Origin of the sequence: Shewanella seohaensis, assembly GCF_023283775.1 — a bacterium.
Classification (GTDB): domain Bacteria; phylum Pseudomonadota; class Gammaproteobacteria; order Enterobacterales; family Shewanellaceae; genus Shewanella; species Shewanella seohaensis.
Genome location: NZ_JAKILE010000002.1, coordinates 230,687 through 288,357, shown reverse-complemented (window position 1 = coordinate 288,357; position 57,671 = coordinate 230,687). Strand labels below are relative to the sequence as shown.

Genomic DNA, 57,671 nt, shown 5'->3' with positions numbered 1-57,671 from the left:
AGCATTCAACCTGTAACCGAAGAACAATGGCAAGCCGTGCTTATGCTCGCCCGCTAAGGCCGCATATTCAGCTAAAGTTCATTTAAGCTAAACTAGGGCGTGCTGACGTTTCGAGCTTAGATTTTGTTCGTTCTGGCAAGCACGTGCTCGCGAAACGAGGAATGATGTGTAGTTATTCTACTCAAATGACGAGTGACAAAGAGCAAGGGCTTGCCAGACGAACCCTTCGGGCAGCATTTGGCTGGCGTTTCTGCCGCGTTATCGTCCGTTATGTAGAATAACTACACTGCACGGACTTTGCCTTGCATAAAAGCCAGCCACACTGCTGCAAAAATAACCCTGAAACGTCAACACGCCCTAGATTGACACACAACAACCTCATTATTCCCTAAGGGAGCTAGTATGAATAAATTAACAGCAACACTGATAGGTGGAGTCGTACTCAGTCTGGTCGCCCCGATAGCGGCTTTTGCAAAGCACGATAATGATAAGAAGGACAAAGATCTGCCCCCTGGTCTACAAAAGAAAGTCGACAAGGGGCAGCCTCTTCCCCCTGGATGGCAGAAAAAACTGCGTCGTGGCGATATCCTAGATTACGATATTTATGACCGCGGCCGCGTTGTCGTCCCCATAGACAGAGACGGCAGAATCAGCATTGAAGTCGAAGGCTCCATCATCAAGCTCGATGAAAAGAGCCGTAAGATCCTCGATATCATCAATGTGGTCACCTATTGATCTGAATTTACAAACAGCTTCCTGCGCACACTTAACCCGTTAAGTGTGCGCGTTTTGCTTTTAGGGTTAGCGCCCGTCGAGCATGCGGCCAAGTCCGCCGAGGACTGAACCTTCACCGCGGTCACTCCCACCAGCAGAGGGAGCGTGAGCGATAATGCGATCCGCCATCCGCGAGAACGGTATACTCTGCAACCACACAGTGCCATGGCCTGTTAAGGTCGCTAAAAACAGCCCTTCTCCGCCAAATACCATCGATTTTAACGAGCCAGCCCGCTCGATATCGTAATCAATCCCTGGGGTAAAACCGACTAAACAACCTGTGTCGACACGTAAGGTTTCGCCTTTGAGTTCTTTCTTTATTAAGGTGCCGCCCGCATGAATAAACGCCATGCCATCACCCTGTAAGCTTTGAAGAATAAAACCTTCACCGCCAAAAAAGCCCGTGCCTAGGCGGCGATTAAACTTCATGCTTACTCGCGTCCCAAGGGCTGCAGCGAGGAAGCTGTCTTTCTGGCAGATCAGTTCTCCGCCATATTGGGCAAGATCGAGAGCTAAAATCGTCCCAGGATAGGGCGCGGCAAACGCTACTTTACGTTTCTGATGTCCTAGGTTTGTAAAGTGCGTCATAAAGATGCTTTCACCCGTCAGCACACGTTTACCCGCACCCATCAACTTGCCAAAAAAGCCAGATTCAGGCTCGGAGCCGTCACCCATTTTGGCCTCGAAGCTAATGTCTTGCTCTAGATAATTCATCGCGCCGGCTTCGGCGATCACCGTCTCGTGCGGGTCGAGTTCGACCTCAACCAACTGCATGCTGTGACCGATAATCTCATAGTCCACTTCATGGCAACGTCTAGACATACAATTCCCCTTACTCTGCCAGTCCAATTAATGTGGCGAGCAGAAATCATCAGTGCCACGATATTGGACTCACTTTATGACATAAAATGTCAAAAGGCGATCGTTTTTATCCCAAGATTGCGTCAGTAAGTTGTTTCAAAAGATGACAAGTAGTAGAGGATTAACCTAATCCCACCCCATTAAACTGCCCTGCTTTAGCAAATTCCTCTAGGATTAATTCGGTAAAAAGTTTGCCAGCACGGCCCAAGGGGCGCTCAAGGGTCGACACTAATTGGGGAGTAAAGGTATAGCGACTGCCACCGACAAAGTCTACCTCCACAAGCTCACCGCTCAACAACTCCTCCTGCACCAGAAAATCAGGTAACCAACCAAAACCGAGCCCTTTTAACAAGGCGTTCTTTTTCATAATAAAACCAGAAAGATAGAACACTTTATCGCCACCGAATTGCAGCTCATCTCGATAAGTCTTATTGGGGGAGGAATCTTCGATGGTCAGCTCAACATGTTGCTGTAACTCGGGCAAACTGATGTGTTTATGCTGAGCCAAGGGATGTGAAGCACTCGTCACCAGCACACTGGTTATCGCAGGGAGTGGCTGTGGGTGATAATAGGGGCCAGTGCGGTAGTCTTTAACCAACATCAGATCTGCATTATCACGCTCGAATCTGTGCTGCACACCACCCAAAAACTCCATGTTGAGCTGAATTTTTGTTGGAATTTGATGCTCTGCCATCCGTTTAAGTGCCGTCATAATCGGCTCCATCGGCAAGGCGCCATCGATCACCAACTCAAGCTTAGGCTCCCAACCTTCACTGAAACGACTGGCAAGATGTTCAATATTGGCAAGGTGTTGCAACAGTCTTTGCCCCTCGGCCAAGATCACCCGCCCTTCACTCGTCAACTCGGCGCGGTATTGATCCCGACTAAAAAGTTGCACACCTAAATGTTCTTCCAGCTTTTTGACCTGATAGCTGACCGCCGATTGCGCCTTGTGTAAACGCTCGGCGGCTTTGGCAAAACTGCCCTCTTCCACCAGCACTTGCAGCACATTAAAAGCATCAATATCGATGCGCATGGGGACTCCTAAGCTTTCATTAACATGTCACGGAAACGCTACGAAGCGTAAAGCAGTTAATACCATCTAATTTTTAGATTGAGATAACAGATTTATTATTCTTTTTTTTGTTCATTCAAGCAACTAAATTGATAAGAAGATCACACTAATGCAACTTGCAGCATAACGACTCGCGGTGTAGGCAAGCCTGCAGCGTAACTTTGAAGGAATCACCATGCCATTTTATGTGAAACAAGGCCAAGTCCCCCATAAGCGCCATATCGCATTTGAGAAAGAAAACGGCGAGCTATACCGTGAGGAGCTGTTTTCAACCTATGGTTTTTCCAATATTTACTCGAATAAATATCACCACAATATGCCGACTAAGGCATTGGAAGTGGCGCCCTACCGCCTCGGTCACGGTGCCCAATGGGAAGATTCATTAGTCCAAAACTATAAATTAGACTCTCGCACGGCCGATCGCGAAGGCAACTTCTTTAGCGCCCGCAACAAAATCTTTTATAACAATGATGTGGCCATTTATACCGCAAAAGTGACTCAAGACACGCCGGAGTTTTACCGCAATGCCTACGCCGATGAAGTGGTGTTTGTACATGAAGGTGAAGGTACGCTCTACAGTGAATATGGCACTCTAGAGATCAAGAAATGGGACTACTTAGTGATCCCACGCGGCACCACACATCAGCTCAAATTCAACGATTACAGTAATGTGCGCTTATTTGTGATTGAAGCCTTTTCAATGGTGGAAGTGCCAAAACATTTCCGTAATGAATACGGTCAGTTACTCGAGTCTGCCCCCTATTGTGAACGCGATCTGCGCACGCCCGTATTGCAAGATGCCGTGGTTGAACGTGGCGCCTTCCCGCTGGTGTGTAAATTTGGTGATAAGTACCAACTGACCACCTTAGAGTGGCATCCCTTTGACCTTGTGGGTTGGGACGGCTGTGTTTACCCCTGGGCATTTAACATTACCGAATACGCACCTAAAGTCGGCAAAATTCACTTACCGCCTTCAGACCACTTAGTGTTTACCGCCCACAACTTTGTGGTGTGTAACTTTGTGCCGCGTCCTTATGACTTCCACGAGCGTGCCATTCCTGCGCCTTACTATCACAACAATATTGATAGTGATGAAGTGCTGTACTACGTCGACGGTGACTTTATGAGTCGTACAGGGATTGAAGCAGGTTACATCACCCTACATCAAAAAGGGGTAGCGCACGGCCCACAACCCGGCCGCACCGAAGCCTCGATTGGTAAAAAAGAAACCTATGAATATGCAGTGATGGTGGACACCTTCGCCCCACTGAAATTAACCGAACATGTGCAAAATTGCATGAGTAAAGACTACAACCGCTCTTGGCTAGAAAACTAACGCTGCACCGCAGCATAAGTGAATGGCTTAACTAAGCCTACTAGCCGTAAGTCACCACAGCGAACAAGGCAAAAAGAGTGACTGCGTGTTGAATTAATCAAGAGGAACAGATCATGGCAAGCGAACTCAATCCACTGGGCTTACTCGGTATCGAATTTACCGAATTTGCCAGCCCCGACAGCGATTTTATGCACAAAGTGTTTATCGACTTTGGTTTTTCACTGCTGAAAAAAGCCAAGAATAAAGACATTTTGTACTACAAACAAAATGACATTAACTTCCTGCTTAACAACGAGCGCGAAGGATTTTCGGCAGAATTTGCCAAATCACACGGCCCAGCCATTAGCTCTATGGGCTGGCGCGTAGAAGATGCCAGCTTTGCTCACCGTGTGGCGGTAGAGCGCGGCGCCAAAGCCGTAGCCGATTCGGCCAAGGATCTACCTTATCCAGCCATTTATGGTATTGGTGACAGCTTAATTTATTTTATCGACACCTTCGGTGCCGACAACAATATCTATGCAACTGACTTTGAAGACTTAAGTGAGCCTGTGATCACCCAAGAGAAAGGCTTTGTCGAAGTAGACCATTTAACCAATAACGTCTACAAAGGCACCATGGAACATTGGGCTAACTTCTACAAAAACATCTTTGGTTTTACCGAAGTGCGCTACTTCGACATCAGCGGCGTACAAACCGCACTGGTGTCTTACGCCCTGCGCTCACCCGATGGCAGCTTCTGTATCCCAATTAACGAAGGTAAAGGCAACGATAAGAACCAAATCGATGAATACCTGAAGGAATACAACGGTCCAGGCGTACAACACTTAGCCTTTAGAAGCCGTGATATCGTTAAATCCTTAGATGCGATGGAAGGTAGCTCGATTCAATGCTTGGATATTATTCCTGAATATTACGACACCATTTTCGATAAAGTCCCACAAGTTACCGAAAACCGTGAGCGTATCAAGCATCACCAAATTTTGGTGGATGGCGACGAGTCAGGCTATTTATTGCAGATCTTCACTAAAAACCTGTTTGGCCCGATCTTTATCGAAATCATTCAACGTAAGAACAACTTAGGTTTTGGTGAAGGTAACTTCACCGCCCTGTTCCAATCGATTGAACGTGACCAAATGCGCCGCGGCGTGCTGTAATCGCGACCATTAATGTTATAAGAAAAAACGGTACGCACTGCGTACCGTTTTTTTATGTCCAATTCTCACTTGTTGTTTGTCACGCTTCCGGTCTGGCCTTTCGATTATTGTCTTTCAACATGGTCTTTTGAGTATCGCCCCTTGACGGTACGCTTGAGCATCGCACTTTCGAACAAAGCCTCTTGGTGTGGTCCTTAAGTCTGATACTTTACAATCGTGTTTTTGCCCTGTGCCTTGGCTTGATACAAAGCCTTATCCGCCAAATGCAGCAACGACTCGCCAGCGATACCTTGCTGATACTCCACCCAACCAATGCTCACAGTGCAGTAAATTGTGTGCTCCTCGGCCGCTATCGACATCTCTGCAAAGGATTTTCGAATACGCTCAAGCACCGGATACACCTGCTCAGCATCAATATCCCTAAGCACAAGGGCGAACTCTTCACCGCCTAGGCGCGCGGCAATATCTTGGCTACGGCTATGATTGTGTATCAACTGGGCCAACAGCTGAATAACCCTATCGCCCACACTGTGACCATAGGTGTCGTTAATCATCTTAAAGTTATCGAGATCCAACATAGCGACCGAATAACGCACTGTCGGGCCGTTAAGATTTGCCAGCTGTGGCATAAAGCCGCGGCGATTCAGTAGCCCCGACAAGGGATCGTAGAGCGCCTCTTGCACCGCGGTCTGCTTATCTCTCTCGGTTCGGCGCAGTTGTGCCCGCTGTAACGACACCCCAAAAATGGTTAATGCCGATGACAACACAAAAGCCATCATCTCCGCATTGGTTTGATACGGCGTGGCATTGATAAACGGACCATAGCCCTGGGCTGTCGCTAAAATCATAAACAGCATGGAGGCGCTGCTAAACAGCGCGAGGTAAAAACGCGTGACCTCAAAGGAGAGCACAACCAATAGCGGCGGGATCACATAAAATAACCAGCCCAGATCGAACTTAACCCCAACCAAACAAAACAGTGGCAAGCCAATCAAGGGCAGAAGGATATGGCGGGTTTTGGCTATGCTTAGCGCATTGGGTTCCACCCATCCTGCATACAGCTGATACACCAACACGATTCCCAGAATATCGGCAAAGAAAAACATTTGCCCCATACTCCAAAACGCGCTGGGCAAAATATAACCGCCAAACACTAAGTTAGCGGATAACAATGCGCTGGAGCCGAAAATGGGGATGATGCCTGCGACCACCACAAACTTCATCAAGTCATTCGCACTTCCCGTACCCTGTGGCAAGAAGCGTCTGAGTAACAACATCGACATCGCAGGCGCGAGCATATCGCTTAACGCGGCAATCGAAGTATGCAGCAGCGAAAGACCGAGAGAATCCTGTTGCAACATGCCTTGAAAATTCAAAGTAAAACTGCCGAGGAATATCAGCATCAATGCCTTACGCCCCCACATGAGTAACATCACCAAGGCAATGCCGGAGGGCAGCCAAATCAAGGTGATATTCTCAGGTTGCAAGCTAAATAACGTTTGGCCTAAGGCGCCGGTTAGCCAGTAGATAATGCCTGCGCACAGCAGTGCGATATGGCTTTGTCTTGCTGGCAATAAAGGCGAAAAAAGTGTCTTCAATCGGTAATCAACCTCAAAGAGCGCTAACGCGATAAAATTAAACGGTTTATTGGGTCGCTATAAAGCTTATGCCATGTGCATTAAATGGCAGTATAACCAAGTTTACATATAAACTCGGCGAGGCTTTAACCTCAGCGACCAAAAGCCCTGCGACCTAAAACCAGTACGATTGAGCTTTAGTCCGCGTTAGGTGTAGTGATTTGCTTAATCACCCTACAAGGATTACCCACAGCCACACTATTGGCTGGAATATCTTTATTCACCACACTGCCCGCGCCAATCACGCAGTTATCGCCAATGGTGACACCGGGCAATACACTGACATTACCGCCGAGCCACACATGGTGACCAATATGAATAGGCTTACCAAATTCTGTTGTAAGACGAGCAATGGGGTCAATAGGATGGGTCGCGGTAGAAATCAGTACATTGGGCCCAAACATCACATGGTTGCCAATCGTGACCTGACAAACGTCGAGTATGGTTAGGTTGTGATTCGCATAAAATTGCTGGCCAATTTGGATGTTATAACCGTAATCACAAAAGAAGTTAGGCTCGATATGAGCACAGCTAGGCACATTGAGTAGCTCACGCAAGTGGGCCATGCGCGCCTCAAGCTGGGTGGGATCGGCATGATTAAATCGATGACAGAGTAATTTAGCTCGCATTCTTTCGGCGACTAAGGTTTCATCGGAGGCTTGATAGGCTTCCCCCGCCAACATTTTTTGCTTTTCTGTCATCTAAGTTCAACATTTAACCCTTGTTATAATGACGCAACCCTAACAATCGACTATCAATAATTCAAGCGCAACAACAAATCCGATGCTTTTTTTGCATCAATTGTTGTACGGTTTTACATCCAACCAAGCTAACGTCAGCAAACAATGCCTCCACACACGATGAAAATTAGCCCCGCTCATTCAGACCGATGTCGCAGGACGCAGGGGCGAATCAGCGATTTTGCCTGAGTTCGATTTTACCAGAGTGCGATTTAGCCGATTGGCTAACTCTCTCATTTTCATTACACTAGCGTTCCTTCACTCTTCTAGTAGACCGTTTAGACCATGCCAGATTTTGCCTTACTCGCAGTGTTTATCCCGACCTTTTTCTTTGTTTCTATCACCCCGGGGATGTGTATGACGCTCGCCATGACGCTTGGGATGAGCATTGGTGTGCGCCGTACCCTGTGGATGATGCTCGGCGAGCTTGTTGGGGTTGCCTTGGTCGCTACCGCTGCGGTCATGGGGGTGGCGAGTATCATGCTTAACTACCCTGAGGTTTTTCAGGTATTTAAATGGGTTGGTGGCATTTACTTAGGCTATATCGGCGTGCAGATGTGGCGCGCACGAGGCAAGATGGCCATGCTCAGCGATGATAACACTAACCCAAGAGCCAGTAACTTTACGCTGATTTCACAGGGGTTTATTACCGCCATTGCTAACCCTAAAGGTTGGGCGTTTATGGTGTCACTCCTACCGCCATTTATTAATGCCGAGCGCGAGGTTGCGCCGCAGCTCCTAGCTCTCCTTAGCATTATTATGGTGACAGAATTTACTTCTATGTTGGCCTACGCCAGTGGCGGTAAGAGTCTGAGAATATTTTTAAGTCGCGGCGATAATATTCGTTGGCTAAATCGTATCGCCGGCAGTCTTATGATTGGCGTTGGCATTTGGTTAGCAGTGAGCTAGTTAAACATGCTGTCTTGAGTGATATGTGCTTAGTACATCACTATTTTGTGTAGACCCATTCGCGTCGCGCCAACGTATTTGTTGACGTGACGCTCTACGTTTATGGTGGTTATTAGCCCTTTTTATAGGGCAACACCTCGCGCATCTGCTGCATATACACTTCCATTTGTGCAGCTTCCTCCTCGGTAAAATGCGCTATGGCTCGCTTAAAGTCGGGATGAGCAATATTGTGGTAAGAATAAAGCGCCACAGGCTCGAAGCCGCGCAGCACTTTATGTTCGCCCTGAGCGCCGGCATCAAAGATATCAATCCCATGGGCGATACAGTATTCAATGCCCTGATAATAACAGGCCTCAAAGTGTAATCCCTCAAGCTCGACAATGCTGCCCCAATAACGACCAAACAGACATGTCTGTCCTTGCTCGTTGCGGCCCGTAAAATACAGCGCGCCCGCTAACATCTGCCCTTTCGCATCACTTACGACGAGCAAGACAATTTGCTCAGCCAACCGCTCGGCAATCATGTTAAAAAATGTTGGGGTTAAATAACCACGATGGCCGGAGCGCTTAAGGTAGGTTAATTGATAACATTCAATAAAATGCTGCCATTGCTGACGGCTAATATCCGCTCCCGCGACAAACTCATATTGCAAGCCATAGGGCTGTAACTGGGCACGCTCCTTAAGGATGTTTTTACGCTTACGGGAGGTGAGCGCCGCTAAAAAGGCTTCAAAATCTTTATAGCCACGATTATGCCAATGGAACTGGGTGCTTAGACGCTTAAGGGAAGAGTGATTGGATGCCTCAGCAAATAGCGCTTGCTGCGAAGGCGAGACAAATAAGCAATGCCAAGAGGACATAGGCGCATCCACGTTAACTAATTGCTCATTTAAGCACGTAAATACAGCGCGACTTAGCTGCTGCGCTTCCGCTGCCAAAAGCGTAGACGATAGCCCCAACCGCCGCCCCTGCACCGGCGTAAACGGAATGGCATTTAACAATTTAGGATAATATTCAAAACCATGGCGCTCATAGGCCTGCGCCCATGCCCAATCAAACACGTATTCACCATAGGAGTGCGATTTTTGATAAAGCGGCATCAATGCTAGCAGGGGTAAATCCATAAAATCTGCGGCATCTTTTTGGCTAATAATGATGGCATCTGGTGCTAATTCTTGTGCAAATTCACTGCCAGTTGCGTCGAACACACCTAAATGATGTGGCCGCCAACCCGTCGCGGCACAGGCTGACAAGCTCTGCTCTAAGCTGAGTAAATAGGCATGCTGGCAGAAGGGATTGTCCGTCCCTATCAATCGGTCCCAGCTGTTAGCGTCAATACTCTGCGCCACGCTGGCAAAGGCCAATATCAGTTGTCTCATTCGTTGAATTCTTATCCGTTAAACACACTAAGCAAAGATCCAAGGTTGCAATTAAGCCTAATTCTCGGCACATTGCATAGCCAAAATGAAAATAAATTCAGGATTGAATATGCGCCGCGCAGGAACTTTTAGACCTCTTATTCTCGCCATCGCCATGGCACTGCCTTTGTTGTCTTCGCCCACTCTCCATGCCGAAGAGCCTTCAATTTTCAGCCAAATGGCCACGGCACAACCCGTATGGGCAAAACATGGTATGGTCGCCAGCCAAGAAGCGCTGGCCAGCCGCACTGGCATCGAAATTTTGAAGCAAGGCGGTAATGCCGTCGATGCTGCGGTGGCGGTCGCATTCAGTTTAGCCGTCACTCTACCCCGCGCGGGCAATATTGGTGGCGGTGGCTTTATGCTTGTGCATCTGGCCAAAGAAAACAAAACCATCGCCATCGATTACCGTGAAATGGCGCCATCAAAGGCGAAAAAAGACATATTCCTCGATGAGAATGGCGATGCGGTAACTAAATTAAGCCGTGAACATGGCCTGGCTGTCGGCGTCCCCGGCACTGTGATGGGCATGAGTTTAGCCCTTGAAAAATATGGCACTATGACCATGGCGCAAGTCACGGCGCCCGCCATCAAAATGGCACAGGAAGGCATTAGCGTGACCCCAGATCTTGCGGTATCCCTTGCAGGCTTAAAGCGCCGTATGAGCCAATGGCCCAGCACAGCAGCCATCTTCTATAAGGCCGACGGTCGTGACTACCAAGTGGATGATATTTTAAAACAGCCAGAACTCGCCCACTCCCTGCAACTTATCGCCGAGAAAGGTACTAAAGGGTTCTACGAAGGTGAAACTGCGGAGAAACTGGTTAAGGCCGTGCAAGACGCTGGCGGCATCATGACCTTAGCAGATTTACAACACTACAAGGCCGTCGAGCGTGAACCGGTTCGCGGTCAATACCGTGGATATGACGTAGTTTCTATGCCACCACCATCCTCGGGCGGCGTGCACATTATTGAGATGCTCAATGTACTGCAGCAGTTCCCTATCGATCAATTTGGCCATAACACGGCGCAAACCATTCATGTGATGGCCGAAACCATGAAGCATGCCTACGCCGATCGCAGCGAATACTTAGGCGATCCCGATTTTTATAAGGTGCCCGTCAAGCAGTTAACCAATAAGGACTACGCCCAAAAAATCGCCAGCCAAATTGCGCTAAACAAAACCACGCCCAGTACCGAAATTAAACCCGGCAATCTAGCGCCCTATGAGAGTGACCAAACCACCCACTTCTCGGTGGTCGATAAATGGGGCAATGCGGTGTCTAACACTTACACCTTAAACTTCAGCTACGGCTCGGGTTTAGTCGCCAAAGGTACGGGCATTTTACTCAATAACGAAATGGATGATTTCTCCGCAAAACCCGGCACGCCTAACGGTTATGGCCTAGTGGGTGGCGATGCCAACGCGGTGGAAGGTAATAAACGTCCTTTAAGTTCAATGAGCCCCACCATAGTGATGAAAGACGGCAAACCCTTCTTAGTCACGGGTAGCCCTGGCGGTTCACGCATCATTACCACCACGCTGCAAATCATTATGAATGTGATTGATCACGGCTTAAACATTGCCGAAGCCAGCAATGCCGCGCGAGTACACCACCAATGGCTACCCGATGAACTGCGAGTCGAAAGCAGCCTAAACCGCGATACCATTTCGTTACTCGAAGCTAAAGGCCATAAAGTAAAAGTGCAATCGGCCATGGGCAGCACACAATCCATCATGGTGACAGACCAAGGGATTTTTGGTGCCTCAGACCCACGCCATTCGGGTAGCGAAGCCGTCGGTTACTAATCACTGTTCGGCATACTAGTGATATGTATAAAGGCAAGGAAGCCATCGATTGGAGTGATAAGGCTAAGCACAAAGCTGCTCGATATTGAGCATTCAAGCTAAGCCGCGAAAATGAATCGTTCAGGAAGAGTCAGCAGCATCAACAAGCCCTGATATACACCACTGTATACGCAGGGCTTTTTACTCTTTGAGATAAAAGCCTAGCCCAGTCACACCATTCAGTCTTTACCATCTTCGACCGAGCTACGGTCGCGATATCAAGATGATAATACCGCTATCCCAACACGAAACTGTAAGCTGAACAGAAGATGCTAAGCCATCAAACAGGTAAAGTGAGTTTAGCTTTAACGTGGTTTACTCAATGAAAAAGATAAAATGTAACTGAATGTCTTTCTGGAGGGGAATGGATTGACTCAGCATTAACTCGCTCTATAGTATCCAGCTCTAACATACAAATTGAAAAGGAATTTATTGTGTCAATAGTATCGCTGATTTTGCTATTGCTCTTAGCTAGCATGATGTTTTTCGGTATGTTGAGTTATTCGCTCGGTCGCAAAAAGACCACGAACCCTAAGCTCACAGGGATGCTAGGCGCAGTATTGGGATTGTTTCCGTTATTAGGTGTTATTTTTTTGATTGTCTTAGTGCTAAAAGCCGACATCACAACCCCAAGCATGCCCCAAGGAAATAGCCTGCTCTAGCTAAAATGCGGTTAACTGACCTAGATTTATTTCAACAGTTAATTTAGAGCGAACATATAGCCGCGATACACTTTTAGTCAGTAGCACTCATCAAGAGACTGTTGGGATTGTGTTAGTTTCAACTGTCATTTTCGGATGTCGATTCTAAAGAAGATACTTGGCTCGCTTTGGGACAAAAGCGCCTTGGATTTAATGCACTAAAGATCGAAAATAACATTAAGAAAGTTATGACGACCATGTCACGCCTAAATAATCCATTGTTTTTGTAGGAAGTTTACTAACTCAGGCTTGCCATGGTGTTCACTCACCGACACGCAGCAAGTCCATCCGTGGATGCTCGACCGCCCCGTCCATGGGGCGGACGGTCGTCTCGCGATTCACCATGGCTCACCTGTTTGGCATCAGCGTAGCCTGTTGGTTTTAAAGAAATACAGCATGCTTTGGGACATTTTCGAGTTAAAGCCTTAACTCAAACGCGTTTGTTTCAGATAAAAATATCTATGGGTAACGCCCGGCTCACCGAGCAAATTTTGTTGGCGGATTTTTTGGCACAAAAAAGGTGACAATAAAATTTGTCCGGTGGAGCCGCTTGTTATGACTATTTTTCTGACTGCCCAGTTAGCTCATGGTACTTTTCTTTCGCTTCTTCGAATGTATCAAAAACAATTGCACTAACGGAGCTATAGCCAGGATAAGATGCCGATTTTAAATACTCACCACTCTTAAATTTAGTAAGTTGTTCTTCAGTGATAATTGGAAACTGGTCCTCGATTTCAGAATATGATTCAGTTCGGCATGGTGCAGCAGCTTTTGCAAACAAAACGGTTAAAGTTTTACCTTTTTGAAAGTATGCGACGGTTTGATATTGCTTCTTGTCTCTGCCAATCCATTCCATAGCTTTGGTTAGTTTCTCGAAATCAGGCTTGTCTTCATCAAAGTTGAATTCAGGACACCTTACTTTATATGAAATAAAGTTCTCTTCTACTGGATCAATATAAAAGGGCTTGCTTTCTAATGAGCGTTTTACTCTTTGATAAGGACTATCACTAACATTACCCGAAACGACTTTTTCACCAATTTGTCTACTTGCAAAAATCCTCTCGCGTTCGATACCTGCTTGGGTTGCTTTTAACTCAGCAATCTCCAAAGCCTCGTCGAATTTAGAGCACTCGTTTGGCATAATTTGGTGAACTTTACATGTAGAGACTTGTTTAGAAGCCTTTTCTACATCAGAAAGCTTATTGCTATCGCATCCTGATAACACTATACAAGTTACTAAAAGTGCTTTCTTCACATTATCTCCATACGAAAGTCATAACGCTTTGCTTTACGGCGCGCGTTAGCGCGTCCGGTGGAGGCCACGCTTTTTGTGGCCGTAACGAATAACAGCAACTTGTTATATTTCATCGCGAACCCTAGCCAAAATCTTTCCTAGTTTATTTTGGCCAGTCCCATCTTGACCGCAACCCCAGTAATAATCACCCGGCGCATTCTCAACGATGTCTTGGGCTCCTGTGGACTTAAGTAATTCGGCGAGCTTAGGATGGGTTTTGAATTTTTTCAGGACTGCTTCATACATAATGTTATCCTTAACCTGTTCCCAATCAGTTCTTATGGCTACTTTCCGGCTCCGGCCAAGTTCAGCAGCAATTTTTGGGGTATGGGCTGTTCTGATTCGTTCTTGATGCTCTTTATCCTCAAATTTTTGAGCCTGAAAGTAGTGTTCTACTGTGGGCCACCACACCCCGTCCATCTCAACACCGAACTTTGAGAAGTTACTAAATTCGCCAAATTCATCTGTCTTTGTATAGAAAAAGATCGTCATGCTGACCTATGAAATATAACATTTTATTCGTGCGCATGCGCGTTTACCTCGTTGGACCAGTGAAAACGCGCACGGTTAACTATCTGTATGCAAAGAACTTATCAGCTTTCTTCCAAATACACCATCTGGAAAACGCGCATGCGCGTTTTCCAAACCTATTATCTAATCCATGTGATTTATATGTAATTGATTATAAATATATTTATTTGTATTCAAATGTGAAAACGCGCACAAAGTTAGGATGAAAATCATCATTTTTAAATATGACTGTATGCCTATCCAGCCTTTAGTCATCTGTATGAATTGCAAAAGTTGAGTTATTAAGGATGAAAATTTTTAGGCAAGAAAGTCTGCTTTTAGATGCACCACAGGCAACTTGTTAACTCACTTTGGGGCAAAAAGCTTTTAGCCAGATGAACTGTTGTTATCTTGTTTTAACGATTAAATAGTAATGGCGGCTATTTCGGATTAGCCGCCATTATCTTATAAACCGATGAGTCTTGGCGTGAACTCAGCGCCTTTCACCTTCTTGTGTATTTCACCCATAACTTCAATTAATCACAATTGAAAACGCACTATTTTGCAGCGGTTAACTCAATAAAGGCGGCGGTGTACATTTTCAGATTCAGCATAAACTGTTTATGGGTAATAAATTCTTTCTCCGTGTGGCCCGTGTATTCCACGCCCGGCATGGCGGGGCCAAAACTTAAGGCATTGGGGAATAATTTACTGTTGGTTGAGCCGCCAATGGCCACGGGTTTGGGAGATGCTATGCCGGTAAAGTGGGCAAATACATCGAGTAAGGTCTGCTGATGCGGTGCATCCTTCATCACCATAGGCTCGCCCCAATAACTTTCTACGTCGATGAGTGTCACTTGATGCTCAACTTGCCATTTGTTCAGTGCATCCTTGGCTTGGGCGGAGAGTAACTCAGGCGTTTTGCCCACTGGGCGACGTAGATTAATGGTGACTTCCGTCCCTTTACTCGTTTGCGCAACGACTGTGGGAGCCAGCGTTAACGCGCCCATAAAATCATCTTTATAGGCCAGCTCGCCAAACTGCTCTGCATAAATCCCCAACCCCACTAACTCATTCATAGCAGCCACAGTGAGTGCTGCCGTGGTTTTAGGCCAAGTGAATGGCTGCAGTAACGCGGCCAAATGCGTCACGGCATTCACCCCATCTTCTGGTGTGGAGGAATGGGCCGCCTTACCGTCGGCAAAAATATGCAAGTCGCACACGGTCTGCTCGCAAGTGCGCTCGAATCGATACTTCATCCCCTGCTGGTTGGCAGCGCTCACCTGTAACTGTGCCAATAAGCTTGGGGTGATGGCATGAATTTTCGCCTCGGCTTGCTGTGGCACTTGGCTAGCAAAATAGCCGCCGGAAAATGCCGTTAGGCTCGGGACATTCGCTGCCGCGCCCTGCTCCTGCGTTGGATCGAGATTCGGTACAGTAAAGCCAATCTTACTCCAACCCTTTTCGGCGGTAACCACAGGATACTCAGCATCTATGGTGATATTCATCTGCGCTGGGGTGTAATGGGCTAAAAAGGCCTTTAGCGGATCCCAATCGGACTCTTCGGCTAAATACACCAACAGCTCAATGCGTTTTTCCCGTTTGAGTTGTTTATCTTTGATGGCCTTCATCGCATACATGGCGGTGACAATCGCGCCTTTATCATCTTCAGTGCCGCGACCTATCAGCTTGCCAGGTTCAGACTCGGTATCCAGCACATAGGGGCTCTTGGCCCAGAGCGCGGGATTGGCGGGTTGCACATCGCCGTGGGTGACGATGCCCAATTTCTCAACCTGTGAGGGTTGGGCATCGATAGCATTGGCATCGAGGCCAATCAGCACCACATAACCGTGATCGGCATAATCGAGTCCGAGTTCTTGGCTCAAGCTTTTTAAACTCGACTTAAAACCAATAAATGCAGGGTTGGTATCGGGCGTTTGCCCCTCCACTGCTTGGGTATTAAAACTGATTAAATGCGCCAGACTCTCGACCATCTGCGCGTCATAGGTGCTCACTGCATAATCGGCCACCTTAAGCGCATCTTGGCTAAGCGTGATTGGCGACGCTGCAGCTTGCGTCGATGTCCACAGCGCAGCGGCTAATAGGGAATAAGAAAAACGACGACAGAGGCTCGTACAGTTAAACTGAGGCAATTCCATAGAGGTCCTATTTATTATTTGTATGATTAGGGACTTACATTAAAACGCACCCAAGCAATGGCTTTATCCTTTGCCCAATATTGCCTTAGTGCGCGGCTCAGTTTGCCATAGTTCTTCCGTTAAAAACCGCAGACTAACCATTTGTTACAAACAAAACACAAAATCGATGGAACCCTTAGTCGGATACATGCTAAACAGTCACCTTAAAATAACATTAATGGTCTGCAGTACCATTAATCCAACAGAATAATAATCACCTAACGGGGAATTGACATGAAGGGACTTAGCCTAAAATCACAGGCCCTTAACGCGCGCACACTCAAACCACGCGCTATTAAACTGACCTTTAGCGCCATCACACTCGCCCTCGCCTTAAGTGGCTGCAGCGCACAGCACAGCGATACTGCGGCGCAGGCGAAAGTCGCACCGAATGCCATGTCGGCGCAGATCATTAGCCAAAATGCCAGCAACCCTTTCTTTAAACCCTATGATACGTTTATGGAAATTCCGGCCTTCGACAAGATTAAGCCCGAGCATTTTCTCCCTGCATTTAAGGCGGGTATCGCCCAGCAACACGAAGAAATTCAAGCGATTGTCGATAACAAAGACAAGCCTAGCTTCGCCAATACCATCGAAGCGATGGAGTTTTCTGGCGATCTCGTCACCCGCGTATCCAACGTCTTCTTTAACTTAACTGGTGCTGATACCACTCCGGAGCTGCAAGCGATTTCCAAGGAAGTCTCACCAATGTTATCGTCTGCCGAAGACGATATCTTATTGAACGATAAGCTGTTTCAACGTGTTAAAGCCGTTTACGACAGCAAAGACAGCTTAAAGCTCAACACGGCGCAGGCCAAATTACTCGAAGACACCTATAAGTCGTTCACCCGTGGCGGTGCTAACCTGAGCGAGCAGGATAAAACCAAGCTGCGCGCCCTGAATGAAGAAATCGGCAAGCTTAACTTAGCCTTTGGTGACAATCTGTTAGCCGAAACCAATGCCTTCGAACTAGTGATTGATAAGCAAGCTGACTTGTCTGGTTTACCCACCGATGTGATTGCCACTGCCGCCGAAACCGCGAAAAAGCGTGGCCATGAAGGCAAATGGGTATTTACCACATCACGCCCATCTATCACGCCGTTTTTAACGTATGCCGATAATCGCGAACTACGCGAAAAGCTCTATAAGGGTTATATCGAGCGCGGTAACAACAATAATGCCAATGATAACAAAGTCATTCTGGCAAAAATTGCCGCACTGCGCGCCGAACGTGCACAACTCATGGGCTATAAAACCCATGCGGATTTTGTGTTAGAAGAGCGCACCGCCAAGACACCAGAAAATGTCTATGGCTTACTCAATAAAGTCTGGCCAGCCGCCCTTGCCCAAGCCAAAACTGAGGTTGCAGATATGCAGGCCTTAATCGACAGCCAAGGCGGCAAGTTTAAACTGCAAGCTTGGGATTGGGATTACTACGCCGATAAAATCCGTGTCGCGAAATACAGCTTTAACGAGCAGCAAACTCGCCCTTACTTCTCCCTCGACAGCACCCTAAAAGGCGTGTTCTACACGGCCAATCGCCTCTATGGTTTAACCTTTAAAGAGCGCACCGACTTACCTAAATACAACCCCGAGGTGCGTACTTGGGAAGTGTACGATAAAGACGGCAAGCTCATGGCCATCTTTATGGGCGACTATTTTACCCGTGATAGCAAACGCGGTGGCGCTTGGATGAACTCGTTCCGCAAGCAATACCATATGAACGGTGTCGATTCTAAACCCATTATTGTTAACGTGTTGAACTACCCTCGCCCTGCGGGTAATGAGCCTGCGCTGCTCACCTTCGATGAAGCCAGCACCCTGTTCCATGAGTTTGGCCATGCGCTCCACGGTATGTTATCCAATGTCGAATATCGCTCTCAAGGCGGAACGGCAGTTCCTCGCGACTATGTGGAGTTCCCTTCACAGGTCAACGAAAACTGGATGACTCAGCCCGAAGTGCTGGCGCAATTTGCGAAGCACTACAAAACTGGTGAAGTGATCCCGCAGGAACTGGTGAAAAAAATCCAAGCCGCCAGCAAATTCAACCAAGGCTTTGCGACCGTTGAATATATGGCCGCCACTAAGCTCGATTTAGATTGGCACACCCTAACCGATACCACGCCTAAGGATGCCGCCAAGTTTGAGGCCGACTCCTTAGCCGCCATGGGATTGATTAATGAGATCAGCCCACGTTACCGCAGCACTTACTTCTCGCATATCTTCGCGGGCGGTTATTCAGCCGGTTACTACAGCTACCTCTGGTCTGATATTTTAGGCGCCGATGCCTTCGAAGCCTTTAAAGAAAATGGCATTTTCGATAAAGCGACGGCCGATGCCTTCCGTAACAACATCTTGTCTAAGGGTGGCAGTGATGACCCTATGCTGATGTATAAAAACTTCCGTGGTAAAGAAGCTGGCATTGAGCCACTGCTACGTAGTCGTGGTCTGTTAGCGGAGTAATCGCATCCCTATGGGGAAAAGCGAACAGATAAAAATGGGGAGCTAAGCTCCCCATTTTATTGCGCGTAAACGCACTCACCGCACATAAAACCACTGCTTAGCTAAATAACTCCACCGGCGCATCGTTAGGAGTAAGCTGCAACTGAGTTTCAAACGACATGCCTAATTTATTCAGCAGCGACTTAGAGGCCTGATTATGCGGGCTGACGATCGCGACAATCCGTTCAATGCCTAAGGTTTTACCGAATTCCAGTGAGGCTTTAGCGGCTTCAAACGCATAACCTTTACCCCAATACTGCGGCAAAAAGGCATAGCCTAAGTCCACATCCGCCAGCGTCGGCCGTTTAATCAGACCGCAAATGCCAATCGGAAAACTATTTTCGGCCAGCACCACGGCAAACAAGCCAAAACCATGCTCGCGATAGCTAATCGCGGGTCCATTGGCGATATAGTCCTTTGCATCCTGCAAACTACGCACGCCCTTATCACCGATATTGTCGATAAATCCTTGGGTGTTGAGTAAGACCAAAATAAATGACGCATCATCGGGCGTTAACTGTCGAAGCAGCAACCTTGGGGTGTGGGCAACTTGCATACTAAGGACTCCCATTCAGAGGGGATAAACTGGGTTATAGGTAGCGGGCGTACTGGCTGCCATCCTTTTGCGGTTTTTTCGGTGCGGCTACCGCTGGGGTACCCACGTATAAAAAGCCGACGATTTGATCCTCTGGCGCTAAGCCTAATGCCGCATTCACGTTGGTGTCGAAGGCAAAATCCCCGGTGCGCCACACTGCGCCTAATCCTAGCGCGAATGCCGCTTGCTGCATCGCCATCGTGGCGCAGCCCGCTGCGATTTGCTGCTCAAGTACTGGCACTTTAGGGTGTTGTTGGGTTTTAGCCACAACTGTAATCACCATAGGAGCGCGCATCGGCATCCCTTTGGCTTTATGGATAAAATCTTCATCGGCGCCGCTGGCTTTGGCCGCGTTGACATAGACATCCGCTAAGGTGTCTAACCCTTGGCCTGTGGCAATAATAAATTCCCACGGAGCTAAGGCGCCATGATCTGGCACTCGAATCGCCGCATCTAAAATGATTTTAAGCTCATGCTCATTGGGCGCAGGCGCGGTTAATCTTGGGGTGGATTGGCGGGTGAGTAAAAGTTCGATAGCGTCCAAGTGATTATCCCTGTTCTGAAAAATAGGTGCGTGTATATTGGCTCAAGCATAGCAAATTGCGGCTAAAGAGGTACAAAAAATCCCACACAAAGGTGGGATTGAAAGTGTTGCAAGCAGAGTCACTTGGCTTACTTTACGTTATAACGCTTCGCGATAAAGTAATCGAGACTGGTATAACGCCCGCCTCCTAGGCTAAAGAGTGCCAGCAACATAATGAAGTAGGTCGCTGCGAACTCAATACCATTATTTAGCACCACCAAGTTACCCGAGCTGGTCAACCAATCGTAATTGCCGTATTCCTGCAACAGGGATTTGGCCTTATCCAGCTTATCACCTGCCTCGAGCACCCGCTCATTGGCGAGCCATGAACTACCATCGGCAATCGCCAGCCAACCATTAGGCCAATGCACAGTAAACGCCGCCACCAGCATGGTTATCATCAAAGGGATAGAAATCAGCCGCGTAGCTAAGCCAACGAGTAATAAAAATGCGCCAAAAAACTCAGTGCCCGCCGCCAAGGCAGCCATTAACGTCGGCATAGGTAAACCCAATCCCCAATCGGGATTAGCAAACCAAGCCACAGTGTCTTCAAAGTGCGCGAGTTTGTTATAGCCAGCTTGCATTAGCACTGGCGCGAGATAAAGCCTAAGGGCTAAGGGGGCAAGCCCCTCAGCATAACGGCTCGCATTGAGGAATTTTTGATAAAGGTTAACAAGGGACATGGGCAATCTCAGAATTAGATGGAGTTGCCCAATAGACCTTGGTTTAGGGATTAATCTTTCGTGGCTTTTGCCACTTTTTCGATCCCCTTTTGATTTAATTCACGAAGATCTTGAATAAGCTTGTTCAGCTTTTTATAAAAATGCTTGGACTGTTTCGCTGACAGACTGGCATTGATCGTGAGTAACAAGCCACCGAAGGCTTCGGTGTTTTGCCTTAAAATGGCGCGGTGTTTTTCCGACTTAAGCTCGTCAGGGCGCGTCATCAGCAGGGTCAATCGTTCGGTCAGCAGCGGAATATCGCTGCGCTGCCCAAGGGCAACCTCAAATTGGCGCAGCCATTCGTGGCGGTAATCGAGCCACATGTCTAAGGTCGACAGTCGCTGCTGATTATATTGATGAATAAGCGTTTTTTGCTCATCCGTTATGCTACCCAGCCAGTCATCAAATTGTTCAATAAGATTCTCATCGGCCTCTTGCTGTAACTGCTCGGGGGTTTTACCGGCAAATTCCTTAATCAATTCCTGCTCGTCTTTTCGCGACTGCGCAAGAATTTGCTTCACCTGTTCATCGGTTAATGATGAGATGATCGGCAACATTTCCGGCAGCGCAAACTCAAATAGCCGAAACCAATGCCGTTTGGCGAGTGTGACATGCTCGGCCCACAATGCGGGAGTTAAGGTATTGGTTTGGATCTGCTGCTCAACTTCGGTTAGCTGCGCCACATAATGGCCGAGTTCTTCGGATTGGTGCCAAAGTACAAACTTGTCGATAAGCCCATCGACGACCTTTTGCTGGTTTTTATCAAGGCTGACATAGTCATCCAGCTCCCAACCTATGGCCCAGTCAAGAAAATGATAACTAAATTTGGTCGAGCAGGCCGTTAAGCCAAACAGCAACACCAGTAACAACACACCTTTTTTCATCAATTTGCATCCGTTCAGCCTTGGTCATCCTATGACACTGAGGTTAATAGAAAGTTTATTTTTTTAACACAACAACCTTAACCAAGCCGTGGCGGTGAGAAACAAAATACTTAGGATGCGTGGCTGATAAGTGGCCAAAAATGATCGAACCAGTCGAAGTATTCCTGCTGCCGCTCGCCATGGGTGTGCGCCGCCATCAATAATGCCCAATACACGGCAAACACCCAATACATCTCGATGGCAGCGGGTATCGCTTTAATGGCATCCGAGGTTAAGCCGGGATGCCCTGTCAGATACTGCCGCACTAACAGATGCCGCTGCGCGGGCGTTAATTGATGCGTGGCGAGCACAACGGCCAGTTCACACAGTGGATGGGAAGCGGTTGTATACTCAAAATCGATGCAATACAACTGGTTATCTTTAAGCAGCAGATTATGGGGATTTAAGTCGCGATGGCAAAACTGCGGTTTGACTAAACAATCGGCTAAGGTTGCCGTCCAGCCATGGATCTGCCTTTGAATGCTGAGCAATTGCGCCAATCGGCTCTGCCACACCTCGCCCTTATCCGCTGCGGCAAAGGCTAACAACTGCGCGTGATATTCCTGCCATTGCTCAGTGATACTGATGTGGTACGGCCCAGTCGCTTGCTCGCGAAGCTGTTGCAGCAATTGCAGTAACAGGCTATGGGCGCGATTCGGTGTTAAGGCTTCCAATAGGGCGAGCCGTTCAGACGGATACCAAGCCAGCTTGTCTGCTGCGCCCTTGATATCGGCATGAGATTGCAGCCAAGCCTCAATATGCGCTTCACCTTGGCAAAAGGTCGCCGCACAGCATTGAGACTCTAATTCTTTCCAGCTTAGTTCTTTCCAGCTTAATTCTTTCGAGCTTAAGTTTGGCAGGCTCAGCTCTTGATAACCTGATGCCATACTTGGCTCGCGTGGCACTAGGTTATCAAGTCGATCAATACCACTTGCCGAAATAGCCTTGTCGGTAACCAGATCCTCCCTCCCCTCAATATCCTCCATCAGCGGCGCAAACTGAGATGCTATGGGAAGGCTTGGCAGAGACTGCGCGAAGATATACTGGCTTAGGTAATAACGCTGATCGCCACTCACCCACAGCAACTCGGGGGCAAGCTTTGCCTTGGCAAGATGGCGCCAATAGAACAACTCTTGCTCCCGCGAACAAAAGCTGTCGGCGGCATCGGCGTTTTCACGCAAGACATAATGCGCCGTCGGTGTCTCGATATGATAGTTGTGGTTACTTAATCCATGCGCTAACGGCTGGATTTGGCTGATATCAGTAAGCCCTGCCTGCGCTAATACCGCAAGCAACACATCCTTGTGCTGCCCAATGCTCGGCGGCATTAGTGGCTTACCACAACAATCATGTTAAATAGCGTATTAGGCATTCGCAGCCCTTGTGTATTGGCCATCATCTGTTGATATCTGCCGCCGTTAGCCGAGTAGTTTTGCGGCGCTCGACTCAATATGGGGATTGCGGCTATCGGCAAGGGCGGCTCGCCACAGGAAATAGCCGACAACCGCTAAGCCAACGTAGAGCACGAATAATAAGGATGTCAGCATCAGTCCCTTACTGAGATAAAGGTAAATCGATACCAGATCGATAACCACCCAATACAGCCAATTTTCCAACACTTTTTTGGCGACTAAATAGGTCGTCATCACCGCAAAACAAGTGGTCGCTGCATCGAGGTAGGGAAAGGAAGCCTGGGTAAAGGTTGCCATCCCATGGCCAACGCCAAGGGAGATAATACCGGTCGCGACAATCAACTTTAAATGGGTTTTCAGCGGCCAAGTAGTCACTTTCACACCTTGATGTTTGTCGCCGCCTTGGGTCCAGAGCCAGTAACCATAGAGTGCCATGGCCATGTAATAGATATTCAGCACCGACTCCATCAGCAGTGCGACTTTCCAAAATAAGACAGTGTAAATGGCCGTGCTGGTAAATGCCGCCGCCCAGCACCAAACGCTTGCCTTCATGGCCAGTAGCAAATAGGCCATGGCCAATACCACGGCTAAGGCTTCCCATGCGGTCATCACATGGACTTCCCCTAGGGCCGCATTAACACTATTAACCAGCGTTAACCATAATTCTGTCATTGCCTTACTCTCACTCTATATCGCTTGCTTGAACCACTTCGCTTTAGCGTTCAAGTTAACTCAGGGCGTTACTCGCTGTGGGCTAAATTCAGCTCACCACCAATAAACTTACATACAAACACCGCTTTACCCCATTTTTCATGGGCGGCTTGCATCTCGGTCGCCAGCATGGCCATCACGTCTTGATAGTCGCCACACACTTGCGTCGCCATGGCATTGGTAACACGTTGAATCGTGGGGTAACTGTCTAAGCGATGGATAAACCATTTGATCGGATCGAGATAATTTTCATTAAAGGGATACATGCTAATTTCGGCGGTGAGTTTCATCTTCACTCCTTAGGTCAAATGCTAATAATGCAATCGTCAGGCGGTGACGCAATGAGCGAGCACAGCCTGACATCTGATGTATCATTCTTAAGGGATTACATAAACTTAACGTTTAGTGTGAACCCAATTTGGCGTGGGTCGCCATAGCGGATATATTGCTTTTCCGCCCAGCCGTTATCCGGCTCATTACCAAAATAGAAACCACGCACACCATATTCTTCATCGAACAGATTGCGGCCCCATAAATACGCCGACCAAGCACTCGCCTCGTAACCTAAGCGCGCATTCACAATGGTGTATGGCTCAGAGCGCGAGTCGTTGCTGTCTGAGTAGTAAAACTCACTCTTACCACTCATGTTGACGTTGGTAAACCAACCCGAGTTCGCACGATAGGTACCGCCTAAGCTGTAGGTTAAGTGTGGTGAATGGGCCAAATCGCGGCCCGTTAAATCCACATCGCTACCGTATTTATCTTGGTACTGGTAATCGCCGTACGCCGTCTCTAACCAACCTAGGCTTGAGTAAAACTGGAGATTATCGGTGGCATACCAAGTGGCGTCCAACTCGGCACCGTAGTTGTGTGAGCTACCCGCATTCTCAGTGTAGAGGATAAAGCGTTGTGGCTTGTTAGGATCTTGCTGGGATGCGGCCACTTGCTGATCTTGTCTGTCCATATAGAACAGCGCCAGATTCGTATCGATAAGCCCTTCAAACCAATGGGATTTAAGACCAATTTCGTAGTTGTATAGGGTTTCGGTATCAAACTCTTTTTTATCATTGAGTTCGACTGGCAAGGTCATGTTAAAACCGCCAGCCTTGTACCCGCGCGCCACACGGGCGTACACATTATGGGATTGATTCAGCACTTTGCTCAGTGCAATATGGCCGCCCCACATGGTTTCGCTCGGGTCAAAATTATCATTGTTGGTGTCTGAGTAGTGGCTATTACGAAGCTCAACACGCAGTCCCACAGACAAGGCATAATCGGCGCCTAAATCCGTATCCAGCTGACCAAATACGGCGTAATTGGTTGCTTCATATTCGGAATCTAACACCTCATCTGGCCAAGAATTATACTCAGAATACAGCTGGTTATCTTCTTTAAGGTTCATCGCATAAACCCCAAGTAACCAATCGGTTGAACCGGCAAAAATACGGCCTTGGTCGGTCGAGCTTAAACGGAACTCTTGGGATAAGGTCTTACGCTGACCGGTTTTGTCCCAGAAGTAATCGTACTGACAAGGGGCGAGATTGCCCTCATCCTCACATTGCTTGGAGGCCCAATATTCAGGGTTAGCCCAATCACCATCGTAACTATAATGGTGATCGGTATTGGCAAATGAGGTCAGCGAGGTCAGCTCAAACGACTCAGCGCCCGAATAAGTTGCTTTAAATCCTGCGCCCGTGGTGCGCTGGCTATCGACACCCGGCTGATCCGAAATAGTCTGTTTAGGATCGTTGGTTAAACTCCAGGCATCATAGCCATTATCAAAATCGGCATGCAGCAGAGTTAAATCCAGTTGCAGATTGTCGGTGGCATACCAGCGTAATTTAGCGCGGCCAGTAAATTCATCACGGCCATTGGTACCTTCTTTATTTAAATAGAGATTATCGCGATAACCGTTTTGTTGATGTTGCTGCAGCGACACGCGGTATAACAATTTGCCCGAATCGCTCAAGGGGCCAGAGCTAAAGCCACTGAAGGTTTGCAAATCGTCATTGCCTAAAGAAACCTCGGCGCCATGTTCAAACACATCCGTCGGGTCGTTGCTCTTAAGGTAAATCAAGCCCGCTAACGCATTGGCGCCATAGCGGGTACCCTGCGGGCCGCGTAATACTTCAACCTGCTGCAGATCGTACATGCTCGACACCATGCCGATACCCGATAAATCAATATCATCAATGATATAACCCACAGATGAGTTAGGCGCACCTTGATATTGTTCCTGCTCACCTACGCCGCGGATCTGGAAATACTTAGGACGTGAGCTGCCACCCGACCAGTTAACGTTGGCGATGGAATTGATCACGTCTTCAAAATGTTGGGCGCTTTCATCTTGAATTTGCTGGGCATCGATAACGGTGATACTCGATGGCATTTTTTCTAAGCTGGCACTGCGAAAATCTGCAGTCACCACCATGATTTCCATATCATTGCTAGGCTCAGGTTTATCGATAGCATCGGTTTGCGCCCATGCGGCCGTGCTTAACGCAGCCGAAATGGCCAGCGCTAATGGCGCACGCGTTAACGAAAAGGAGAAGGTGGAACTCTTGGTAGACTTTTTGTTAGACATAGGACCTCAAATACATGTTTGAGATCCGGCAACGAATAAGCGATTCAGAAGTGTGCTGTTGATTGGCCCATTCCTACGCCGGTATTAGCCGGATCAGGTTCTAAGGGTTCGTCTGATGACATCTCAGTCTGCCACTTTGTTGGCAAACACCCCTTGGCGGCGCTAAGTATACATGACGAAAATCATAAAGTAGACACTCTTGTATCTGCACATAGGTAAATGACGCTTAGCTCACGCCATTTAAGCCCCGATTGAAACATCTGACAGCTCACAATTGGCCGATACAAACGCCCTTCTCTCCTTAGGCTGATTTGACCCAACATGCTTTCTAGTGCTATAGAAGGCGACGATTTTAAGTATGGTAGAAGGGTCAACTCAATGCAGCTAAAACCGTTAGCCAAGGGACGTTATAGCCAGCGATGGGAACAAGACTATCCTCTTATTGAAGCTGTGATTCTTAGCTGTATCAGCGAAGTCAAAATGCTCAAAAAAGGCGCTCACCTGATGACACAAGGTGAAGCCATAAACTCGCTGGTGTTAGTCAAGCAAGGCCGTGTATCGCTGGGGCACACCGCCAGAAATGGCCGTTGTTTCCAATTAGGGACTATCGATTGTGATTCGCAACTATTTGGTGAGATGGAGTTTTTTACCCAATACCAGTGCCAGCTGGACATCATCGCCAACGAGCCCTTGGAAATTTCGCTAATTAGCACCGAAAAGTTGCAACACTCCCTCGGCCAACACCCACAACTGGCGCTGTTTTTTGCCAGTGCCATTGCGATTGATTACCAAGATACCGTCGATATTTTTACCCGCAGACTACTTTATCCCATCAGCTATAACGTGGCATTCGATATTTACCATGAGTATTTAAACGATTTACCCGTCGATGGTTTTAGTAAGCGTTATTTAGAGGCGGAGCGTTTTGGTACCACTGACAGAGTCTACCGACGGGCATTACAACATTTGGAAGAGCGCGGTTTAATCGAGCGTAAAAAAGAAGGCATTCGGATTAAAAACCTGAATGCACTTAAAGCTTTTGTCGAAGCAGGCATTTAACCCACTTCGACAACATCCATACTCGGCGGATATCAACTGAGTATGGGCCTTTAGCTTAACTTGCCGAAAGTGATTGTGCAGACATCGAAGGTTTCATCCGGCTCGATGCAATCAGCAGCATAAAGATTGCGGCGTAAAGTACGGGGATTACATACATCACGGTTTGTAAGCCAATAATACGCTCGAAGAACGAACTGATAGCCGGGCTAAACATGGCGCCCGTACTGCCACTGATCAAAATGTAGGAGACATTCTTACTGCTGGCTTGCTTCACAAACGACACGCCATAGGCAATAAACGCATTGTAAAGTGCCGCGCAGACAAAGCCGTAACCGTAGGTTAAATAAGCAATCCAATTCAACTTGTCGGTAGTCACAATCACAAAGGTGATCACCATGGCTAAACCAATAATACCAACTAAGAAATGATGAATTTTTACCCGAGTCACGATTAAGGTTGAAATCAAAGCACCAATCAGCGCGGCAGACCAATATTGGGTAATGATATTGCCCGCCTCCTCAAATGGGATATCAAATTTTTGTTTTACAAATAACGGCGCCCACGTGAGAAAGGTATACAGTGCCAGCATGCCTAAAAATAAGCCGATGCCGCCGCTGATAATACCGAAATTCCACTCCGATTGTTGTTTCTCTTCAGTATTCGATGATTGCTCGCACAGAGAAAAATTGGTGAACAAGCTAATAATTACCGTGCCTAAGGCAACCAAACCCACGGCTAAGTAACTGTAACTCCAAGACAGGGCATTGGTTAAGGCGTAGGTTGTGATCAGCGGAAACACCACCCCAGCAACATTAAAGGTCGCATCCTGCACCACTAACATAGTGCTCTGCATTTTGGCTTGCCATACAGACACCACAATGGTGCCCGCGATACACAGACCAATCCCACCGCAGACCCCAATTAAGGTCATGGCTACCATCACCACTTGTAGCGAACTGGTAAGGTGTAATGCCAGCGCAGAAAGCGCGACTAGACTGTAACTGAGTAAGGTGATCCGCTTAATGCCCAACTTTTCAATAAAGAAAAAGGCGGCAATGGTCCCCGCCAATGCGCCACCATTAAGTAAGGAGAAGATTGAGGCCACATCATTCACATCGGCCGCAAACTTCTCCGCTATGGGTTCTATCAACATCCCAAATTGCGTCGCAAAACCTGCCATAATAAAGTTCGCGAGAAAACTAATGGCGGTTAAGGTGATTTTATTATTCATTTTTGTCATTCCATCGTGAAATGCGAAAGGTGCAAAGGTTAGCGTGTGACCTAATTCAGCGCAGTCGCGAGCGCAAGTTCGATCATATTATTGAAGGATAACTGACGCTCTTCGGCGGTAGTTTCCTCACCTGTTAGGCAGTGATCGGATACAGTCAGAATGGCCAATGATTCAATGCCCTGTTGATGCGCTAAGCCATAAAGACCTGCGACTTCCATATCGATACCCAATACCCCAAAACGCTCTAGAGCCGGGATCATATCTTCGTCGGGATCATAATAAAGATCGCCACTAAATACGTTGCCGACTTTCACGCTAATGCCTTTTTCAGTGGCTTGGGTATAGGCTTTGTGCAGTAAGGAAAAGGTGGCCGAGGTTGCCATATGATAGCCACTGCTACGCTTGGCATTCGTGGGTGAGTCGGTACCCGCCGCTTGCGCTAAAATCACATCACGCATTTGCACGTGTTTTTGGGTTGCGCCTAAACTGCCGATACGAATGATGCGTTTAACACCAAAAAAATTAATCAACTCATGGCCATAGAGCACCATTGAGGATATCCCCATACCGTGACCCATCACAGAAATACGCTGCCCTTGGTAATAACCGGTGTAGCCCAGCATATTGCGAACGTTGGTGACTTCTACAGCATCGGTAAGGTAGGTTTCGGCAATATATTTCGCCCGTAGCGGATCGCCAGGCATAATTACAGTTTCAGCAAAATCAGTAGGTTGTGCATTAATATGAGCAGTCATAGTTCTATCCTCATCTAATATTATGCTGATAGTAGTGCTCAACCCTGAAATAGTTTTAGGACTAAAGTCCGCTTTTCTATCGCGGCTAAGTCTTTTCCGTCGAACTGAGTCAGTTATCGCAATTTTGCTTCTCGGCGTAGCAACCGTCACTGGACAAACTCATCTCGCGCAAACGAGCATAAGTAAGATGAGGGTAGATAAAAGAAAAAGACTTACGTCCCCAAAACGTAAGTCTTTATCAATGGGGCGTAAGCCTTTATCAATGCGCGTTAACTTAGCTTTAAAGTGCTAAATGCTCTGACGCGATTGTGACAACTAAACCCTATGGTTCAAGTTTAGTTTGAATAGGTCTCGCGCACATAGACATCGAATTTCGCCACTTGCGCATTTGGGGCCACGGCCGATACTTGCAGCTGTTGTTTACCGTGTAATTTCACCGATTTCCAACTGGTGGCTTCATCTTCAATGGTAAAGCCGCTGGCATCATACCAAGTAAACTTATATTGCACTCGCATATCGCTTGAGGACTTGCTGACGATCAAGGCCGAACCTTGGATCAGATCACCAACGCGGCGCGCCTCAACCCCTTCAACACTGATATCACGGGCGAAGCTGTTGTTATCGACGCGGGTTTCTCCCAGTGAGTTCACCGAAATGCCCGCCGTATTTGTGCAGGCGCCGAGTGTCAGAGCTGCAGCCAAGATTACTCCACTGTAAATTGCTTTCATTTTGTTTTCCCTCACTCACAAAAACCTAGTTGCCGAACAACGGATGGGCAATGACACTACGTTACGCCAGCTGAACTTATGCTTAACGTACTCATCTTGCCCCGCCCTCGCGATTAATCGATCAAAAAGTGCGCCCTTGCGGTAGCGATCAACTGCTTACGATTGGTTTGCCAACAATTGATATTCACGTTGGCGACCCGTCGACCCTGACGGGTGATACGGCATTCGGCGAAGCTGTCTTTATGTAGACCTGCACGCAGGTAATCAATCGAGAAATCAACTACTTTTGGCACTTTCGCCGTTTGCATAAACACCATTAACTGCACTATGGCTGACATTTCCATAAAACCAGCAATCACTCCACCATGAATCGCGGGCAGAATGGGATTACCGATATTGTCATCCTTAGCGGGGAGTTTGAAAATCAGCTCATCGCCAAAGCGCTCGACCTTCATGCCAATAAACTTAGCATAAGGTACATGTTCGAGCAGATGACCAAAGTCGTTCAGCTCGGTGGCGCGTTTTACAATTCCCTGCACATCGAGGGTTTTCTGCTCGGTCGACTTATTTGAGTTCATCTGTCTCTCCTAAGGGCGGCACGGCTTCTCCCATCAAGGCTTGTCTAAAGGCATCGCCCACCATTTCAGGGCTGATCCGCATAAAGGAGCCCACCGCATGGGCGATTGGATCATCAATGCTGTCCTGATAGGCGATGGCGCGGGTAAAGGCGATATTAGATGACAATTTATAGCACTCGGCAAAACCATAAACTGGCTTATGGGGCTGCGCGGGCTTCATATAATCGACCCGTAAGTCGAGGGTCGGCGAAATTTCTAAGGATTGATATTTTTGAAAAATCGCACTCACCACCGCACTGCCACAAGCGGTGTCCATCAGGGTAGTGATCACCCCGCCGTGGATAACGCCCGTATCGGGATAACCAATTAACTCAGTGCTATAGGGCAACTCAATCAGTACATGGTGCTCACTGGCTTCGAGCACGGTTAACCCTAAGCGACGGCACTGGGCGAGCTGATCGACAAATCGCTGCGCCATTTGAGTCAGCGGAAAAAAATCAGGATTTACCTTCATTGACCTTGGCTCAGCATGGGTCCCAGTGGCTCTCCGCCAACGAGATGAATATGGATATGGTACACTTCCTGTCCGCCATGTTTATTGCAGTTCATGATCAAACGATAACCATCTTTGGCAATCCCCGCCTCTGCCGCCAGTTTAGCCGCCACTGTCATCATCCGGCCGAGTGCAGGTTCATCCGAGGCTTTCATATCATTTGCAGTTGGGATCAAATGATTCGGCACAATCAGAATATGGGTTGGCGCCTTTGGTGAGATGTCTCTAAATGCGGTCACCAGCTCGTCTTGATACAGGATGTCGGCGGGAATTTCGCGGCGGATAATTTTGCTGAAAATGGTTTCTTCGGCCATGGGGAGTCCTCCTTGGGTTAATTGGGATAGTATACTAGCAATTCAACGCTTTGTGTCTCCAGATATTTTGCGTTTCATTTGCCTGTTGTGCGCATTTTTGGCAGCATGACGCCCATTAAAACGCATCGGTTTTACAGGATAAATTATGATCCACTATCACATCATTCCCGTCGATCCCAAGGCGCACTTGTTCGCCGTCACCATGACGGTACAAAAGCCTCACCCTAAGCAAGTTTTTAGCCTGCCCGCGTGGCTTCCCGGCAGTTATATGGTGCGGGATTTTGCCAAGAATATTATCGATCTTAAAGCCACAGGCGATAACGGCGAGCCGCTTAAGCTCACTCAGCTGGATAAACAAACCTGGTCGGTCGAACATCACTGCACCCAACTCACCTTAACCTATCAAGTGTATGCTTGGGACTTGTCGGTACGCACCGCGCACCTTGATATGACCCACGGTTTCTTTAACGGCAGCAGTGTGTTTTTAGCCGCCCACGGCTTTGAGGCAGGTTTACACACAGTAACAATGGCGGCGCCGACCGAGCCAAGCCTAAACGAATGGCGACTCGCTACTAGCATGACACGTCAAAGCGGCGATGAATTTGCCTTTGGTGAGTTTTGCGCGCAAAGCTATGACGAACTTATCGATCATCCAGTTGAGATGGGGCTATTCACCCACGCCAGTTTTGAAGCCTGCGGCGTAAGACACGATATCGTACTAAACGGTCGCCACCGCGCCCATATGCCGAGACTCTGCCAAGATTTAAAGGCGATTTGCGAGTATCAAATCAAGCTGTTTGGCACGCCAGCGCCCTTTGAACGTTATCTGTTTATGACGACAGTGCTCGACAATGGCTTTGGTGGTTTAGAACATAGGGCATCGACGGCACTCATGTGCTCGCGCAAGGATTTGCCGCTGTCGATGGATGCACCGATTAATAATGACTACCGCACCTATTTATCGCTCTGCAGCCATGAATATTTCCACAGCTGGAACGTTAAGCGCATCAAGCCAGAATGCTTCTTACCCTATCAACTCGAGGCAGAAACCTATACCCCACAGCTGTGGGCCTATGAGGGCATCACCTCCTATTATGATGATTTCCTTACCTATCGCGCAGGCTTAGTCGATGAGCAAAGCTACCTAGATATGCTGAGCGAAACCTTTACAAGGGTATACCGCAGTCAAGGCCGCTTTAAACAAAGCATTAAGGACTCCAGCTTTAACGCTTGGACTAAGTTCTACAAGCAGGATGAGAACGCCCAAAACGCCATTATCAGTTATTACACTAAGGGCGCCCTGTTTGCGCTGTATCTGGATTTAACCCTAAGAAGCGAGACTCAAGGAAAATACAACCTCGACGATCTAATGACCATTCTGTGGCAGGAATATGCCCTGCAAAATCGCGGCACCACGGATGAATGTCATCAAAGGATTGTTGAACGCTTATTGGGGCGCGATTGCCAAGATCTCTTCGCCTATCTAGACAATACAGACGATATCCCGCTGGCACCGCTACTGGCCGAGTTTGGCGTTGAATTGAACCTGAGAGCGAGCCAAGGCGCGCAGGATGTCGGCGGTGGCTCGGCCAAAGGGTATGAGATTGCCTTTGGCGCTAAGACGCAAGCCGCACCAATCGGCCTTAAAGTAACTACGGTCGCCCAAGGCAGCCCTGCGCACCTTGCGGGCTTAAGCGCCGGAGATATCTTAATTGCGGCGGATAATCTGCAGGTGACAGGTCAATTTGAAGCGCAGCTTCAGCAATACCCACTCGGACAACGCCTAAGCCTGCATTGGTTTAGACGCGATGAATTGATGACGGGGGAACTGATTATTGCAGAGGCGCCAAAAGATACGGTTGCCTTAAGCATCACAGATAAAGACAAACTGCAGGCTTGGCTAGGTCGTTGATCTTTAATGTATTAGTCTTTAACCCATAAAGCACAAAAGGGGCAATCGTATCGACGATTGCCCCTTTCTATTTGTTTCTTTGTTTGTGCAATTGAATATTGGCTTAGCGACCCATCAACACTGGGTTACACCACCACATCATGTAAATAGGTTTGCGCCCAAGCGATGGCTTGACCACGGCTCGACACACCAATCTTACGGAAGACACGATACAAGTGAGTCTTAATGGTGCTCTCACTCACAAACAATTGATTGGCGATATCGAGGTTAGTGCTGCCAGACAGCAGGGCTTGTAACACTTCACGCTCACGGATGGTCAATGGCTCGGTATCTTCGAACAGTCCAAAGTCATCATTCACCCCGTTCACCAATTGGATAGGGATCACTCTGTGCCCACGCAAGATGTTGGAGAGGCCAAGGCTGATTTCAGTCAGTCCTGCATCCAGATAAAACACCCCTGCCGTAGTCGAGGCTTGCATTAAGAAACGGGCATCAACCTGTTTAGGGAACTGGATATAAACGACTCGCACACTCGGATGTTCGCGGGCAAGCAAGCGTTGAAATTGATAGGCTTTTTGAAGATCGACGGTGGAAAGGTCAATCACCACCATAGAAGCTTGGTTATCTTTGATTTGATCACACATCTCGTCTGGGCTGACTTGCGACAGCTTAACGAGAAACTCCTGCGGCCAGCGTCCTGCCAGTAATTCCATCAGAACTTGCGATCTTGACACTACAATCCAATGTAATATTTTGAACATCCTGCTCACTCCCTGTCTGGTTAACGATTATTCATTTTGAGAGGAGAAACATCTCTCAATACCACTTCAACATCCGTTCAATAGACTTCCAAGTCTACCGTGCACACGATATTAGCATTAGATAAAACAGATTCAAAAGACTTACGATAAAAATATTTACCGTACGCAAATCAAAAACTTCTGCAACTTTAGCATTGAGTATTGTCAATCAGAAGGCTGAATCTAAACTGAAAATAATGCGCTATTCATGATTGAAAGGCGTAAGATAAATCAACACAAATAATAAGGAAATATTATGTCCAATCAACAACCAATCCCAGTCGAAATGAAATCATATCGGGTATGGGACAGACCGACCCGCCTGTTTCATTGGATCAATCTGCTCCTCGTGCTCGCCCTACTGATTGTGGGTGGCATGATGATGTTTCGCAGCGACTTAGGCATAACCGAACTCTCCGGCAAAATCGGGCTTAAAACCCTGCATGTCATCATTGGCTATGGCTTTGCGATTAATTTACTTATCCGCTTAGTGTGGGGGTTTATGGGCAATAAATACGCCCGCTTTAGCCATATGTTCCCCAATGCTAATAGCAAGGCCGAGTTACAAACCTATAAAGCAGAGCTTGCCGCAGGTAAAAATCCCCAATACCTAGGCCACAATCCTAAAGGAAAATTTGCCGTGCTCGCCATCATACTCTTATTGCTCACCATAATGTTTACTGGCCTAATCCGCGCTGGCACTGATATTTACTATCCACCGCTCGGCAGCACAGTACAACAGTATTTAGCGGCAGCGAATGTCGACCCGAGTAGTTTAAAACCCTACGATGCCACGGGCGTAGATACCGATAAAGCCAATGCCATTAAGCCCATGAAGGGACTGGCCGGTGAAGTCCACGTATACGCAGTGTATTTATTAATGCTTCTTATCGTGCTGCATGTATTTGCAGTGGTCTATACCGAAATCAAACGTCAACCTGGGATCATTTCGGCCATGTTTTCCGGTAAAAAACTGATCCAAGGGCAACCCAAGGACGAGTGAGAGTTAATTGGCGTGTGTAGTTAACCATTTTAATTTTGCATTATATTTCTGCTGATTTTCGGGTAAAGCCGCTAACTCAATTGCTGTATTTATTGATTTTTTAGCGGCGTTTATATTTCCCAAAGCAAATTGTGCTTTAGCCAACTCATAATACGCATGATGAAAATAAGGTGTATTTTCTATAAATTTTTTAAAGTATGCTTGTGCTTTCTCGTAATCAGATGTTTTTAATGCTTCAGCCCCTAAGCTGTACCAGTCATAAGGGTTTGAATCGTTCAACGCTAACAACTGCTTGTCAATTTGAATAACACCTTGTTCATCTCCCCTTTGCAGGAGTAATTGACGATAATTGCTTAACAATACAACTCGGCTTTCAGCGATCGAAAGCCCATAGTTATAAAACTTCTCCGCAGTTTCAAAATCGCCCAATCGACGATGTAGCACGGCTAGCATATTAATAATGGGTGGGTACTGCTGTGATAACACAAAACCATACTGTAACATCGCATAGGCATAATTAAAGTCATTTACTAACAATGCCTCAGCCGCAATATTTCGGTAAAACATTGCCAGAAACTCCTGTTCAGAAATCAGAGCTCCAGCCCTATCATTTGTGTCGGGGAAATAATCGACCATAGTGTACTGACCACCACTGAGATAATGTCCTTTGAACTCCTGATCAGATAAAAAAACTCGAACGTGATCTGAACTCACCACAAGATCATTTTCGATATTTATCAGTAAGGGAGAGGCATGAATAACTTGGAAGCTTGCTTTTACATTTAGCTGCTTGGCAACTGCATATGTCAGTAAAGCCAAACTCATACAGTTACCACTTTGAACTCGTAAAGCTTCGGAGGCTGTGTAAGTCTTTCCCTCATAATTAAAATGTTGCATTTTTCGGCTAACAAATTCAAAAACTTGGTCTCGGGGGGAAAGAATAGAAATGTCATTTTTTTTAATAAAGTTTTTTAGCTCAGCTAACTGCTCAGCGGTCAGGTTTGATATGCTATCTATTGAAGGAACTTCGATGCTCTCAATGCGAAATAATTCGGTGTTTGCTTCTGGTATAGGTAATCGATGAGAGGAGTATGATTTATCCCCCGAAAGAGTAGAGACGCAGCCAAAAGAAAGGCTGACACTAAAGTACACCCAAAATGCTCTAAACACTTTTGCGAGAGTAAAATTGACTAAACATCCAACGCTAAAATAATCACAAAGCCTAGACATACACACTTACTTCCTTGTAAAACTCTATTTCAACAAACTAACAGCACTAATCACCCTGGTCAATAACATACCCGCCAAATTAGACCTATGTAGCGGAGACACAAGTCAACAATGTTTCACACTTTTATGCAGCTAGTCAAAAATTAGACTTTACCTAATTAAGCTAACTAAAAATGACAATATTCGAATCGAATGATCAAAAAGCTCATTCTTGAGTAAAAAAGAAAAAGCCCAACTATTAGTTAGTTGAGCTTTTGGATTATTAGTTTATAGCTTCTTGAATACGTAACGCTTTATATACTTAATTATTACTTCTTCAGGATAGAGTCTGGAGTACGACCATCATCATGGCAGCTTTCACAGGTAGGTTTTTGACCTACGTTCATATCATGTGGAGCGTGGCAGTCAGCACAAACTAAGTTGCCATCGTGTGGCTTATGTACTGCGTCCATTTCAGCCAAAGAGCCGTGGCAGCTTTGACATTGTTCAAATTCGAAAGCACCATCAGCAGAAGGCGTACCGTCCTTATGACAGCTTTCACAACCACCTGACTCAGCATGGAAGTCTGATAATTTTTGATCCGCGGCAAATGCGGTTGGTGACAGCGCCAGCGCTGCAAGACTTGCCCCGAAAAGCGCACTTAATAGTTTTTTGCTCACAATTGTATCCTCCAATGGCGATTGACAGTGGAAATTCTTGTCAGGGTGACTTCCATCTCGCAACCAATGTAAATAGCACGACTCGATTTAACTTAGCTAAGGATTGAGCAATAAGCAACCCAATCTTATGCAATGTAACTTTATCAATATACCGAGGGGTAAAATGTGCGCTGCATCATGTAACCACATGCTTATATAAGAGTTTTACATTGACTTAACCTATCGCTCACAACTAAAAACGGCCCTAGCCTAATCCGTAGAAAAAGAAAAGCCCCAATAAAAAAGGAGACGCTAGGTCTCCTTTTTTGATCTTACAGCCTCGATTAACGGGTCTGTAAAGCGGCGATACGCTTCTCTAATGGCGGGTGGCTCATCATCAGCTCTGCCATTGAACGCTTGCCGTTAATACCGAAGGCAGACATTTGCGCTGGCATTGCTGAGCTTTCAGGGCCTTGGCGTAAACGCTCAAGCGCTGCAATCATCTTATGCTTACCCGCTAAACGTGCTGCACCTTCGTCTGCGCGGTATTCACGGATACGTGAGAAGTAAGCCACGATAATTGAGGCCAAGATACCAAACAACATGTCGAGGACAAACACGACCGCCATATAAGCGAACATGCCTAGACCTTCACCTTCTTCGTCGTTGCTCGAGACGAAGTTGTTGATAATGCCCGCAACAACACGCGCAGCAAAGATAACAAAGGTGTTCACCACGCCTTGAATTAAGGTCAGTGTCACCATATCGCCGTTAGCAACGTGGCTCACTTCGTGGGCAAGTACCCCTTCAACTTCATCTTGGCTCATGCCGTACAACAGACCGGTACTCACGGCAACTAATGAGTTGTCTTTACTTGGGCCAGTGGCAAAAGCGTTCATCTCTGGCGATTGGTAAATTGCCACTTCTGGCATTTTAATCCCAGCTTGCTGCGCTTGGCGGGCAACAGTGTCTAATAACCAACGCTCAGTGCTATCACGTGGCGTGGTGATCACTTCACAGCCCATAGTCTTTTTCGCCATCCATTTTGAAATGGCTAAGCTGATGAAGGCTCCGCCGAATCCAAAAATCGCAGCGAACACAAGTAGTCCACCCATAGTAGACGTATTCACGCCCAGAATAGACATCACAATTGAGGCTACCAGCAACACGGCTAGGTTAGTCGCAATCAATAAAAAAATACGCTTCATTTCAGCTCCTTTACGGCAAACACATGCCATTTAACTTTGCTCAAAGACATAATATGTCCAATCAATCGAAATTCAAGGGGTAAAGATAAGAGTTTTTCTACTCGCTAATTTTTCTCTCAATTTAGACATTGCCTTTCATGGCTCGTGAGTCTAGGGACAGTATATTAATCCAAGCTTAAATCTAGGCTCTGTCAGCATTACAGCCAAATTCATGTGTGTTTATCTATGTTTATCGCGATTAAACTTTGTTAACATGCCAGCACATTCCGAGATTTCAGGATAAAAAAATGACAGTTAATGCCCTACTACTGAGCAGTTCTCGCGTCGGTGATACGCCTTACCTTTCCCATGCGATTCCCTTTATCAAACCGCTCACCGCTAACGCCCAAAAATGGATCTTTATCCCCTATGCCGGTGTCAGCATGAGTTACGACACTTATTTGGCCTCAGTCGTGGCGGGGTTAAGCGAACTCAGGCTCGATATCAGCGGCATTCATCAACATCCTGATCCGCGCCAAGCGATTAAAGATGCCGACGGCATTTTGATCGGTGGCGGCAACACCTTCCATTTACTACACGAGCTCTATAAGTACGATTTAGTGCATCTTATCCGTGAAGAAGTTCTGAATGGTAAACCTTATATTGGTTGGAGCGCGGGCTCTAACGTCTCGGGATTGAGCATTCGCACCACCAACGATATGCCGATTATCGAGCCGCCGTCGTTTACCGCGTTAAATATAGTGCCATTTCAGTTAAATCCACATTATTCGAACTACCGCGCTCCGGGACATAACGGCGAAACCCGCGCCCAGCGCTTACTCGAATTCACCCGTGTCGATCCTATCACCCCAGTTGTGGGTATCGTCGAAGGCAGCGCTCTCTGGCGTCAGGGAGACACTTTATCCCTGCTCGGTGACAACCCAGCCTATTTATTCTGTGGTGAGCAGCAGGAAATCCCTATCCCTGTGGGCAGCGATTTATCCCATTTACTGAAATAAGATCTATTCGGCGGCATTGCCTCAGCTAATCTGCTAATATCGGCCACCGAGTGTGAGTTTGTCATCAGACTGGCTGGCCGATAAAATGCCGCAAAATATCATATAAAAGAGGCATCTATACCTCGTGCGGTGAAACCGGATAGCAGTAATATCCCAAGTTAACACCCAAGCTACCAGATGCTTTAATCTATAAGGTCAGCACTTATCCTGCGGGAGAAAATACTTGCACCACTTAAGTAACTGCTCTAATTTCGTTGTCGAACACTTTGATTAACAAGATTAAATTTTTATCCACCCCTAAGCACTTCCCGAACTAATGCATTCTAAGTGATTTATAAATCGGGAGTTTTGGGCACGTTGCGGGTGCCAATCTTGCCCCTTAGCCCATTGAAGTGAGGAGTTCCTATTTTGCGACTGCATTCAACAATCAATCATTTAGCCCCTATCACACCGCGAAAAACGAGCCAACCGCGTTTTTTTCTCGGTTCCTTACTCGCTTGTATGGTGAGCATCAGCAGTTTAGTCCCAGCCTATGGCGCCGACTCGACCCCAGAGAAGAAAGCCAAGGCCTTCTCCCATGACACTGTCATTGAACTGGCTCAGCAACTGGCACAAAAACCGTTTAAAGAAGCAAGAAAAGCCCCCAAAGAGCTCATTGATCTTGATTACGCCACCTACGGCAAAATTAATTATCAAGAAAACGCCGCGATTTGGGGCGGCACTCCCACTAAGTTTTCGGTACAACTCTTTGCCCCCGGTTTTTTATACAAAAACCTCGTGGATATCGATGTAGTTGAAAACAGCCAAGCCTTGCCCATCGAGCTGACCGAGTCTTCCTTTAGTGTCCCTAATGGCGCCATTGAAAAATTACTCACTCAGGTTGGCCAATATGCGGGCGTGCGCCTGCACTACCCTATCAATGACGATGAAGTCAAAGACGAGTTCATCATGTTCCAAGGCGCGAGCTATTTTAGAGCGCTGTCTAAAGGACAAATTTATGGCTTATCCAACCGTGGACTGGCTATTGATGTGGCCCAGCCCAAAGGTGAAGAATACCCATTATTCAAACGTTTTTGGGTAGAGCGTCCCTCTAAGTATCAAACCGCCATTGTGGTGCATGCGCTGTTAGACAGTCAGAGCGTTACTGGGGCCTACCGCTTTGGTATTTACCCGGGCGCGCCAACGCGGGTAGAAGTGGATGTCACGCTATTCCCACGCAGAGACATCGCCCATGTGGGCCTCGCACCGCTGACCTCGATGTTCCTTTATGGCGGGTTAGATAATTCAGATAAGCCAGACTATCGTCCTGCAGTACATAACTCCGAAGGATTACAAATCGATCGCGGAAATGGCGAGCGCTTATGGCGCCCACTTAATAACCCAAATAAATTGCAGATCAGCGCCTTTGGCGACGAAGACATCAAAGGTTTTGGCTTAATCCAACGTCATCGTAACTTCGATTACTATGAAGATCTGAGCGCAAACTATCAGCAACGTCCTTCCGCTTGGATTGAACCGCTAAACGATTGGGGTAAAGGCCAGTTAGTGCTGCTGGAAATCCCATCGAGCGCCGAAACCAACGACAATATCGTCACCTACTGGGAGCCTCAGGGCGGCTTAAAGCAAGGCGAGCCCTATCGTTATTCTTATCGCATCACGGCGTCTAACGATAGCCCTAGTGCCAACACTAAGGCGCGAGTGGTTCGCAGCTCTAAGGGACAAAAACAAGCGAAAGGTAAAGAATTACTGATCGATTACAGCAATATCAAACCGCAAGAGATTGAAAAAATTGCCATTGATGCCAGTATCAGCAAAGGCAAAATTCTGTCTTCCCGCATAGTGGCTCATCCCGATATCAATGGTGCTCGCGTTTTCGTGACCTTTGAACCTGAAAGCACCAATGTGGCAGAGCTCAGAATTCAACTGCGTAAAGATGAAAAACCCCTTGCCGCTACTTGGCTGTATCGCTGGAACAGTGATGATTGGCCCTAGGCCGCCAATAAGCAACATTCAATTAGCGCTTTGCTTAACACCATAAAAACGCCGAAAGTCCGGCGTTTTTTATGGGTAAAATTGATATAGCAATACTCAGGTTAATAACCTTACAGTTAAGCGGTTTAATATTTCCGCTGACTAATCACAGTATTTTGCGGAATAAATAGGATTATTTTTATCTAACAAAAATAGGGATTTTCAGTTCCAGTTTTTGAATCCTATTTCACGGCTCATAAGATTTACTCCCCAATCCTACGGCGTTATATTAGCCCCTCAAAGCAACTGAATACTCGCACAAATCACGTTTTCCCAAGATATTTATCTATTGCGCTCACCATATTCAGTTTTTGTTATATTTCGCATCATGAATATGTCAGAGATAAAATGAAGTTACCCACATTAACGGCGGCGCATTTGCGTAAGCCAGCAACAATATTGTTAATTATGATTGTATTACTCGCCCTCTATTCACTGCCTATGCTGGGGCGTGTTATTTGGCTTGCGCTCGTATTACTTTGCTACACACTGCTTTAAATGAAATTCAAATGTTAATTCCGCCACAATAATTAACATTTTGATTTATATTGCGAGCGCACTTTCTTTGCTCGCAATATTCAGTTTCATCAACCATCGAACCGACTCTATTTTTTAATAAAGTGGGTGGATATTTACGCTATGCCATTGTTACCTCTAAAACCAACACTCGCAATTTCGTTGTTGCTGGTGCCTAATGCCTTTGCTAACACTGTCGATTATCACGATTACGGCCCACTACGCAGCTATGCGCAATCCCCGACCCAAGCGGGCAGTTTGACCCCAATGTTACGCTCGGGGTTCTCCTTACCCGAAGGACAAAAGGAGTTACACCTCTCGGCCAGTGCCGCCAGCGTCTGGGCTGAAACCGATGATTATTTTGCCGATTATTACCATAACACCCTGGAAGGCGGACTCTCCTGGCAAATTAACGATAGATGGCTGCTAGACACTAGCTATCACTGGCGCTTTAGTGGTGATAATCACTTAGACTCAGTGACTATGTGGTTCCATGATGCATTTGGATTTAGCCAAAATGGTCGCGAAGATGCCGCTAAGCATCAGAACCAGATCTTCTCTAAGGATGGAATTAATCAGCAAAACATTTCGGGGGAAACCTTAAATAATGCGATAACGCTTTATCTTGGCTATCAATTATTTGAGAACTCACACCACGGCTTATCTCTTGGTGGCAGTTTATATTATAACTATGTCGACACAGGCCCCTTTGAAAATGAGGCCTTTGAACAAGCACTGCAGCTTAATTACAGTTTCCGCTATGCCAATCATTATTTTCACTCCACCGCCGCAGTCAGTTTTAGACAGGGGAATGAGGTGCTTTCTGGGATCCGCTACGATAATCATGCTTATACCGTTAATTTAGGCTATGAATATATTACGGGGCGCCATGGCTGGTTAATTGAACTGCATCATTATCAAGGGTTACTCGAAACCGAAAATGATTTTTCAAAAGCCTCAAATGAGATATTACTCGGCTACCGCTATTACTTAGACAATAGTGCAATAGAGTTCGCCATCGTTGAAAATTATTTCAATATGGATAACAGCACTGACATTGCCTTTAATATTGGGTATCGCGTTAAATTATAATCACAATATTTTAAAGATATGCTAACAAAAAACAGAGGCGATATAGCCTCTGTTTTTATATCAAACTTATTAGGGTGTGTTGACGTTTCAGGGTTATTTTTGCAGCAATTTGGCTGGCTTTTATGCAAGGCAAAGTCCGTGCTGTGTAGTTATTCTACATAAACGGACGATAACGCAGCAGAAACGCCAGCCAAATGCTGCCCGAAGGGTTCGTCTGGCAAGCCCTTGCTCTTTGTCACTCGTCATTTGAGTAGAATAGCTACACATCATTCCTCGTTTCGCGAGCACGAGCTTGCCAGAGCGAACAAAATCTAATCTCGAAACGTCAACACGCCCTAGTTGAATAAGCTTATTTCAGCAATAAGGATTGGATATCGATAAAGTTGGCGGCATGTTCCGCATCCGCTTGTGTAAGATGAGGAATACAGCCCAGGAATGGCGCTGTCATCATCTCTTTGAGCGATGCTAAGTTTTCATCGAACACACTCATATTAGGATCGACACAGTTTGCCACCCAACCCGCAACGGTTAAACCATCGGCGATTATCGCCTCTTGAGTTAATAAGGCATGATTTAAGCAGCCAAGTTTCATCCCCACGACCAAGATCACCGGTAAATTAAGCTGCTGCACTAATTCCGATAAATAGCGTCCGTCCCCTAAGGGTAAACGCCAGCCGCCCGCACCTTCTATCAAGCAAAAATCAGCCTGTTCAAAGGCTTGTCTGTCGAGTTTTGCCAAAATCGCCTCTGGCGATATGTTAACCCCCAGCTGTTTTGCCGCTATATGCGGTGCGATGGCAGGCTCAAAACTCACTGGGTTGACCTGTTCATAGCTAAGCTTTAAAGATGAGGCCGACATCAGCTTCAACGCATCACTGTTACGTAACCCCAGCTCTGTGGTTTCACAACCCGAGGCCACAGGTTTTACCCCAAGGCTTAAGTGTGCAGCACCTGTACGAGCAGCTTCACGATTGAATGCGGTTAAAAGCGCCGTCGACACTAAGGTTTTACCGCTGTCGGTATCTGTTCCTGTTACAAAAAACATGATTTTTCCTTGTAAAGCTGTACCAATAACACGCTAAGCCATGGCCTAGCGTCTTATACCGAGCCGCCGTGGCGACGTACACGAAATTGGGCAATTTGATAGGTTAAAGGCAGGCCCTGTGTCTCACGAAACAGCTCAGCACGTTGCTGTAAAGCCTGCCAATCGCGGCGGCCACGCAATTTGCCTAAGTGGGAGTGAGAGTCAGATGCTGACGTATCACTCCCCTGCTCTTCAGGCATTGATGACTGTACAGATGATTGGGCAAAGGATTGTACCGATGCGCCCACGCCTTTAATGGAATAGAGCAAGGTTTTAAGATCTTGAAAATAGACGGTTATTGGCACAAGTTGGACATCAAACAGTTGCCAATCGGAGGTATCAAAGGCCGCTTTTAAGCTTTCAAGGGAGAGAAAACCGTTCACCCTCAAACCAAGATGGGATAACTGCGCCAGACTGCCTTCGGCCACGATACTCAGATGCGCTTCTCCACCGGATTTTAAGACTCTAGCCATTTCGCTGGTCGCAGCCGAAAAATCCTGACACCACTGCAGGGCTAAATTGGAGTAAATACTATCGATACTGCCATTGGCAAAGGGGAGTTGCTCGGCATTACCGCACACGCATAGGTAGCTCGGGAAAGTCGCTTGAAGTTGTTGCAGCATCCCCTGGGCGATATCGAGGGCATAAACCCTAACCTCCTCGCCCATTGCTCGGTTAGCGAAATCGGTCCCCGGCCCTGCGCCAATATCGAGAATTGCGCCTTTGGCAGCAAATCCCTGCAACAAACTCGCGCCGCTTAAACGCTGTAAACAGTTATGCTCTTGATAGTGCTTGGCAGCAGCAGAAAACCGATCGGCAATATGCTCGACCTGACTGGCAGATTGATGGGAATTAACACTCACGCCAAGCGGCATAGACATCACAGATTATTCTCACTTTAACATCAAACTTTTACTTATTAGCTCTTACTTATAAGCTTTTACGTTCAAACTCTTCACTTTCAACAACTCAATACCCGAGCATTGAAGTGCCCTGCAATTCACCGGATATTCTGAATCAAACACTGGCTTACCGTTCAGGCCGCTCAGAAACCCTCGGCAGTGCGCATTCCTTCAGCACAGTGGCAATCCCATTGACGCAGCGCCGTATTGCCGCCTCGCTATGGGATGCGCTTAAGGTAATGCGCAATCTTGCCGAGCCAACGGGCACTGTGGGTGGACGAATGGCGCCGACCCAAATGCCTAATGCTTTTAGCTTTTCCGCCACCAGCAAGGTTTGCGCCGCATCACCAATAATCAAAGGTTGAATCGCGGTGTCGCTACCGAGGAGTGGAATGTCAGCATCTTGGCACAAGTGCTTGAACAATAAGATATTGCTCTGCAATTTTTGCTTAAGCTCAGGATGGGCCTCTGCGTATTCAACTGCGGCCAAGGCAAGGGCCGCATTGGCGGGCGACAAGGCCGTGGAATAGATATATTCCCGCGCATTGCTGACTAGAAATTCAATCAACTGCCGACTCCCGAGGATCGCCGCGCCCTGACAGCCTAACGCCTTACCAAAGGTCACTATCTGGATATCGATAAGGTTGGAAGCTGGAATCGACTCAACTTGAGCACTCACAGCATCCACCACACCAAAACCATGGGCATCATCGACAATCAACCAAGCATTGTGTGCACGACAAAGTGCGGATAACGCCGCAATCGGCGCGATATCGCCATCCATGCTGAACACACTCTCAGTGATCAAGGCTGAAACGGCGTTCTTCGCTAATAGGCGCTCAGCACTTTCGGTGGCGTTATGCAAAAAGCGCTTAAAATCCGCGCCGCTGTCGCGCAATCCATCGATAATCGATGCATGGACCAGCTTATCGGCCAACACCACATCCTGCTTATCGAACAAGGTCTTACACAAGGTGGTATTGGCACTAAACCCTGAGCTAAAGAGTAGCGCCGCCTCAAATCCCGTCATCTGGCACAGCTTTGTTTCTAGCGCCAAATGCGCCTCGCTGTAGCCCGTCACCAGCGGTGATGCGCCGCTACCAACGCCATATTGCTTAGCGCCAAGGTGCAGCGCCTCGGCCAATTCGGGAGCACGGGATAGCCCTAAGTAATCATTGCTGCTGAAGTTAAGATAGTGCCGATCCGCTAAGCCAAACTGAGGGCCATCATCACTGAGTGCTGCCGCGCTCGACAGTGCCTGACGCTGCCTAAGCAAACCTTGCTCGGCTAACGCCTGCTGACGGGCGAGGATTTTTGCACTCAGTTTTGAGGTGAGTGGTGAACTCATTTTTTCTTACTCAACTTGTCTTGCTCAACTTTTCTTGCTCTGCATTTTACTTTGCTGGCTTACTCGGCGTCTTGACTCGTTATTCGTTTAGCCTCTGGCATAACGACGGCTAAATTCTCGCAGAGTCTCACCGCCCACATCCTCTTTGGAACCTGCGCTTCGCCGCTTAACGAAGCACAGGTCCAAAGAAGCGAGTTTTACTGAGGCAATAAGTCTTGGTTACAGCGCCGCCGCATCATAAAAAGGTGCCGAGGCTTTATCTTGGTGGGCCGCAGCTTTGGCTAAGACTGCTTGTTCATCATCGATAGTCGCGGCAGCGCCCTGCTCAGGACGTAAGCCCAAACGGCGGAACAGGCCCATATCATCACTTTCTTCAGGGTTTGGCGTCGTCAGTAACTTGCAGCCGTAGAAAATCGAGTTCGCGCCCGCAAAGAAACACATGGCTTGCAGTTCGTCAGTCATGTTTTCACGGCCCGCCGATAAACGCACACGGGACTTAGGCATTAAAATACGCGCCACGGCGATGGTACGGACAAACTCCAGCGGATCTAAATCATCGAGTTTTTCGAAGGGGGTGCCCGCTACTTTGACCAACATGTTAATGGGTACAGAATCGGGATGCTGAGGCAAATTCGCCAGTTGTTGCAATAAACCCGCTCGGTCTGTGGCCTTTTCGCCCATGCCAACAATACCGCCAGAGCAGACTTTCATGCCCGATGCGCGCACGTGGCTTAAGGTATCTAAACGGTTTTGATAGGTACGGGTGGTGATCACATCGCCGTAATATTCAGGCGAGGTATCTAAATTGTGGTTGTAATAATCAAGGCCGGCATCGGCCAGCTCATTGGCTTGCTCGGCACTAAGCATGCCTAAGGTCATGCAGGTTTCCATGCCGAGGGCTTTCACCTCTTGCACCATTTGCTTGAGGTATGGCATGTCTTTATCTTTCGGGTTACGCCAAGCGGCGCCCATACAGAAACGAGAAGCGCCCGCGGCTTTAGCACTGCGCGCTTCGGTCAATACGGTTTCCATCGCTAAGAGACGCTCTTTTTCAAGGCCAGTGTCGTAACGCGCACTCTGCGGACAATATTTACAATCCTCAGGACAAGCACCGGTTTTGATCGACAATAAGCGGCTGATCTGCACTTCGTTAGGATCGTACACTTCACGGTGGATACTGTGTGCTTTAAATAATAAGTCATTCATCGGCAGCGCAAATAAGGCTTCGATTTCTTCCCGCTTCCAATCATGACGAACTTGCAACTGCGACATTGAACACCCTTTTATTTTTGTATTTTACCTTGGCTAGGATAACCTCAGCCCTTAAACTGTCAACGCCAACCAGTGATAAAGGTTTACCACTGATTAATTTTCAACCAACACTGTGAGCTTTTATGCGCAATTTACTCGATTTTGATTTTGATAGCGCCCATATTTGGCATCCTTATACTTCAATGACCCGCGCACTTCCTGTTTTTGGGGTACACAGTGCCCAAGGCTGCGAGCTGGAATTGGTCGATGGCCGTAAGCTTATCGATGGCACCAGCTCATGGTGGGCCTGCGTACATGGTTATGGACACCCGGCGATATTAGCGGCGATGGAGCAGCAACTGCACCAACTCAGCCATGTCATGTTTGGCGGCATTACCCACAAGCCCGCCATTACACTCTGTAAAAAACTGCTGGCGATGACCTGCGAGCCCCTTACTAAAGTCTTTCTGTGCGACTCGGGCTCAATTGCCGTTGAAGTTGCCATCAAAATGGCGCTGCAATATTGGCAGGGGCAAGATTTGCCTTTAGCGCAAAAGGCCCAAAAACAGCGCATTCTCACGGTGAAAAAGGGATACCATGGCGATACCTTTGCCGCCATGAGTGTCTGCGATCCCGAAGGGGGCATGCATACCATGTTTGGCGAGGCTGTAACGAAACAGTGTTTTGTCGACGCGCCGCAAACGCCCTTCGGCGAGCCATTAGGCCAAGATGATTTAGCGCCAATGCAGCGTATTTTACGCGAGCAACATCAAGAGATTGCCGCCGTGATTATCGAGCCGATTATGCAGGGCGCAGGGGGAATGCGATTCTACAGCAGCGAATATTTACGCGGCCTGCGTGCCCTGTGTGATGAATATAATGTGCTGCTTATCCTCGATGAAATCGCCACGGGTTTTGGCCGAACCGGTAAGTTATTTGCCTATGAACATGCCGATATCACGCCCGACATTCTCTGCCTAGGCAAAGCCTTAACGGGGGGGTATATCAGCCTTGCCGCCACCTTATGCACGGATAACGTCGCCCAAGGCATTAGCCAATCGCCCGCAGGTGTCTTTATGCATGGTCCGACATTTATGGGCAATCCCCTCGCCTGCGCCGCCGCCTGCGCAAGTTTAGATCTGATCAATCAACAGGAGTGGCCAGCGCAGGTTGCCGCCATCGAGCAGCAAATGCAGCGCGAGCTTGCCGATGCCATCGATATTCCCAGCGTGAAAGAGGTGCGCATGCTCGGCGCGGTCGGTGTGCTCGAAATGCACCAAGCGGTCAATACCGCGGCGCTGCAGCAGCAATTTGTTGACTTAGGCGTATGGGTTCGCCCCTTTGCCAACCTGATTTATATTATGCCGCCTTATGTGATAAGCCCCGAGCAGCTGACACAACTGACTCGGGCGATGAAGCAAGTGGCAGCGACGATTACGCCGCCACAGGCCGTTCAAACCGAGGCGCTTGCGAATGAAAGCATCACCATCAGTCACGGTTAAATGTGGCAACACATTGGTCATTAAGCCTTTTTGACAAGGCTTGAGATCAAGGCCCGCAGCGCCGCCGGTTTAATCATTTTCGCCATATAGTGATAACCCCGGCGCTGCACATCCTCCACCAACTCTTTACGAGTATTGGCGGTGATTAAAATCCCCGGTAACTCTTTGCCATAGAGCGCGCGGATCCCGTCCATCGCATCGACGCCGTTTTGGCCATCGTCCAAGTGGAAATCCGCTAACACTATGTCTGGCGCCACCCCTTTCAGGCCTAATTTTATGCGCGCATCGGACAAGTCTTTGGCGCATATCACCTCGCACTGCCAGCGGCTGAGTAGACTCTCAAGCCCCGCTAAAATGGCTTCTTCGTTGTCGATACACAGGACTTTAATCCCTGACAAAGGTTGCAATAGAGATGGCAATGCCTTCACCTGCGGCTGACGCACGGTTTCCCCTAGGGGCACGCAGATAGAAAACACTGAACCTCGTCCCAATTGCGACGACACTTGGATCCCGTGATTCAGCACCCGGCTGATCCTATCGGCAATCGCCAGCCCTAGGCCGAGGCCGCTGACACTTTTACTACGAGGGTTATTTAAGCGCTTAAACTCTTTGAAAATTTCACGGGTTTCGTGCTCATCAATCCCGCAGCCCGTGTCCAATACTTGGATCTCTAATTCACTGCCGCGATGGCGACAGCCAAACAGCACCCGTCCACCGCGGGCATAGCGGTAAGCATTGGTTAAGAAGTTTTGCAACACGCGCCGCAGTAGCGAAGGATCGGAGTTAACTGTAGCGCTACAGGGGATCATCTTAAAGCGAATTTGATTGTCCGCCGCCATCGCCTCAAATTCGACCGACAGACCATTAAGCAGCTCGGATATGGCAAAATCGCGGCGATTGACGTCCACCATGCCGGAATCGAGCTTAGAAATATCCAATAAGTCGGTGAGTAACTCGCCAGCGGTTTTGAGCGAGCTATTCACATGGGATAAGGTGGTGCGCGCCTCACGATCCAAATTAGGATACTGGGACAAAGATGCGGTAAACAATCTCGCCGCATTCAGTGGTTGCATTAAGTCGTGCCCTACCGCCGCTAAGAAACGACTCTTAGAAGCGTTCGCCATTTCTTCCTGCGCCTTGGCCTCAAGTAACTCACTGTTTAGCATGGCTAACTCGTAGGTACGCTCTTTGACGCGCGATTCGAGGGTTTCATTGGCCTCAAGCAAAGCCCGCTCTTGCTCACGATACTGAGTAATGTCGGTAAAGGTCATCACAAAGCCGCCATCAGGCATAGGATTACCTTGAATTTTAATCACTTTGCCGTCTTTACGTTGCCGCTCTGAGGTGTGCGGCGTGCCATTGCGCATATGCTGCACGCGTTTTTCGACCTGCGACTCAATATCCCCCACGCCGCAATATCCCCGCGCCGCGTTAAAACGAATCACTTCGCCAATCGGCATGCCTTGTTGTAAAAATCCTTCCGGATATTGATACAGCTCGACGTATTTGTAGTTCCATGCCACCAAGTTGAGATCGCTGTCGATAACGCTCATCCCTTCATAGGCATGCTCGATAGCCCCGCGCAGCATATCTTGGCTGAGCATGATTTTGGATGAGGCTTCATCCACTAGGCTAAAGACTTCATCTAGGGCCAAGTCGCGCCCCTGTAACACCGAGTCCATCACCAAGGAGGCACTGGAAGCGCCAAGCACACCGGCGAGTAAACGTTCGGTGTGGGCGATAAGCTCAGGTGTCGCAGCCTTGTGCCAGCTATCACTCTTAACCGCCTCGGTGGAGAATCGGCTAAAGCTTTCATAGGCGCGGGTAGGGCTAACAAAGCGGCTGGCTAAGATCAGCAGATCCTGCTGAGAGATGGGGCCATTTTTCTTATTGGCATTATTTTTAAGCTTACCCGGGCTGACAAAAGCGCTAGCCTGAATACGCTCAGCAACCCCTGCCCTAAACCAAATCGAGCCTAAGATATAGCAGGCAATATTGGCGAACAAGGCTGTGAGGGCATCGCGCACATTGGGGGTAATGGCATCTAACAGATCGATATTACTCGACAATAAGGTCGCCACATTTTGGCCATCGTTCATGCCGCTTAGCATGATGTAAAACCACAGGCCAAAACCCACACTCAAGCCTAAAAACACCCCGGCACGATTACCGTGTTTCCAATAGAGTCCCCCCACGAGCGCTGGCGCTAATTGGGCAAACGCCCCGAAGGATAACATCCCAAGGTGCGATAGCGAGTCACTGTCGGCAAGCGCCAGATAACTGCCATAACCCAAGCCAAGGATAATGACGATGGCAAGGCGGCGCGCATTTAACAGCATCTGCGAAAACTGGCTGAAATTTTTCTCACGGATATTGCCCGTGCGCAGCATGACTGGCACCAGCCACTCGTTACTCACCATCACGCTTATCGTCACTACCGCCACAATCACCATGCCGGTTGCCGCAGATAAAGTGCCTAACAGTGCGATCACAGCGAGCAGTGGATGATCTAAGGCAAGCGGTAAATTGATCACATAAGTATCGGCGGCAACGCTATCACCGAGGATCACTTTACCCGCCAAAGCCAGTGGCCCAACGAATAAGCCAAATAAGGCCAAATACAGCGGGAATAACCAGCGCCCCTTAGACAACACCGACTCATCGGCACACTCCACCACCATCACGTGGAATTGCCGCGGCATACATAAAAACGCCGCCATGCCGACGAGCAGCTCAGGCATTAAGGCTTCGATTCGCGGATTTGGGTAATTAATTAATGCTTTTTCGCTCGCCTGCTGCCAGATATCACCAAAACCGTCGAACACCCCAAAGCTAATCACAATCCCCACCAACAAAAACGCCGCCAGTTTGACTAACGATTCAAAGGCAATCGCCAGCATCATGCCGGGGTTATGCTCGGTGGCGTCGAGCTTACGCGTTCCAAATAGAATGGCAAAAATCGCAAGCAACGCTGTGATAAGTAAAGGAATAGTAATGCCGTTTAAAGGATCGTCTGCTGGCTGAAACAAGTTAAGGCTAAACACCATCGCCTTAAGTTGCAGGGCAATGTAAGGCATGATGCCAAATAGCGCGATGAGGGTAACAATGGCCGCTAAGGTTTGTGACTTACCGTAACGGGCGGCGATAAAGTCGGCGACCGAGGTAATATTTTGCGCCTTGGACACGAGGACCATCTTGCGCAGCATGCCAAAACCTAGGGTGAAAATAATAATAGGACCGATAAAAATCGGGATGAAGGACCAAAAATCATTAGCCGACTGCCCTACTGTGCCTAAAAAGCTCCAGGAAGAACAATAAACCGCCAGACTTAAGCCATAAATGCCGACCTGCAGCTTCTTGGTCACGCCGCTAAACCAACGCTCCGCGCCCCAGGCTAAAAGGAATAAAAGTGAGACATAACAAATAGCAATAACGGCGACGACTAAGGTTAGATTCATATTTTTGCTCTTTTTTCCATTATTGTGCGATAAATAATGGCTGAAATCTAGCCAGATTTTCGAGTGCAACAGCCTAAATATAAAGGAAATTTTAAAACTAGACCAAGGTCTAATGGAGTTGCCAGCCCCTTGCATACCATACTCAGACTACGCAATTTTTAGAAAGGGAAGCCCTATGAGCTCGCAGTCTCTCTACAAAGTCTCCGGCAATATCGCTGCCAATGCACTTGTAAATAACGATCAATATAAAAAAATGTACCAAGAGTCGATTGTCAATCCAGAGGGTTTCTGGAGAGAGCACGGCAAACGGATCGATTGGATAAAGCCATATACTAAAATCAAAAAAACCACTTTTGACGATCATAACTTATCGATTAACTGGTTCTACGACGGCACCCTAAACGCCTCAGCCAACTGCTTAGATCGCCATCTAGCAGAGCACAGCGACCGCGTTGCCATCATTTGGGAAGGCGATAACGCCAGCGAACAACGTAAAATCACCTACGGTGAGCTGCACACTCAAGTGTGTAAGTTTGCCAACGCCCTACGCAGCCAAGGCGTGCGTCGTGGCGATATTGTGACCATTTATATGCCAATGGTGCCAGAAGCGGCAGTGGCTATGCTGGCCTGTGCCCGCATCGGTGCCGTGCACTCGGTGGTCTTTGGTGGTTTCTCACCCGATTCTATCGCTTCACGGGTCATCGACGGTAAATCTAAAGTGGTTATCACCGCCGACGAAGGTATGCGTGGTGGCCGCGCGATCCCACTCAAGCGCAACATCGACGATGCGCTCAAGCATCCCGATGTCACCAGCGTTGAGAAGGTGATTGTACTTAAACGTACTGGCGGCAAGGTTGATTGGGTAGAAGGCCGCGATGTGTGGTGGCACTCACTGGTTGAAACCGCATCCGAGCACTGCGCCATTGAAGAAATGGGCGCCGAAGATCCGCTCTTCTTACTTTATACCTCAGGTTCAACCGGTAATCCCAAGGGCGTATTACACACCACCGGCGGTTATATGGTGTATGCCTCTATGACCCACGAGTATGTGTTCGACTACAAACCCGGTGAGATTTACTGGTGTACCGCCGACGTGGGTTGGATCACGGGGCATTCCTACATGGTGTACGGCCCACTGGCGAACGGTGCGACCGTGCTTATCCACGAAGGGATCCCTAATTACCCAAGCCCAGCGCGTTTAGGCGAGATGATTGACCGTCACAAGGTGAATATTCTCTATACCGCGCCGACACTTATCCGTGCACTGATGGCCGAAGGTAAACAGCATTTTGACAAGTACGATGGCAGCTCGCTGCGCATCATGGGCTCAGTGGGTGAACCTATCAACCCTGAAGCTTGGCGCTGGTACCACGAGGTCATCGGCCATGAACATTGCCCGATTGTCGATACCTGGTGGCAAACCGAAACCGGCGGCATCTTAATTACCCCATTACCCGGCGCAACCGATACCAAACCCGGCTCGGCAACTCGCCCTTTCTTTGGGGTACAACCGGCGCTAGTGGACAACATGGGTAACATTTTAGAAGGCGCAACCGAAGGTAACTTAGTGCTGCTCGACTCATGGCCAGGTCAAATGCGTACCGTATATGGCGACCATGAACGCTTCGTACTGACCTACTTCAAAACCTTCCGTGGCATGTACTTTACCGGTGACGGCGCGCGCCGCGATGAAGACGGTTACTACTGGATCACCGGCCGTGTGGACGATGTGATTAACGTCTCCGGCCACAGATTAGGTACCGCTGAAGTAGAAAGTGCACTGGTATCACACGAACTGGTCGCTGAAGCCGCAGTTGTGGGCTATCCCCATGATATTAAAGGCCAAGGTATTTACGCCTATGTGACCTTAACCCGCGGCACAGAAGAAAGCGAAGAACTTCGCCAAGAGCTGCGCCAATGGGTTCGCAAAGAAATTGGTGCCCTAGCCACACCGGATCTTATCCAGTGGGCAACAGGATTACCTAAGACCCGTTCTGGCAAAATCATGCGCCGCTTCCTGCGTAAGATTGCCGCGAACGAAGTGACCAACTTAGGTGATGCATCAACACTGGCCGATCCAGCCGTGATTGAGACCTTGATTGAAACTCGCTTGAATCGTAACGAGTAATCGTTATCCCGCGCTTAATCGTGATTTATCACGGTTAAGCGCTGCTTTAGCTCCTGTACGTTTGAACCTGACTCCGTCGAGTACTGGTTCCTTTAAATGAAGCAAACCCTGTTGAGAAAGTGCCTGATTGCCCCTTTCTCTTAGTTGCCCCTCCAACCAAGGGGCATTTTTTTGGTTCTGTGTTAAGCTTGGCGCCAAACTCAGTCGACCAAGAATATCTAGCAGCGTGTCAGTTAATTCCAGCCCAAGCGTTACCCTCAGGGATTATCAGCAACAAGCCGTCGATGCCGCCATCGCGCATTTTAAAAAAAGCACCGATTCCGCCGTGTTAGTCCTGCCAACGGGTGCCGGAAAAAGTATCGTTATTGCCGAGCTGGCCCGCATCGCCAGAGGACGAGTGCTGGTTTTAACCCATGTGAAGGAACTGGTTGCCCAAAACGCGCAAAAGGTCGGATTACTGACGACTGAGGCCAGCATTTACTCCGCTGGGTTAAATCAAAAATCGACTGACGGCAAAACCGTCGTGGCCAGTATCCAATCCGCCGCGCGCGCCTTAACTCAATTCGATGAGCTCTTCTCGTTAGTGATTATCGATGAGTGCCACAGAGTCAGCCTCGAAAAAACCAGCCAATATAAGCAACTCTTAAGTCATTTACAAGAGCGTAACCCCAAGCTCAAATTATTAGGCCTGACGGCCACTCCCTATCGGCTAGGGACTGGTTGGATTTACAAACGCCACTACCACGGCAAAGTCGGCTCGCCTGAACTTGGGATCTTCGAGCAGTGTATTTTCGAGCTCCCCATCCGTCCGCTGATTAAACAAGGCTATTTAACCGCGCCCACTTTATTTGATGGTTTAAGCGCCCAATATGACTTCAGCCAAATCAAGCCCAATGACAATGGCGAATATCTCGAGGCCCAAGTCAATGCGCTGCTGAATCACGCTGGACGAGCGACAACGGCGATTGTGAAGCAACTGATTGAACTGAGTCACCATCGCCAGGGGATCATTATTTTTGCGGCAACAGTACGCCATGCTGAAGAAATTGTCAGCCAGCTTAACAAGGAGCACGGCGAACAAACGGCAATCGTCACGGCGCAAACGCCAGATAATGAACGTGATGAACTTATCGAGCGCTTTAAAGCGAGGGAGCTTAAGTTCCTTGTCAACGTCGCGGTATTGACCACCGGATTCGATGCGCCCCATGTGGATTTGATTGCGATTTTACGCCCCACCGCATCGGTGAGTTTGTTTCAGCAAATGATTGGCCGCGGTCTTAGGATCTGTGAAGGTAAAAAAGATTGTTTAGTAATTGATTACGCAGCCAATGGCTATGATTTGTATTTTCCTGAAGTCGGCCAAGCTAAGCCCAATAGCAAGTCGGTTCCGGTACAAGTGCACTGCCCTGTCTGCCAGTTTGCCAATATCTTTTGGGGATTAACCGACGATGATGGCGATATTATCGAACACTTTGGCCGTCGCTGTCAGGGCATAGTCGAGCATCATGGACAAAAGCAGCAATGTGACTTTCGATTTAGATCTAAATCCTGTCCCGATTGCGGACAAGAGAACGACATAGCAGCGCGTATTTGCCAGCATTGCCAGTCGACCTTAATCGACCCCGATAAACGCCTTAAGCAAGTATTGAATAAGCAACACCATCATCTGTACCGCTGCCAGCATATGACGTTAATGGATGATGCTGGCGATCTTAAGGTGCAATATCTGGACATAGAAGGAAACGAGTTTAATCGACGCTTTAAACTGCAAACGCCCGCCCAATGGCGTGCCTTGTATGCGCTATTTATTTCCCCCCATAGTCGCACGCCGGGCCTAAAACCTAAGCAATACAAAAAAGTGTCTGAGCTGATTGCCGATAGTGCCGCCTTTCGGATGCCAGATCTGTTACTGCTGAAAAAGCATAAAAAAGGCTGGGATCTGCTCGAAAGCTATTTCGATTACCAAGGGCGCTATCAAACTGAAAATAAACACATCTGACATTATCAATTCGGTTAGCGCTATGGTATAAAACGCTTAAAGTAATCCTAAGGAGCTATTATGTACGTTGTTATTTTTGGCCGTCCTGGCTGTCCTTATTGCGTGCGAGCAGTACAACTGTCAGAGCAACTCGTTGAAAAACGTGATGACTTTAAATTTAGATACGTGGATATCCACGCCGAAGGGATTTCTAAAGCGGATCTCGAGAAGACTGTCGGCAAGCCAGTCGAAACTGTGCCACAGATTTTCGTTGATGAAAAACACGTAGGTGGTTGCACCGATTTCGAACAATATGTTCGCGATAACAATCTGTTAGGTTAATCCTAATGTGATGTAAAAGGAGACCTGAGGTCTCCTTTTTATTTATCTCTATAAAACCTTAGAGCACATACTTCGCCGAGAAGATGATCCGGCTTAAATCACCATCATCACCATTCTCTTTACTATTCTGGGCGTACATATATTCCACCCCAAAGGTCAGTGGTTTGCTAGGGGAATACAACAGGTTGATATAGCCAGAATAAGCATCCTTATTCACCCCTGTGCCCGTTAAGGCCACATCATTATCTGCTTGCATGCCAGAGAATGTCACACTGGTGCGCCACTGTTCGTTCCACCAATGACGGTAAGACACAAAGCCGCCGAAGGTACGAATGGATTCAATATCACCGCTCGCATCTAACACGCCCGCATTAATGTAATTAAGTGCCATATAACGCCCTAAACCGTCGCCATAGCTTGCGGTAAAGCGCAGATCATCTTTCCCAATGGGAATAATCCCCGCCACACTGGCGCCGTAACCGAAGCTCGAACTATCGATTTGAGTCGCACCAATTTTGGTCTCTAAATTGAGTTGCCGAGCAATA

Annotated in this window: 50 protein-coding genes and 1 riboswitch (2 of these 51 running past the window's edge); of the genes, 18 read left to right on the top strand and 32 right to left on the bottom strand. The window is 47.8% G+C overall.

The annotated features are described in order from the left end of the window. A protein-coding gene (locus tag L2713_RS03465) for an EVE domain-containing protein (protein WP_248966940.1) crosses the window boundary here: on the top strand, positions 1–57 show its 3' portion. It extends 405 nt beyond the left edge of the window; 57 of the gene's 462 nt are visible here — the last part of the coding sequence; its start codon lies beyond the left edge, outside the window; it ends in the stop codon at positions 55–57. 345 nt (positions 58–402) lie between these two features. Continuing rightward, positions 403–735 carry a hypothetical protein gene (locus tag L2713_RS03460; RefSeq protein WP_011623049.1) on the top strand — a complete coding sequence of 111 codons (333 nt, stop codon included), beginning with the start codon at positions 403–405 and terminating at the stop codon, positions 733–735. Between the two features lie 66 nt (positions 736–801). Here the strand turns inward: L2713_RS03460 and L2713_RS03455 are convergent, their stop codons facing one another. Continuing rightward, positions 802–1,596: a TIGR00266 family protein gene (locus L2713_RS03455; RefSeq protein ID WP_248966939.1), complete on the bottom strand. Its 795-nt coding sequence runs from the start codon at positions 1,594–1,596 to the stop codon at positions 802–804. Positions 1,597–1,756: 160 nt separating this feature from the next. Further along, entirely contained in the window at positions 1,757–2,671 is a 915-nt protein-coding gene (locus tag L2713_RS03450) for a LysR family transcriptional regulator (RefSeq protein ID WP_248966938.1), read from the bottom strand. 214 nt (positions 2,672–2,885) lie between these two features. On the opposite strand from L2713_RS03450, the gene L2713_RS03445 reads away from it, so the two are divergent. Beyond that, a complete protein-coding gene (locus tag L2713_RS03445) occupies positions 2,886–4,046 on the top strand; it encodes a homogentisate 1,2-dioxygenase (RefSeq protein WP_248966937.1) in 1,161 nt (386 codons plus the stop codon). Positions 4,047–4,159: 113 nt separating this feature from the next. Next, positions 4,160–5,200: a 4-hydroxyphenylpyruvate dioxygenase gene (gene hppD, locus L2713_RS03440; protein ID WP_011623053.1), complete on the top strand. Its 1,041-nt coding sequence runs from the start codon at positions 4,160–4,162 to the stop codon at positions 5,198–5,200. A 194-nt stretch (positions 5,201–5,394) separates the two neighbouring features. On the opposite strand, the gene L2713_RS03435 is transcribed toward hppD, so the two are convergent. Both L2713_RS03435 and L2713_RS03430 read right to left on the bottom strand, forming a co-directional pair. Then, complete coding sequence (locus L2713_RS03435) at positions 5,395–6,798, bottom strand: GGDEF domain-containing protein (protein ID WP_248966936.1); 1,404 nt, start codon at positions 6,796–6,798, stop codon at positions 5,395–5,397. Between the two features lie 176 nt (positions 6,799–6,974). Beyond that, the gene (locus L2713_RS03430) at positions 6,975–7,538 is read right to left on the bottom strand and encodes a sugar O-acetyltransferase (protein ID WP_248966935.1); all 564 of its coding nucleotides are present in this window, start codon (positions 7,536–7,538) and stop codon (positions 6,975–6,977) included. A gap of 324 nt (positions 7,539–7,862) precedes the next feature. Here L2713_RS03430 and L2713_RS03425 point away from each other — a divergent pair, with 324 nt between their 5' ends. Next, on the top strand, positions 7,863–8,486 hold the full coding sequence (locus tag L2713_RS03425) for a LysE family translocator (protein WP_248966934.1): 624 nt from the start codon (positions 7,863–7,865) through the stop codon (positions 8,484–8,486). A 112-nt stretch (positions 8,487–8,598) separates the two neighbouring features. Here the strand turns inward: L2713_RS03425 and L2713_RS03420 are convergent, their stop codons facing one another. Beyond that, positions 8,599–9,864, bottom strand: a complete 1,266-nt coding sequence (locus L2713_RS03420) for a GNAT family N-acetyltransferase (protein ID WP_248966933.1) — start codon at positions 9,862–9,864, stop codon at positions 8,599–8,601. 109 nt (positions 9,865–9,973) lie between these two features. Here L2713_RS03420 and ggt point away from each other — a divergent pair, with 109 nt between their 5' ends. Continuing rightward, the gene (gene ggt / locus L2713_RS03415) at positions 9,974–11,713 is read left to right on the top strand and encodes a gamma-glutamyltransferase (protein ID WP_248966932.1); all 1,740 of its coding nucleotides are present in this window, start codon (positions 9,974–9,976) and stop codon (positions 11,711–11,713) included. Positions 11,714–12,186: 473 nt separating this feature from the next. After that, entirely contained in the window at positions 12,187–12,414 is a 228-nt protein-coding gene (locus L2713_RS03410) for a hypothetical protein (protein ID WP_248966931.1), read from the top strand. Between the two features lie 598 nt (positions 12,415–13,012). Here the strand turns inward: L2713_RS03410 and L2713_RS03405 are convergent. The 3 genes from L2713_RS03405 to L2713_RS03395 all read right to left on the bottom strand — a co-directional run bounded on the left by L2713_RS03405 (position 13,013) and on the right by L2713_RS03395 (position 16,416). Further along, a complete protein-coding gene (locus tag L2713_RS03405) occupies positions 13,013–13,708 on the bottom strand; it encodes a hypothetical protein (RefSeq protein ID WP_248966930.1) in 696 nt (231 codons plus the stop codon). Between the two features lie 102 nt (positions 13,709–13,810). Beyond that, positions 13,811–14,239: a riboflavin biosynthesis intermediates N-glycosidase gene (ybiA, locus tag L2713_RS03400; protein ID WP_248966929.1), complete on the bottom strand. Its 429-nt coding sequence runs from the start codon at positions 14,237–14,239 to the stop codon at positions 13,811–13,813. 575 nt (positions 14,240–14,814) lie between these two features. After that, entirely contained in the window at positions 14,815–16,416 is a 1,602-nt protein-coding gene (locus tag L2713_RS03395; protein WP_248966928.1) for a dipeptidase, read from the bottom strand. Between the two features lie 273 nt (positions 16,417–16,689). Here L2713_RS03395 and L2713_RS03390 point away from each other — a divergent pair, with 273 nt between their 5' ends. Beyond that, positions 16,690–18,918: a M3 family metallopeptidase gene (locus L2713_RS03390; protein WP_248966927.1), complete on the top strand. Its 2,229-nt coding sequence runs from the start codon at positions 16,690–16,692 to the stop codon at positions 18,916–18,918. Positions 18,919–19,015: 97 nt separating this feature from the next. Here the strand turns inward: L2713_RS03390 and L2713_RS03385 are convergent, their stop codons facing one another. From L2713_RS03385 to L2713_RS03350, 8 genes are all read right to left on the bottom strand, one after another. Next, on the bottom strand, positions 19,016–19,513 hold the full coding sequence (locus tag L2713_RS03385; RefSeq protein ID WP_248966926.1) for a GNAT family N-acetyltransferase: 498 nt from the start codon (positions 19,511–19,513) through the stop codon (positions 19,016–19,018). Between the two features lie 34 nt (positions 19,514–19,547). Further along, positions 19,548–20,096: an NAD(P)H nitroreductase gene (locus tag L2713_RS03380; RefSeq protein WP_248966925.1), complete on the bottom strand. Its 549-nt coding sequence runs from the start codon at positions 20,094–20,096 to the stop codon at positions 19,548–19,550. A 128-nt stretch (positions 20,097–20,224) separates the two neighbouring features. After that, complete coding sequence (locus L2713_RS03375; protein ID WP_248966924.1) at positions 20,225–20,818, bottom strand: HvfX family Cu-binding RiPP maturation protein; 594 nt, start codon at positions 20,816–20,818, stop codon at positions 20,225–20,227. Positions 20,819–20,868: 50 nt separating this feature from the next. Then, positions 20,869–21,741, bottom strand: a complete 873-nt coding sequence (locus tag L2713_RS03370; protein ID WP_248966923.1) for a DUF6279 family lipoprotein — start codon at positions 21,739–21,741, stop codon at positions 20,869–20,871. Positions 21,742–21,851: 110 nt separating this feature from the next. Next, on the bottom strand, positions 21,852–23,108 hold the full coding sequence (locus tag L2713_RS03365) for a phosphotransferase (RefSeq protein WP_248966922.1): 1,257 nt from the start codon (positions 23,106–23,108) through the stop codon (positions 21,852–21,854). Positions 23,109–23,198: 90 nt separating this feature from the next. Next, positions 23,199–23,864, bottom strand: coding sequence for a nicotinamide riboside transporter PnuC (gene pnuC / locus L2713_RS03360; RefSeq protein ID WP_248966921.1), 666 nt, complete (start codon positions 23,862–23,864; stop codon positions 23,199–23,201). Between the two features lie 68 nt (positions 23,865–23,932). Continuing rightward, entirely contained in the window at positions 23,933–24,193 is a 261-nt protein-coding gene (locus L2713_RS03355; protein ID WP_011626476.1) for a YkoF family thiamine/hydroxymethylpyrimidine-binding protein, read from the bottom strand. A gap of 95 nt (positions 24,194–24,288) precedes the next feature. After that, positions 24,289–26,487 (bottom strand): TonB-dependent receptor, encoded by a 2,199-nt coding sequence (locus L2713_RS03350; RefSeq protein WP_248966920.1) that lies wholly within the window; start codon positions 26,485–26,487, stop codon positions 24,289–24,291. A gap of 53 nt (positions 26,488–26,540) precedes the next feature. Then, positions 26,541–26,651, bottom strand: a riboswitch (TPP riboswitch). 214 nt (positions 26,652–26,865) lie between these two features. Here L2713_RS03350 and L2713_RS03345 point away from each other — a divergent pair. Further along, complete coding sequence (locus L2713_RS03345) at positions 26,866–27,546, top strand: Crp/Fnr family transcriptional regulator (RefSeq protein WP_220053323.1); 681 nt, start codon at positions 26,866–26,868, stop codon at positions 27,544–27,546. A gap of 55 nt (positions 27,547–27,601) precedes the next feature. Here L2713_RS03345 and tsgA read toward each other — a convergent pair whose 3' ends face one another. The 6 genes from tsgA to hinT all read right to left on the bottom strand — a co-directional run bounded on the left by tsgA (position 27,602) and on the right by hinT (position 31,705). Beyond that, the gene (tsgA, locus tag L2713_RS03340) at positions 27,602–28,777 is read right to left on the bottom strand and encodes an MFS transporter TsgA (RefSeq protein WP_248966919.1); all 1,176 of its coding nucleotides are present in this window, start codon (positions 28,775–28,777) and stop codon (positions 27,602–27,604) included. A gap of 50 nt (positions 28,778–28,827) precedes the next feature. Continuing rightward, a complete protein-coding gene (gene deoD, locus L2713_RS03335; protein WP_109285693.1) occupies positions 28,828–29,532 on the bottom strand; it encodes a purine-nucleoside phosphorylase in 705 nt (234 codons plus the stop codon). Positions 29,533–29,867: 335 nt separating this feature from the next. Beyond that, positions 29,868–30,260: a YcfL family putative periplasmic lipoprotein gene (locus tag L2713_RS03330; protein ID WP_011626478.1), complete on the bottom strand. Its 393-nt coding sequence runs from the start codon at positions 30,258–30,260 to the stop codon at positions 29,868–29,870. A gap of 113 nt (positions 30,261–30,373) precedes the next feature. After that, a complete protein-coding gene (locus tag L2713_RS03325; RefSeq protein ID WP_248966918.1) occupies positions 30,374–30,838 on the bottom strand; it encodes a PaaI family thioesterase in 465 nt (154 codons plus the stop codon). Next, positions 30,825–31,352, bottom strand: a complete 528-nt coding sequence (locus L2713_RS03320; protein WP_011623074.1) for a PaaI family thioesterase — start codon at positions 31,350–31,352, stop codon at positions 30,825–30,827. The genes L2713_RS03325 and L2713_RS03320 overlap by 14 nt, the downstream gene beginning before the upstream one ends. Further along, positions 31,349–31,705: a purine nucleoside phosphoramidase gene (gene hinT / locus L2713_RS03315; protein ID WP_011623075.1), complete on the bottom strand. Its 357-nt coding sequence runs from the start codon at positions 31,703–31,705 to the stop codon at positions 31,349–31,351. Before hinT ends, L2713_RS03320 begins: the two co-directional genes overlap by 4 nt. Before the next feature lie 145 nt (positions 31,706–31,850). Between hinT and L2713_RS03310 the strand changes: the two genes are divergently transcribed. Then, a complete protein-coding gene (locus tag L2713_RS03310; protein ID WP_248966917.1) occupies positions 31,851–33,617 on the top strand; it encodes a M61 family metallopeptidase in 1,767 nt (588 codons plus the stop codon). A gap of 125 nt (positions 33,618–33,742) precedes the next feature. On the opposite strand, the gene L2713_RS03305 is transcribed toward L2713_RS03310, so the two are convergent. After that, positions 33,743–34,378 (bottom strand): LuxR C-terminal-related transcriptional regulator, encoded by a 636-nt coding sequence (locus L2713_RS03305; protein ID WP_011717426.1) that lies wholly within the window; start codon positions 34,376–34,378, stop codon positions 33,743–33,745. Positions 34,379–34,673: 295 nt separating this feature from the next. On the opposite strand from L2713_RS03305, the gene L2713_RS03300 reads away from it, so the two are divergent. Beyond that, complete coding sequence (locus L2713_RS03300) at positions 34,674–35,420, top strand: cytochrome b/b6 domain-containing protein (RefSeq protein WP_248966916.1); 747 nt, start codon at positions 34,674–34,676, stop codon at positions 35,418–35,420. A gap of 3 nt (positions 35,421–35,423) precedes the next feature. Here the strand turns inward: L2713_RS03300 and L2713_RS03295 are convergent, their stop codons facing one another. From L2713_RS03295 to htpX, 3 genes are all read right to left on the bottom strand, one after another. Further along, positions 35,424–36,650: a tetratricopeptide repeat protein gene (locus L2713_RS03295; protein WP_248966915.1), complete on the bottom strand. Its 1,227-nt coding sequence runs from the start codon at positions 36,648–36,650 to the stop codon at positions 35,424–35,426. Positions 36,651–36,958: 308 nt separating this feature from the next. Continuing rightward, positions 36,959–37,309 carry a tetraheme c-type cytochrome CctA gene (cctA, locus tag L2713_RS03290; RefSeq protein ID WP_086902136.1) on the bottom strand — a complete coding sequence of 117 codons (351 nt, stop codon included), beginning with the start codon at positions 37,307–37,309 and terminating at the stop codon, positions 36,959–36,961. A 323-nt stretch (positions 37,310–37,632) separates the two neighbouring features. Further along, on the bottom strand, positions 37,633–38,496 hold the full coding sequence (gene htpX / locus L2713_RS03285) for a protease HtpX (RefSeq protein WP_011717429.1): 864 nt from the start codon (positions 38,494–38,496) through the stop codon (positions 37,633–37,635). A gap of 287 nt (positions 38,497–38,783) precedes the next feature. On the opposite strand from htpX, the gene pepE reads away from it, so the two are divergent. The 3 genes from pepE to L2713_RS03270 all read left to right on the top strand — a co-directional run bounded on the left by pepE (position 38,784) and on the right by L2713_RS03270 (position 43,133). Beyond that, on the top strand, positions 38,784–39,494 hold the full coding sequence (gene pepE / locus L2713_RS03280) for a dipeptidase PepE (RefSeq protein WP_109285689.1): 711 nt from the start codon (positions 38,784–38,786) through the stop codon (positions 39,492–39,494). 408 nt (positions 39,495–39,902) lie between these two features. Further along, the gene (locus L2713_RS03275) at positions 39,903–41,486 is read left to right on the top strand and encodes a glucan biosynthesis protein G (protein WP_380823337.1); all 1,584 of its coding nucleotides are present in this window, start codon (positions 39,903–39,905) and stop codon (positions 41,484–41,486) included. Between the two features lie 678 nt (positions 41,487–42,164). After that, positions 42,165–43,133 (top strand): DUF3187 family protein, encoded by a 969-nt coding sequence (locus tag L2713_RS03270; protein ID WP_248966914.1) that lies wholly within the window; start codon positions 42,165–42,167, stop codon positions 43,131–43,133. A gap of 349 nt (positions 43,134–43,482) precedes the next feature. Here L2713_RS03270 and bioD read toward each other — a convergent pair whose 3' ends face one another. The 4 genes from bioD to bioB form a co-directional block, all read right to left on the bottom strand. Beyond that, entirely contained in the window at positions 43,483–44,178 is a 696-nt protein-coding gene (bioD, locus tag L2713_RS03265) for a dethiobiotin synthase (protein ID WP_248966913.1), read from the bottom strand. A gap of 53 nt (positions 44,179–44,231) precedes the next feature. Beyond that, positions 44,232–45,098 (bottom strand): malonyl-ACP O-methyltransferase BioC, encoded by an 867-nt coding sequence (gene bioC / locus L2713_RS03260; RefSeq protein ID WP_248966995.1) that lies wholly within the window; start codon positions 45,096–45,098, stop codon positions 44,232–44,234. Between the two features lie 148 nt (positions 45,099–45,246). Further along, positions 45,247–46,467: an aminotransferase class I/II-fold pyridoxal phosphate-dependent enzyme gene (locus tag L2713_RS03255; RefSeq protein ID WP_248966912.1), complete on the bottom strand. Its 1,221-nt coding sequence runs from the start codon at positions 46,465–46,467 to the stop codon at positions 45,247–45,249. 219 nt (positions 46,468–46,686) lie between these two features. Continuing rightward, on the bottom strand, positions 46,687–47,739 hold the full coding sequence (bioB, locus tag L2713_RS03250; protein ID WP_011623120.1) for a biotin synthase BioB: 1,053 nt from the start codon (positions 47,737–47,739) through the stop codon (positions 46,687–46,689). A gap of 122 nt (positions 47,740–47,861) precedes the next feature. Between bioB and bioA the strand changes: the two genes are divergently transcribed. After that, positions 47,862–49,220 carry an adenosylmethionine--8-amino-7-oxononanoate transaminase gene (gene bioA / locus L2713_RS03245; RefSeq protein WP_248966911.1) on the top strand — a complete coding sequence of 453 codons (1,359 nt, stop codon included), beginning with the start codon at positions 47,862–47,864 and terminating at the stop codon, positions 49,218–49,220. Between the two features lie 20 nt (positions 49,221–49,240). Here the strand turns inward: bioA and L2713_RS03240 are convergent, their stop codons facing one another. Next, positions 49,241–52,678 (bottom strand): hybrid sensor histidine kinase/response regulator, encoded by a 3,438-nt coding sequence (locus L2713_RS03240; RefSeq protein ID WP_248966910.1) that lies wholly within the window; start codon positions 52,676–52,678, stop codon positions 49,241–49,243. A gap of 175 nt (positions 52,679–52,853) precedes the next feature. Here L2713_RS03240 and acs point away from each other — a divergent pair, with 175 nt between their 5' ends. The 3 genes from acs (at position 52,854) to L2713_RS03225 (ending at position 57,126) form a co-directional block, all read left to right on the top strand. Next, a complete protein-coding gene (acs, locus tag L2713_RS03235; RefSeq protein WP_086902146.1) occupies positions 52,854–54,806 on the top strand; it encodes an acetate--CoA ligase in 1,953 nt (650 codons plus the stop codon). A gap of 226 nt (positions 54,807–55,032) precedes the next feature. After that, the gene (radD, locus tag L2713_RS03230) at positions 55,033–56,805 is read left to right on the top strand and encodes a DNA repair helicase RadD (RefSeq protein ID WP_248966909.1); all 1,773 of its coding nucleotides are present in this window, start codon (positions 55,033–55,035) and stop codon (positions 56,803–56,805) included. Positions 56,806–56,865: 60 nt separating this feature from the next. Then, positions 56,866–57,126 (top strand): GrxA family glutaredoxin, encoded by a 261-nt coding sequence (locus tag L2713_RS03225; RefSeq protein ID WP_011072684.1) that lies wholly within the window; start codon positions 56,866–56,868, stop codon positions 57,124–57,126. Between the two features lie 58 nt (positions 57,127–57,184). On the opposite strand, the gene L2713_RS03220 is transcribed toward L2713_RS03225, so the two are convergent. After that, positions 57,185–57,671, bottom strand: the end of a protein-coding gene (locus L2713_RS03220) for a DcaP family trimeric outer membrane transporter (RefSeq protein WP_248966908.1). It continues 677 nt past the right edge of the window; the window shows 487 of its 1,164 coding nt (coding positions 678–1,164); the start codon falls outside the window, past its right edge — the gene reads right to left on this strand; the stop codon is at positions 57,185–57,187.

Bases quoted from the DNA above. Each gene is read 5' to 3' on its own strand.
- L2713_RS03270 (WP_248966914.1), top strand. From the start codon at position 42,165: ATGCCATTGTTACCTCTAAAACCAACACTCGCAATTTCGTTGTTGCTG.
- L2713_RS03240 (WP_248966910.1), bottom strand. From the start codon at position 52,678: ATGAATCTAACCTTAGTCGTCGCCGTTATTGCTATTTGTTATGTCTCA.
- L2713_RS03430 (WP_248966935.1), bottom strand. From the start codon at position 7,538: ATGACAGAAAAGCAAAAAATGTTGGCGGGGGAAGCCTATCAAGCCTCC.
- L2713_RS03395 (WP_248966928.1), bottom strand. From the start codon at position 16,416: ATGGAATTGCCTCAGTTTAACTGTACGAGCCTCTGTCGTCGTTTTTCT.
- L2713_RS03390 (WP_248966927.1), top strand. From the start codon at position 16,690: ATGAAGGGACTTAGCCTAAAATCACAGGCCCTTAACGCGCGCACACTC.
- ggt (WP_248966932.1), top strand. From the start codon at position 9,974: ATGCGCCGCGCAGGAACTTTTAGACCTCTTATTCTCGCCATCGCCATG.
- hinT (WP_011623075.1), bottom strand. From the start codon at position 31,705: ATGGCCGAAGAAACCATTTTCAGCAAAATTATCCGCCGCGAAATTCCC.
- bioC (WP_248966995.1), bottom strand. From the start codon at position 45,098: ATGTCTATGCCGCTTGGCGTGAGTGTTAATTCCCATCAATCTGCCAGT.
- L2713_RS03255 (WP_248966912.1), bottom strand. From the start codon at position 46,467: ATGAGTTCACCACTCACCTCAAAACTGAGTGCAAAAATCCTCGCCCGT.
- L2713_RS03355 (WP_011626476.1), bottom strand. From the start codon at position 24,193: ATGAAACTCACCGCCGAAATTAGCATGTATCCCTTTAATGAAAATTAT.
- L2713_RS03305 (WP_011717426.1), bottom strand. From the start codon at position 34,378: ATGTTCAAAATATTACATTGGATTGTAGTGTCAAGATCGCAAGTTCTG.
- L2713_RS03445 (WP_248966937.1), top strand. From the start codon at position 2,886: ATGCCATTTTATGTGAAACAAGGCCAAGTCCCCCATAAGCGCCATATC.
- L2713_RS03385 (WP_248966926.1), bottom strand. From the start codon at position 19,513: ATGCAAGTTGCCCACACCCCAAGGTTGCTGCTTCGACAGTTAACGCCC.
- L2713_RS03225 (WP_011072684.1), top strand. From the start codon at position 56,866: ATGTACGTTGTTATTTTTGGCCGTCCTGGCTGTCCTTATTGCGTGCGA.
- L2713_RS03370 (WP_248966923.1), bottom strand. From the start codon at position 21,741: ATGAAAAAAGGTGTGTTGTTACTGGTGTTGCTGTTTGGCTTAACGGCC.
- L2713_RS03330 (WP_011626478.1), bottom strand. From the start codon at position 30,260: ATGAAAGCAATTTACAGTGGAGTAATCTTGGCTGCAGCTCTGACACTC.
- bioB (WP_011623120.1), bottom strand. From the start codon at position 47,739: ATGTCGCAGTTGCAAGTTCGTCATGATTGGAAGCGGGAAGAAATCGAA.
- L2713_RS03350 (WP_248966920.1), bottom strand. From the start codon at position 26,487: ATGTCTAACAAAAAGTCTACCAAGAGTTCCACCTTCTCCTTTTCGTTA.
- L2713_RS03300 (WP_248966916.1), top strand. From the start codon at position 34,674: ATGTCCAATCAACAACCAATCCCAGTCGAAATGAAATCATATCGGGTA.
- L2713_RS03295 (WP_248966915.1), bottom strand. From the start codon at position 36,650: ATGTCTAGGCTTTGTGATTATTTTAGCGTTGGATGTTTAGTCAATTTT.
- tsgA (WP_248966919.1), bottom strand. From the start codon at position 28,777: ATGAATAATAAAATCACCTTAACCGCCATTAGTTTTCTCGCGAACTTT.
- L2713_RS03420 (WP_248966933.1), bottom strand. From the start codon at position 9,864: ATGAGACAACTGATATTGGCCTTTGCCAGCGTGGCGCAGAGTATTGAC.
- acs (WP_086902146.1), top strand. From the start codon at position 52,854: ATGAGCTCGCAGTCTCTCTACAAAGTCTCCGGCAATATCGCTGCCAAT.
- L2713_RS03365 (WP_248966922.1), bottom strand. From the start codon at position 23,108: ATGCCGCCGAGCATTGGGCAGCACAAGGATGTGTTGCTTGCGGTATTA.
- L2713_RS03455 (WP_248966939.1), bottom strand. From the start codon at position 1,596: ATGTCTAGACGTTGCCATGAAGTGGACTATGAGATTATCGGTCACAGC.
- htpX (WP_011717429.1), bottom strand. From the start codon at position 38,496: ATGAAGCGTATTTTTTTATTGATTGCGACTAACCTAGCCGTGTTGCTG.
- ybiA (WP_248966929.1), bottom strand. From the start codon at position 14,239: ATGACGATCTTTTTCTATACAAAGACAGATGAATTTGGCGAATTTAGT.
- L2713_RS03460 (WP_011623049.1), top strand. From the start codon at position 403: ATGAATAAATTAACAGCAACACTGATAGGTGGAGTCGTACTCAGTCTG.
- pnuC (WP_248966921.1), bottom strand. From the start codon at position 23,864: ATGACAGAATTATGGTTAACGCTGGTTAATAGTGTTAATGCGGCCCTA.
- bioD (WP_248966913.1), bottom strand. From the start codon at position 44,178: ATGTTTTTTGTAACAGGAACAGATACCGACAGCGGTAAAACCTTAGTG.
- L2713_RS03310 (WP_248966917.1), top strand. From the start codon at position 31,851: ATGATCCACTATCACATCATTCCCGTCGATCCCAAGGCGCACTTGTTC.
- L2713_RS03425 (WP_248966934.1), top strand. From the start codon at position 7,863: ATGCCAGATTTTGCCTTACTCGCAGTGTTTATCCCGACCTTTTTCTTT.
- deoD (WP_109285693.1), bottom strand. From the start codon at position 29,532: ATGACTGCTCATATTAATGCACAACCTACTGATTTTGCTGAAACTGTA.
- L2713_RS03325 (WP_248966918.1), bottom strand. From the start codon at position 30,838: ATGAACTCAAATAAGTCGACCGAGCAGAAAACCCTCGATGTGCAGGGA.
- L2713_RS03375 (WP_248966924.1), bottom strand. From the start codon at position 20,818: ATGTCCCTTGTTAACCTTTATCAAAAATTCCTCAATGCGAGCCGTTAT.
- hppD (WP_011623053.1), top strand. From the start codon at position 4,160: ATGGCAAGCGAACTCAATCCACTGGGCTTACTCGGTATCGAATTTACC.
- L2713_RS03345 (WP_220053323.1), top strand. From the start codon at position 26,866: ATGCAGCTAAAACCGTTAGCCAAGGGACGTTATAGCCAGCGATGGGAA.
- bioA (WP_248966911.1), top strand. From the start codon at position 47,862: ATGCGCAATTTACTCGATTTTGATTTTGATAGCGCCCATATTTGGCAT.
- L2713_RS03450 (WP_248966938.1), bottom strand. From the start codon at position 2,671: ATGCGCATCGATATTGATGCTTTTAATGTGCTGCAAGTGCTGGTGGAA.
- L2713_RS03320 (WP_011623074.1), bottom strand. From the start codon at position 31,352: ATGAAGGTAAATCCTGATTTTTTTCCGCTGACTCAAATGGCGCAGCGA.
- pepE (WP_109285689.1), top strand. From the start codon at position 38,784: ATGACAGTTAATGCCCTACTACTGAGCAGTTCTCGCGTCGGTGATACG.